This is a genomic window from Halorussus ruber (assembly GCF_004765785.1).
Classification (GTDB): Archaea; Halobacteriota; Halobacteria; order Halobacteriales; family Haladaptataceae; genus Halorussus; species Halorussus ruber.
Map to the genome: position 1 here is coordinate 107602 of NZ_SBIT01000010.1, position 54423 is coordinate 162024.

The window sequence follows — 54423 nt, forward strand, 5'->3', positions numbered from 1 at the left end:
CCGACCTCGAGACCTACCTCGCCGAGCGCCGCGAGCGGGCCGGATTCGGCGACTCCGGCCCGTGCCTGCTGACGGGCGTCGAACTCCAGCACGCCCGGGGCGCGCGGTGCGGGCCGGTCTCGGCGGTGGCGACGGCGGGCGTCTCGAACCCCGCCGCGCTTCCGGTGGCCCCCGACGCGCCCCCTGCCGAGTCCCCCACCGAGTCGGGCGGCGAATCCGCCGACGGGTCGGCGGATTCGCCCGAAATCGGCACCGTCAACGTGCTGGTCGGCACCGAGCGGTCGCTCGCCAGCGGCGCGCTGGCGAACCTGCTGGCGGTCGCCGTCGAGGCCAAGACCGCGGTCCTGCTTTCCGAGACCGGCTTTCCGGGCACGACCAGCGACGCCGCCGTGGTCGCCTGCAATCCCGCGGGCGAGGAGGCGACGTTCTCCGGGGCCGCGACCGAGGTCGGAGCCTGCGCCCGGGCCTGCGTCCGCGAGGCGGTGCGGGCGAGTCTCGCGTCTCGGTACGGTGAGGACACGGACGCGACGGTCCCCGCGTCGGTCGCCGACGCCGACCACGGCGTCGTGACCGACCGGCGCGCCGAGGTGTTCCGTCCGTCAGAAAGTGGTGTATAGATTGCTTAAGAAAGCGTATTTCGATATTAAAGAATTGTAAAAATGGCTAACGGCGAACAGACTGCCGACGATGGTACTGAAATCGCCGACTCCCACGCCGCCTCGACCGACCCCCATATCGAACCCTCGACCCCCGAGGAGTTCGGCCTCGTGCAGGTCTGGTGGGGCGACGGCAAGGGCAAGACCACCGCGGCGCTCGGCATGGGGTTCCGGGCCGCGGGCCACGGCTACCGCGTCCACCTCGTCCAGTCCAAGCCGGACGACCTCGAACTCGTGCTGACGGGCGGCCACCAGCGACCCGAGTACGTCACCGGCCTCGCGGACCTCGTGACCCACGTCGAGAAGGAGGCCCACCCTATCGAGGACGGGCAGGGAGCGCGGAAGGGAACCGAATACTGAGCCGACGACGTAATTTTCGGAAACGTAGATTTTTAACGTATCGCGCACAACTCCGTGGCAATGGTCGAGGCGTTCGCGGTGGCGAGCGGCAAAGGCGGGACTGGCAAGACCACGACGACGGTGGCGCTCGGGATGGCGCTGGCCGAGGAGTACGACGTGACCATCGTGGACGCCGACACGGGGATGGCGAACTTGCTGTTTCACACCGGTCTGACCGACGCGGACGTGACGCTCCACGACCTGCTCGTGGCGGACGAGCGCCAGCAGACCGACGTGGCGGTCGAGGACGCCGTCTACGAGCGATTCGGCATGTCGGTCGTCCCCTGCGGGACCAGCCTCTCCGCGTTCGAGGACGCCGACCCCGAGCGACTCCGCGAGGTGGTCGCCGAACTCGCGGCTGGCACCGACGTCCTCCTGTTGGACTCGCCCGCCGCGCTCGGCTCGAAGAGCGCGATTTTGCCCATCGTGCTGGCCGACCGCGTGGTGGTCGTGCTTCAGCCGACGATTCCGGCGCTCAGCGACGGCCTGAAAGTCCAGGAGTACGCCCACTCCTACGGCACCGGGACCGCGGGCGTCGTGTTCAACAAGGTCCACGACCCCGAGGAGACCCGCGGCGTCGCCGAGAAGACCGAGCGCTACTTCGACGGGCCGACGCTGGCGACGGTGCCCGACGCCGACGCCGCCCGGTCGGCCCGCCGGGCGGGCGAACCCTTGCTGGCCCACGCACCGGAGAGCGAGGCGGCCCGCGCCTACCGCGAGGCCGCCGCACTCCTCGACGTGCGGTCCGGCGAGTCTGGCGAGGTGGCTGACCGCTTCCGGAGCGCAGTCGTCCCCGACTCGCCATGACGCGCTCGCAGACAGACGGGGCGGTCGGGCGAGATTCGTCGGACCTCCCCGACCTGCCGGAGGGCACCCTCGTTCGCTCGCGGGTCGAGTCCAATCCCGCCGCGCCGCTTGCGACCGCGCTCGACCGAGAGTTGACGGGCTACGCCGTCATCGAACCGCAGGACGCGCTCTTGCTGGACGCCGACGGCGCTGGCGTGGTGGCATTCGAGGAGGGCGTCCCGCGCTTGGCGTACCACACCGGAACGGGCCGAGTCGGGCCGAGGGCGCTGGCCGACGTGGCCGGGCCGGGACCCTACGACGTGGCGCTCCGCGAACTCCCGGCCGACGCGCTCGCGGCGTTCGATGAGTGGGAGTCCGACCGGTCGGACCTGCGGGTCCCGCCGGGAATGGCCGCCGAGCGACTGGCTGGCGACCCGGAACTCGCCGAGCGAACCCGAGAGGCGGCACCGCCGGAGTTCTCCGGCGGTGTCACGGGCGATGGGGGAAGTGGCGCAAGCGGTGGGAGTAGCGCGAGCGACTCCGGCGAGTCGCTCGACGCGGTCGAGGCCTTTCTGGAGGACGAGGAGAAAATCGAGGCGATTCGGGACCGCGCCCGCGAGGAGGCCCGAGACCGGGCCGAGCGGTTGGGGTTGGACGAGGAGCTAAAGTAACGCCTTTGCCACTCGGATTCGTACTTCCGATGTCATGACAGACCAAGTCTCGAAGATGGAGGGCATGACTCCGAACAGCCAGATGGGACTCTTCGGCTACCTCATCGCGGCGGGCGTGGGGTTCCTCCTGATTCCGATTTCGCCCTTCCTGCTCGCGCTGTGGCTGTTGACAGACCTCGGCGGTAGTCAGAACGAGTACGCGGCCTGACGCTCCGGAGTCGCAGCGTAACGTTCTCAAAAGGAGTGATTTCCGGCTATCAGTACGACTTCGAGTTGGCGTAGTCGCCGTGGTCGTCGTACAGGTAGCCGGTGTCGCCGTCGTTGTTCCAGACGGTGTAGTCGGTTCGTCCCCAGTAGAGGTGGCTGGCGGTGTCCGTGCCGGTGTGGAGCGCGACGACCTCGCCCTCGTAGCCGAGGCAGGTCGAACCCTCCTCGGTGTCCGGCACGCCCTCGAACTCGCTGGGCGTGTTCGAGGTGTGGACCTCGGGCGTGTCCACGCCGAGGAGTCGGACCTCGTCGGTGCTTTCGTTGTCGTATTCGACGGTAATGGTGTCGCCGTCGGTCACTTCGACGACGGTGGCCTCTTGGGTGCCGCTGATGGAACTGGTCGAGTAGTCTGTTGGTTGTACGCCCGTCGCGCCCGCCGGGACCGCCACGCTGGCGACCAGCAGAGCGACGACGAGTGCAGTCAGAGAGTGCGTGTCGAGTTGCACGTGCTGGAGAAAGAATTTTACTTTCTTATCCTTCCCATGAAATAAATTGTGGGTGTAGATGGCAATAGTGGGCAATATATGCTGTCCAAGGCATTAATCACAAATTTTTAAGCAATATTTTTAATTTTTTAGACGGATGTAGAATTGTCTGTCTCCGCGGAGTCGCGGCCGCGAGGACCGCCGCGACTCCGTGCGACTACGGACGCCACCGGGACGCTATCCAGACGGCGACGACGAGTCCGGCGACGGCGACGCCGGGACCGAATCCGGGCGTCTCAGTAGTGCTATCGAGGCCGTCGGCTTTGGTCTCCTCGGCGGCCGCCTTCTCCACCGCGGCTTTCGTCCCGACGGTAATCGGGCCGACGTTCTGACTCCGACGGTCGTCCTGCCCGGCGTAGTAGTAGACCGCCTTCCCGCCGATGTCGTACGCGCCCGGTTCGTTCACCTGCAGTCGGACGCGAAAGCTCTCGTCGGCACCGGCTTCGACCTCGAAGAAGTCGGTGGACTTTCGACTCACTGGCGACTCGCCCGCGACGCTCTGTATCGAGACGCCCTCGGCGGGGAGGTCGAGTTCGAGTTTCACCTGCAGCGACTCGTCGTTGACGTGGTTCGACGCGCTGAACATCACGACGGCGGTCCCGCTTTCGGCCTCGACCGTCGCGCGATTCGCGGTCAACTGGAAGTAGGCGTTCTGCTGGACCGTCACTATCTCGGTCGCGGTGTTGTCCATGCCGCCCTTGCCGACGACGTGGAGTTTCACCGAGTGCTTGCCAGCCGAGTCGAACTGCTGGGTCACTTTCCGGCCGCTGGCCTCGTACTCGCCGTCGCCGTCGAAGTCCCACTCGTAGCGTTCGATTCGGGAGTCTCGCTCGGCCTCGAACGAGATACTCTGGCCGGACTGGGGCTGTTTCGGCGAGAAGGAGAACTCGGCGGTCGGCCCCTTCAGGACCGATACCGACTGGGTCGCGGTATCCGAAGCGCCGTCGCCGTCGGTTACGACGAGTTCGACGTCGTAGTCGCCGGTCTCCTCTATCGTGTGGCGGACCGTCTCACCGTATTTCACGGTGTCCCCGATTTGCCACCTGTACTCGGTGATTCGGCCGTCGGGGTCGGTCGATTCGCTCGCGTCGAAGCGAACCGTGTCGCCCCGTTCGAGGTTCGTCGGCGAGTAGGATATGTGAGCGTTTGGACCCTCGTTGTCCGTTTCGACCGAGATCGTCACGCTCTCGCTGGCGGTCAGTTCGTCGTCGTCGGTGACTTCCAGTTCGACCGAGTACGTGCCGGGTTCCTCGAAGGCGTGGGTCACGTCCTCGCCGAAGCCGGTCGCGCCGTCCCCGAAACTCCAGTCGAACTCCTCGATGGTCCCGTCCGAATCGGCCGACCCGTCGGCCCAACACTCGACAGGTTCGCCGACGGTGACCTCGGTCGGACTGCACGACAGTTCCACCGCCGGCGGTTTGGTCGTCTCCGCCACGTAAACCGTCTCCGAGGCCGTGTCGCTCACCCCCGAGTCGTCGGTAACTTCCAGTTCGACCGAGTACGTGCCGGGTTCCTCGAAGGTGTGGGTCACGTTCTCGCCGAAGTCGGTCGTGCCGTCGCCGAAACTCCAGTCGAACGCTTCGATAGTTCCGTCCGAATCGGCCGACCCGTCGGCCCAACACTCGACTGTCTCGCCGACCGTCACGTCGGTCGGACTGCACGAGATGTCGGCCGTCGGCGGTTCGTTTTCCTCTTCGACGCGTATCGTCTCGGTCGTCTCGTCGGTGGCCCCTTCGTCGTCGGTCACCGTCAACTCGACCGAGTACAGTCCCGACTCGCTGAACGTGTGAACCATGTCGTCGCCGACCAAGTTCGTGCCGTCTTCCAAGTTCCAGTCGAACTCCCGAATCGTCCCATCGGAGTCGTACGACTCTCCGGCCGAACACTCGACTACTTCGCCGACCGCGACCTCGGTCGGACTGCACGAGATGTCGGCTACCGGCCGTTCGTTGTCCTCCTCGACATCGATCATCCGTGACGCCGCGCTGGTGGCTCCGTCGTCGTCGGTTACGGTCACCCCGATACCGTAGTCGCCAGCATGGTCGAAGGTGTACGAGAGGGTTTCCCCGGAGTCGATGTCCCTTCCATCGACGTTCCACTCGTAGGACTCGATAGAGCCGTCCGAGTCGGTCGAACGGTCTGCGGTACACGTCACCGTCTCGCCGACCGATACGTCGGTGTCGGTACACTCCATCTCGGCGTCCGGCGGCCGGTTCGTGGCTTCGACGACCTCGAAGACGTTGCTCTTACTCCTGTCTGCGAGGCGAGTGTGGAGATTGTCGCGGTCACTCTCCTCCCAGACGGACGTTCGAGAACCGTACTCCCCCGGCGGTGCGTCGCTCTCTACGGTCCAGCGAAGCCGTACCCACTCCGTCTCGTAGGGGTCGAGCGTCACCGTCGTCCCCGTTTGGCCGTCGTTGTTGTACCATTCCCTGTCGGGTCCCTGCACGCCGTACCCGACGAAGAAGGTGTGTCGAACGTCGCCGGTGTTTTCGACCTCGACCTTTGCGACTACGGTCTCTCCCGGTTCGAAGTCGCCGATTTCCTGCTTGAAGTCGAGTATGCGCGCATCGACGCCCGCCGTTGCTCGGACCGACGAGGCGTTCATTACGGTGTGCTGGCTGTCGCGTTCCGAAAGCGACTCGCCCGTCGGCGATACGTTCTCGGGAACTGCCCTATAGCCGACGCCGGTGCCGACCATCCACGGCGAAAGCACGACACTCCCGACCACCAAGAGAGAAAAAAACGCAGAAAGCGCCCGAGCGCCACGTCCAGATACCATATTGGATAGGATATATCAGATTAGGATAAAACTGTTGATGGGCGGGTGACGCCGCGCTACTCGGTCAACTCTTCGAGTCCGTCGCGCACCGCGAAGCGGGGCATCTTGGTGTCGGACTCGATGCGACCGACGTGCCGACCAGTCAAATCCGACACGAAGTAGTCGTTCTTGAGCGCCCAGTGACGAATCGCGTCGGCGATTCTCGGCGTGTAGAGGACGGTTCGGCCGTCCCGATACCGGCCGAGTTCCCCGGCGTCAACCAGCGCGTTCAACTGGTTCGACATCCACGGCCGGTGTTTCGCCGACTGATACTCCTCGAAGAACGACGGGTGGTCCTCGCCGAGCAACTCGATAATCTCGTTCGTACTTCGGGGGTTTCCCATCGTCGAGAGCAGTTCTCCGAGGCGCTTCTGGGCGGGCGTGAGTTCGGTCGTTTCTCGGTTCTCGACAGTCTCGGCCGACTCGGACTCGCCGTCGAGATAACCGAGGTCCGAGAGGGTCTCACGCAACAGCGCCGGGTCGTTCTCCGCGAGCGATTCGAGCGCGGCTCGCGTCTCGGCGTCGAGCGACCCGAGCGCGGATTCGAGTCGGGCGTCGGTCGCCTCGTCACGACTCATCGGCGATCACCACGTCCCGCCGGTCTCTGAACCGCGGACCGAACAGCGCGAGTTCGTGGCGGTACTGTTCGCCGCGCCACGAGACGCCGCCGCTGACCGCGCTCGGGTCGTGTCGCTCGTTGACCGACGGGACGCCCGACTGCTCGACGTAGGCGTGGATACCGTGGAAGAACTCGAAGTCGTCGGTGCCAAATGCCTTCTCGTAGCACTCTTTGACGTTCTCGGCGCTCTTCACGTCCACGTCGCTCGGCGTCGTCGTCCCGCCCGGATGTGTGTGGAACCGGGCGACGACGTTGGGCGTCCGGCCCTCGGGGTACGACGCCGCGACTCGGCGCGCGACTTTTCCTTCGAGCGTAGTCACGCTACTGCGGGTCGCCGACTGGTAGAACTCGGGTTCGTCGAGTCCGAACAGTTCGGTCGGCGTGGTTTCGGACTGCCCCGTCAGGACGTACACCGTCTCGACGCGCTCGTGGGCGCCGTTCTTGCCGCGCGTTTCGAGCGCCTGCATGAACGGCTTCGACGCCGGGAAGGCGAACGTGCCGCGAGGGTTCGTGGTCCCGACCGGCGGGCTTCGAGGCGACACGTCCGGTTCGGGGTCGGTCCGAGGCTTGGACTCTGCCGAACGCTCCTCGAAGTCCACGTCGAACGTGTGGGTCGTGAACCACGAGTCGTCGTCCAGCACGCCAGAGGGGTCGCCGGTCCCGATGTTTACGTTGGTTCCCCACGCGTCGGCGTTGGTACGCACTTCCACGTCGGGGTCTGTGTCCTCGCTGGAGTCGTCGTCTCCGAAGAAGCGGTCGAACATTAGTGGTTACCTCGGTCCTGTCTATCCGGAGAGGACCGTCACTTGCCGACTCCGATGTTGATGTCGCGCGGACTCATCTTGGTCATGGCGAGGAAGGCGACGCCGAGCAAGGCCATCAAACCGAGGATGATCATCACGTTGGTCGAGACGGGGAGGCCGTTGCCCGACTCGCCGTCGGTGCCGCCGGTGCTGGCGGCCGTCGTCTCGTTGTCCTCGCCGCTACTGGCGTCGTTCGAGGCCTCGTTGGGTTCCTGCACGTCGAAGTTGAACGTCATGCCGTCGATTTCACGGGACATGTCCTTGTGGCCCTTGGGCCAGTAGGTGATGTCCGCGGTCACGCTCCGGTCGCCGGCATTAGCGCTGTAGACGTCCGCGCTGATGTCCTTGATACCGCCCGAGGGTCGGACCTCGAAGCTTCCGGACACCATCCCGGCACCGCCCGAGAAGAGGTCCGAGGAGCCTTCGATGCTCATCCCGCTCGGGACGCTCATCGTGATGTGGACGACGACGGGACAGGTCGCCGTGGGTTCGACCTGGAAGCCGCCCGAGATTTTACCGGGCTGGGACGCGTTGATGGTCTTCTGCGGGGCGTAGAGCTTCGCCTGCGACATGCTCGGCGGCGACGAGATGGAACCGCACTCGTTTTGGGCGGCCGCGGTCGTCTGCGTCGAGTTGGCGGCTGACGCGCTGTTCTGGAGCTGTGCGGCGGCCGGGGCCGCGAACCCCGTCGTGAGGACGACGAGGGCCACGAAGACCGCGACCGTGCGCTGAGATTTCGTGTCTATCATCTCTCTCGATTCAGACATGAGACTCCACACATATATACTTTTACGAGTAACTTTACGAATACAATTTACGAGTAAAACGAGGTTTGAAGGCTTGAAAACCGACAAAATACGGGTTTCAGGACAGATAATAATATTAAATTTTCCTATATTATTGTCCCAGAAGTAGTTGACAGGATTCGTATAATTCGTGGTCCGGCAACTCGGACGGTCCGGCTCGCTTAGTCACCGACGCTTTCGGCGACCAGCGTCAACTCCATCGACTCGCGTTCGCTCGTCACCCGCACGTCGAACGCCGCCGCCAGCACGTGCGTCTGGCCCGCCCGCTCCTGCACCACTACGCCCTGCCGGGCCTCACACGCGCCGAACTGCCGGTTCGGTCCGCCGGGACAGTTCCCGTCGCTCCACGCTTCTGCCGCCGACTGGTTGTACCCGACTTGATACACCGTGCCGGACTCCACGCGCGAGGAGCGAAGCGCGTCTAACCTCGGGTCGAGCGCCGAGCGAACCCCGGTCACGGCCGCCTCGCGCTCGTCCCACGCGAAGTTCGCGGGCGCGTCGGTCGAGGCGTCGTGGACCGCCCGCGAGAGGAGTCGCTCGGCGTTCCGGTCGGGCGCGTCGTACTCGGCGCTGGCGGTCACGTCGGCGTGAAAGCCCAACTGGAGGTAGGCGACGACGACCGGCGCGAGCGCGATGGCGACCAGCGCGGCGGCCGCGAGGACGAGTTGGGCGCGCTCGCCGACCGGAGACTCGTCTCCCGTCACGCGTACCACACCCAAATCGTCACGTCGCCGAATCGGGTCGTCACCGTCGCCGACCCGAGTGCCACGCCCGCTGGCTTGCGGAACCCGACCGCGCCGCGGGGCGTCCGCACCCGGAACATGAGGTTGTCCGGCAGGATGCGCTCGACGCGCCGCCGGAGGTCCGCCCGCTCGCGGTCGAAGGCGTCGGGCGAGCGCACGACCTCCGCGAGCCGAGTCGCGCCGCCGTGGCGCGGGGGTTCGCCAGCGAGGACGGTCGCGGCGTCCTCGGCGTAGAGGTCCAGTTGGGCGGCCCGGCCGTCGGGCGACGGGACGCCGAGCGCGAACCCCATCGCAACCGCCAGAATCAGCACGACGCCGACCCCGGCCTCGACGACCGAGAGGGAGAGTTGTCCTCGCGGCGTCTGCGAGCAGACGCCGCGAGAGGACTCTTCAGCCATCGACGGTCACCGCCAGCACGCCCTTTCTGGTCTCGGCGGGGTAGTTGGTGAGTTCGACGCTCCCGGTCGGGAGCGGGCCGTCGGTCTCGAAGGTCAGCGTCGTGGTCTCGAACCGCGAGAGTCGAATCGTGAACGTCCCGCCCAGTCCCGAGGAGTTCCGGAGGACCACGCGGTCGTTCGCTCGGACGACCGTCACGTCGGTCCCGCCGGGCGGCGTCAGCCGAATCTCGACCCGAGGGGACCGCCGGGGGAGCGTCACCGCCGGGTCGGTCGCCGAGAGTTCCGGCGTCGTCGTGACCGCGTCTCGGCGCTCGACCAGCACGACGCGCCGAATCGTCGCGCCGCCGGTCGGGTCGCCCGCGGACGAAAGCGTCCGGTCGCCGAGTCGGACCCGCACGTCGGCCGCCTCGCTCACGGGGAAAGAGTCGTGCAGTCGGGTGGCGTTCAGCCCCGAGAGTTCCTCGGCGTCGAGGACGTTCGCGCGGGCCGTCAGCGCGGACTCCGGACCGACGAGTCGCTCCGAGAGCGCGACCGCGACCCGGCGCTGGTCGGCGTCTCGCTCGGCGCTCAGGTACGCCCGGTCGGCCATCCCGAAACTCACGACCGTCACGCTGGTCACGACCAGCAGGGCGATGGCCAGCGCGGGCAGGTTCATCTGAGCGCGATTCATGGGTCTGTATCCTCCTCGGTGGATTCGAGTCGGACTTCGAGGCCCTCCTCGTCCGCGCTCTTGCCGACTGCCACGACCGCGCTGTCCCGGCTAGACCACTCGCCTTCGACCGATTCGACCGTCTCGGGGAGCGCGAGTCGCACCGCCCCGCCGACTCGCTCGTCGGGGTGGTCGAGGAGCAGTTTCCGGTTCTCGGCCCGAATCGCGTAGGTCTCCCCGCGGATGGTCCGCGGGAGCGTCACTTCCATTTGGACCTCCACGCGCCGGGCCTCGGTCGGCACGGCCTGCTGGACGCGCTCGGCGGACTGGGCCAGCACGCGCTCGCCGACCTCCGCGCCCGCCGCGGTCCGGTACTCCGGCACGACGCCGCCGTAGAGGGTCGCGGTCAGCACCCCGACGTAGAGGACGACGATGCTGGCCTCCATCGCCTTGCCGACGACCGGCGAGACCGCGCGGGTGTCGGACCGAAAGCTAACCGCGTCAACCATGCCGCACCTCCAATCGCATCTCGTGAACCACCAGATACGCCACGCGCTCGCCGGGGTACTCCGCCACCACGCTCGTCACGCCGTCGCCGTCGAAGTCGCGGGTCGTCACGGTCGCGTTCTGGCGCTCGAAGTGCCGCCGCCACGCGCCGGGGGTCGCGGTCTCGACCGCGACTCGGTAGGTCCCGTCGCCGAGCGCGGTCCGGTGGTGCGAGACGTTGGTCCGCAGAACGACCGACCCGCCGCCGGTCGCCGAGAACCCGACCGTGCCGTCGAGTCGGGGCGCGCCGACGACGAGGACGCCCTTCGAATCGGAGTCGCCGCCTGTATCGCGGGAGGCCGTAATCGGCGGCGGCGTCCGAACCACGGCGTTGCCCGGCGGCCCGCGGACGACTCCTCCGGCGAGGAAGGCGACCCGGCGCTGGCCCGCGGTGAACACGAGCGCGTCGGCCTGCACCGTCCGGAGGACCTCCGACTCGTTCAGCACCCGGACCTCTCGCTCGACTGTCTGCAGCTCGCCGTCGGTGAACGAGACTCGACCGCGGTGGACTCCGGTCGCCGCCACGGGTTCGAGCGCGTCGTCGAGGTCGGTAGCGACGCGGGACGAATCGGCGGCCGCGGCGTTCTGTTCGACCACCGTGCCGATGCCCGCGGTCAGCGACCCGAGCGCGACCACGACCACCCCGAGCAGGATGGCGACGCCGACGACGTTCGACTGGGCGCGCGAGGCGGTGTTTCGGGTCACACCATCCCGACCCCCGCGAACACGAAGTAGGCGACGCCGACCAGCGCCGCGGAGTGGAGCAGGGACTCGTAGAACCCCCTGCTCGCGTACCCGGCGAACCACCCGCAGGCGAGCATCGTGGCCTGCGTGACGACGTAGAACCGCTGTCGGTCGCGGGCCGGTTGCACCGCGTCGGCGTCGAGCGCGAGGCCGGAACTCGCGGTCGAGACCGACGATAGCTGGGCGAAGCTGTCGAGGACGTAGGCGTTGACCGCAATCATGATGCCGACGACCAGCAGGGCCGTGGTCCACCCGACCGCGACGTAGACCAGCATGTTCGAGCGCAGGGCCTTGCGCTCGTGGTAGAGTCGCCCGATTTCGACCTGTAGCGTCTCGAAGATCGCCTCGGCGTCTCCTCCGGCGTCGAGTGCGCCCGTGACGAGACCGATGGTCTGGTCCGCGAGGGGTGTGCCGACCTGCCCGACGAACTTCGAGAGCGCGGCGGCCTGCAAGTCGCCGTCTCGGGTGGTCAGGTTCGCGTTGAACGCGAGGTCAGCCACGTCGTCGTCCAGCGCGCCCAAATCCACGTCGTCCGCGACGCGCTCGACGGCCTCCGAGAAGGGACGCCCGAGGCTGACGTGGCCCGAGACGGTGTGGACGAAGTCCTTGATTTCCCGGTCCTTCGCGTCGTCCAGGTTCGCCCGCCGGAGCGCGACCAGTCCGACCGGGAGCGCGAACGCGACGTATCCCAGTAGCGCGACGTTGACGGGCCGGTAGTCGAGGGTCCAGAGGCCCGCCGCGAAGGCGACCGCGAGGGGTCCGGCCACGACCAGCGCGCTCGCGGGATTCCGGAGTGCGCTGGCGAGGATTCCGAGCGCGCTCGCCGGACGCTCGTAGCCTCGACCGGACTGGTCGGGCGGTCGGAGGGTGGCGACCACGAGGGCCGCGCCCGCGCCGACCACGAGGATGAATCCGGCGCTCCCGTAGACCAGCATCGCCCGGACCGAAATCGGGCCGAGCGGCGTCCCAGTCGTCTGGCTCAGGCCGGGCGCGAGGACGCTCATCACGGTCACGACGATGACCAGCAAGGCGGGAAGCACCAGCAGGACGACGAACATCTCCGCGAGGAGTTCGAGGAAGTCTCCGGCCTGCTCCCGGTTTCTGGACTGCCGATTGGACAGCATCCGACTCTCCATCTGGAGGTACTGAGCCAGCGCGTCCGGTCCCTGCTGGGTGTGTTCGCGGAACTTCACGAGGAAGGGCGCGAGTCCGTTCCGCGAGGGGGTGTCGCGGGCCACGATTCGCAGGCCCTCGCCCAGACTGCCGGTCAGGGTCGCCTTGTTGAGCGCCTTCCGGAAGGCGACCGCGGTCTCGCCGTAGGCCTGCTCGCGGTCGGCGACTTTCCGGAGCATCGCCGCGCCGTCGTCGCTCCCCGACGAGAGGGCGTGGAGGTACCGGACCGCACCGGGCAGGGTAGACTCGATGTTCGACCGGCGGGCGTCGGCGCTCCACTTGAGGTAGCGCCCGCCGAGCGCGACGATTGCTCGCTTGCCTGCGAATCCGACAGCGAGGGCTGTTCCGGCGGCCGCGGTCGTTCGGGAGACTCCGGGCACGCCGACTGCTTCGAGACCGGGGACGCCCCTGCGGAGGAAGCCCGCGAGCGCCGAGAGGGCGGCGTCGGGGAGCGCGACGACCGCGACGAACGTCCACCCGGCGACGAGCGCGAACGCCAGCCACGACAGGCCGTAGGTCCGCGAGAGATACACGTCGAAACTCGTCGTCACGCCGGTCGCCCGGTAGTGCTTTCGGTCGCCGTCGTGGCGCGAGGCGTCGGCGTGCCGGGAGAAGAGGGCGTAGAGCGCGCGGTCGAGGACCGAGAGCGTCGAGGTCGCTCGGTCGGTGTCAGGGGGCGTATCCACGACGTCGTCCTCCTCGAATCGTGTTCATGCGAGTAACTGGTTTCCTTCTCGTATTTAATGTCTCGTAATAAGATAGGTTCGCTGTCTGTTCGCTCGTCGCTCCGAAGCGAGGAAGTACGCGACCGACTCGGGGCTACGCCACGCGGCCCGTCACCAGCAGGTACGCCACGGCGAACTGCACCGCGTTGTACGTCCCGTGGATGAAGGCCGGGACGAGCAGGTTGTCGGTGTACTCGTAGATACCGCCCAGAACGAGCGCGAGGCCGAACACGATGACGACGTAGGTCAACTTCCCGGAACCGGAGAGCGAGAACACGTGGACGACCGCGAAGAGACTGCTCGCAAGCACTATCGCCCGGACTTTGCCGAACCTTTCCACGAACATGCCTTGGATGAGACCCCGATAGAGCAACTCCTCGCCGGGACCGATGAGGAGGTACGACAGCGGGACCAACAGGAGGAACACCTCCGGCGATTGCTTTCCGAACTCCGCTATCTGATTCGTGGCGGTCTGGACGCCCAGTAGCGACGAGACGAACCGCGCCGTCGCCAAGAGACCGAACAGACTGACGATGCCGCCAACGGTGAGTAGGGCGTCTCGCGCGGTCGGTATTCGGACGCGCAGGAATCCGACGCCGCGGTCGCTCTGTCGCAGGTACAGGAGCGCGAGACCACCGAAGGTGACGCCTTGCAGGAAGACGACGCCGAGCGCGACTTGAATCGCCACGTTCGACATCACTGCAACTCCGACCGACTGGAGGCCCAGCGCGGCCAGGAAGACGACGATTTGCCCGACGCCGAAGGTACCGATAGCGAGCGCCGACCCGAGCAGGAAGACCCGGAGTCGCTGTGAGTGTTCTGTCATGGTGTGGAATGCATTCTAGAGGTCCGGATTCGCACCGACAGTATCCCCGAGTTATTATCCTAGATATTTAAATACGACGAGGAGACCCGATTAGCCGGGCGCTCCGACCCGCGTCGGCCCGACTCCGGTCCTGTCCGCGACTCCCGGCCTGTCTGCGATTCCCGGCCTGTCTGCGATTCCCACCCTGTCTGTAACCCTCCTCCTATCTGCGACTCCCGTCCGGTCAGCGGTTGCGCTTCGCCACGAGTCCAATCGCGTCGAAGAGCGTGTGAACGACGGCGACGACGGGGAGCGAGCGCGTCCAGAGGTAGAGTACCGTCAGGACGACAGCGAGTCCGCCGATTTGGGCGGTCGAAATCCAGCGTCCCGAGCGCCGATGGTGTGCGAGAGTGAACGCGACTGCGGAGAGGAGGCCCGCGAGTGGGAGGTTGTTCGTGAACCGGAGCAACGTCTCGATAGCGTACCCGCGAAACGAGATTTCTTCGGTCACGCCAGCGGTGACCGCGACGAACAGGATGCCCGTGAGTCCGCCGTCCGACGTGGATTGGCCCGAACTCGACTGTCGTCGTCCGCCGACGGACAATCGGCCCGACGCGACGCTGGCGACCACCACTTGCAGGAGGACGTTCACGCAGACGAGCGCCGCCACTCCCGCGACGACGTAGCCGAGGAACTCGACCGGCGGGTAGAGTCGCCACCCGATGCGTTCGGGCGGCAGGTCCGCGGCGAAGACGACGCCGAGGAGTAGCCCCGTGGGAATCCACTTCCAGACCGCGTTCGTCTCGCTACCGCGGAGTCCCGTCGCCCGACTGCACAGCGCGACAGACGCGCGGATGCCGACGAGACTGACGACGAGTCCGGCGAGCAAGAGTCCGTCCTGTGGGTGCAGGTTCATCCGTAGCGTGCGTTTCGACCGGGGAGACGGCTAAAGAATTTTCTACTCTCGAACTCTTATAACTAAGGTATAAGTAAATACAAAAATATATAAATATTGAAGAAATATACTGAACTGCCCCGCTCCAACGGGGTAGGTACTACCATGGGACTTTGGCTAACTGGCACCGACCAAGACGGCAGAGTGCAGGCATTCATCCTCAGCGCAGGCGACGACGAAGACGAGACGGCTCCTGAGGAAGTCAAGCACCAGCTCCGATAGCGCCTCGGAGGAGACTCCAATATTTGTCCATGTCTGGGATGGCCGCTGTTTTCAGTGAGACGGGCAGCGTCTCGGCCGAAGAGCTTCGGGCGACGATGGCCCCCATCGAGTACCGCGGGAGGGACGCCAGCGGCGTCGTCCACACCGACCGGGTCGGTCTCGGTCACCAGACGCTGTACACGACCCCCGAACAGCGAGGCGAGTCCCAGCCGATTTCGATAAGCGACGTTTATCTCACGTTCGACGGCAGAGTTGACAATCGTGACCAACTCCTCGCGTCTGACGCCCTCCGGCGACGCCCGGTAGACGAGACGACTTCGGACGCCCGACTCGTCGCCCACTCGTATCTGGCGTGGGGGGCCGACTTCGTGAAGCGACTCGTCGGTGCGTTCTCGTTCGCTCTCTGGGACGCTTCCGAGATGCGATTTCTCTGCGCGCGCGACCCGACCGGCATCCGGAGTCTCTACTACGCCGAGACAGACGACCGACTGGTCGTCGGGTCGGAACTCACGAGCGTCGTCTCACATCCGGCGGTCTCCCGGTCGATAAACCGCGGTGCCGTCGCGGAGTTTCTCGTCGACGACATGCGGTCCCGGACCGAGACGTTCTACGAGGAGGTACGCCGACTCGAACACGGGTCGCTCTTGCTCGTCGAGGACGGGCAGGTGGACGTCGAGACGTACTGGGAGGTAGACGACACGCCGGACTACCGGGACTGGTCCGACGAGCGACTCGCCGACGAACTGCGGCGGCGACTCCGGCAGGCGGTCTCGGCCCGACTGCGCTCTCGACACGCCCCGGCGTTCGCCGCGAGCGGTGGCTTGGACTCGACCGCGCTCGTCGCCGTCTCCGAGCAGGCGGTCGAGACTTCGTCCGACCAGCAACGGCACCTCTTCTCGCACGTCTTCGACGACCCCGACGAGAGCGTCTTGCGGGCCGAGCGAGACCGAATCGAGACGATGGCCGACGCGGACGGTCGCCGACTCCACGCCATCGAGTGCGACCGATACTGGCCGCTGAAGGACCTCGACCCGTATCTGGACGCGCTCGAAGACGGTCCGGTAGTGAACTCGTTGCAGTACGTGAACGAACAACTCTACGAGCGGGCGGCAGACTGCGGATTCGACGCCATCTTGCACGGCGGCGGTGGGAACATCTTCGACGGCAACCGGTTCTCCTACGTGGACAACCTGCGGTATCTCGACGTGAGACAGTTTCTACGGGACCTGAAAGCCGACCCGATGTCCACCTCGTCGCTGCTCCAGTGGTACGTCGTCCTGCCGTCGATGCCCGAGGTCGCAACGACGCTGCTCCGCCACTACTGGGGCGAAGACGTCAACGAGGTACCCGACTGGCTGACCGACCGGTTCGCGGCCGAGGTGGGGTTAGACGACCGACTCTCGCAGGACAGGCCCGCGACGGACCTGACTCGCCAGTCGATGCAGTTGACCCACGACCTGTTCTTCCGCCCGGGAAAGCAGTACCTGCTGGACGTCGAGCGTCGCCTCGCGCTCCGGTCGGGCGTCGAGGTGCGCTATCCCTACCGCGACGCTCGGGTCGTGGAGTTCGTCTTCTCGCTCCCGCCGGGCTATCGAACCACCGAAGGGCAGGTCAAGTACCTGTTCAAGGAGGCGATGGACGGCCGACTGCCCGACGCGATTCTCGACCAGTCGGAGTCGGCGAGTTTCGACCCGCTCGTGGCGAAGGGCCTGAAACGCGAGGAGCGCGAGACGGTGGCGGCGATACTCGACGACTCGGCGCTCGTGGCCCAGGGAATCGTCGACGAAGACGGGTTGGAGGACGTCCGGAACGCGTACGTCTCCGGCGACGAACCGTATCCGAACCAGTTGTGGCGGGTCCTCAGCGCCGAACTGTGGCTGACAGCGGTCGTCGGCGAGGAGACGGACAGAACCGTCAGTCCGGAGTCGCCAACAGTCACGTGACAGGGCTGTAGACTGAACGACGACGAGACGGGGGACACGCCTGAGTTCGAGACCGAACCGAGATACCCGCCCGACATATTATACGACAAGTTAGATATAAAAAATTAATTATGAAGGGAAAATACAATTCACCGGAGGTGAACAAGACGTGATTCTTCCCCCATGTACGCCGTACACGTGGTGTCCCTTCTAACGGGTGACCCGGCCGCGAGAACGAACTGACAACCAACGCAGCATCTCTTTCTGGACGGCGAGTCGGGTGGCCACTCGCGTCGTTGTTCTGGACGAGCGTACCGCGCGTCTCGACCGGTTCCGAGGGCGTCGAGACAGTGTCGTCGTCCATAGTGGTCTCTACAGTCTCGGTCGGAGTGGTCGCTTCGATTTCGTCGGAGGAGGTAGTGCAACCAGCTACGAGGCTACTGGCGAACAGCGCACTCGTCGTGAGGAGCGTTCGGCGGAACACGGGGCAGACACACGTTTAAATTGTAATTTCACGACAGAATGGTTCTGTTGAGCAACCGATGTGACTCTCCGTTCGGACTCGGCCCTCTGGAATCGGTCTGCTGACCCTGACGGCGAGTGTCCGACGGAACACGCGTCCCCCAAAAGAGACGGACCGTAGCGTTTCGCCTCCGGCTACGGCGTATTCGACATCGAACCGGAGGCGTCGATGTTCAACATGTACTCCATCGGCAAGATGTCGAGTCTCTCGAACTTTCGAACGAGGACTTTGAGCGACTGCGAGCGTTCGTTTCGCTCCATGCTGGCGTAGGACTCTCGTCCCTTGACGACCGCCAGCGTCGCTGCGATGAAGAGCTTGAACGCCTCCTCGATGTCGTCGTCGGTGTGCGTGTAGACGCCGAGTCCGTCGCTACAGATATTTCGGAGTTCCTTCTGGGACGCGTCTCCGATACCGGCGATAGCGAAGTAACACCGGTTTCGCGGCGTAAAACCGGTTTCCCGAATCACTTGCCGGACGTCTTCGAGGTCGGCTTCGCTCTCGTTCTCCTTCCCGTCGGTGAACGTCAGGAGGAGAGCGGGCATCCTCGACCGGCGGCCCTTTGCCTGCGCGTGTTTGAGGGTGAGGACCGACTTGATGATGGAGTCGTAGAGCGCGGTTCCGCCGCCGGACGACAGGGATTCGATGTCCGTCGTTACCTCGTTGGCCCGTTTTCGGGGCGTCCCCACATCGTAGGAGTTATCGAAGTGGGACACGGCACCGAAGTGCCGCCCTTCCTTGTGAAGCTTCTCGACGAACGACGTCGAGTTCTCCTTGACCAGTTTCATCTTGCTGCTGCCTGACGAGCCGAAGAGCCATCCACACATTGTTGTTGAGGTGTCGCGTTTGAAGCCGCCGCGACGGGCGGGGTATCGGTTACAGTCGGTTCCGCCGCTTGGCCTTCTTGAAATCCCTCACGACCGTCTTCATCACGTGGCGGCGATCTCCGTGTCGTCGTGACAGCGCATCCCGAAACACCTTCTTCATGCTTCGAGACGAGTACATTTTGTTCGCCGCGAGGAGCGTCTTTATCGCGAACTTCGTACACCGCCGACGAGAGGCTCGCGGGTGGTCACGCTGGCACGTCACCGCCAGATTCGCCGTCGCCTGTTTGAGAATTTTCTCTTCCATCCCTGAGACTCCTGAGGTGTTCCGCTTGACCGGCTTTCGCGCCGCGCTGGACGAATCGTCTGCTGTCTTCGCAAGTAGCGTACTCGCGAGCGTGACGGTCCCCGGCGGTAACCCGGTTATCGTCCCTAGCACCTCCTCGGACACGCCCTCCAGAACGGTGTCCAACATATCCAGTACTTGGTAACCAATCGCACTTAATACTAGGATAGGTTATATATGAAATAGTCTGGCATGGTGTTAGTGACGATATCTCTCACTTCGGGTACGAGACAAAAATGTGCGGCGAACCCCTGCGGACCTACGTCTCCCGCTTCACCCGCTCCACCGTCGCGGCCTCGTCGTTGCGCAAGTCCGCGAGGAACTCGAACAACTCGTCGAAGTCGTTCATTCCCTCTTGGGCCATGTACTGGACGTACTGGTGCTTGCGCTGGAACTCGGCTTCGACCTCCGCGACGGTCCGGTCGGTCCGCTCGGCCAATCGGTCGAAGAACCGGAACCGAATGTTTTCATTTCCTTCACCCAACTCTGAATTGCCGTAAGCAACGTGGAAATTTCCTTTCGTATCTCGCCACGCGATCGTGTTCCAGTAGACGGTCGTCTCGTCCTTCTCGACCTCGCCACAGCGCGCCCTCGCAGTATCCAGTTCGGCGTACTCCGATTCGGTCAGCAGTTCCACGACTTCGCCGACGTAGCGGTCGCCCTCGACCTTCCGGGGGAAGACAACGAGGTCCAACTCCCGGAGGAGGTACGGCGGCAGGCCCTGCTCGACCACGCGATTGACCAGTTTCTCCACGTCCTCGGCGTGGGTGGTGCCGATGATGCCGTGGCCGGTGTTCAGACTCTCGGCGAAGGTCTGGAAACTCGCGGGCGTGTTGATTTCGGCGATGACCTCCACGTCGGGGTTCAGATAGTTGCACTCGGTCATGAGGTCCGCCATCGTCACGCGCTTGTAGTCGCTCTCGTGGTCCCGCGTCGTCAGCGAGACGCCCGTCTCGTGGGGAAGTCTGACCTCGCGGGACCCCTCGTCTATCGAAATCGGCCGGTCGCGGTAGGGGATAAACGGCATGTGCGAATTCATCAGCGTCGTCTTCCCGGCCCCGGTTTGCCCGGAGAACAGCACGACGCCGTGATGCTCGTACACCTGCCAGAGGAGCGTCACGATTTCCGTCGAGAGGCTCCCCGAATCCAGCAAGTCCACGGGCGTCATCGCCTCGGGGGCCTGCTTGCGGATGGAGATGTGCGGGCCGTCCTCGCTGATGACCCCGAGCGCGACGGCGGCCCGAATCGTGACCTCCTCGGGGACGCCCTCCGGCTGGAGGTTCACCTTCGCGCTCGGGTTCGAGGCGTTCAGCTCGGTGCCGTCCGACGCCGCCATCTGCGTGACGACGTTGGCGAACTCGGATTCGTCCTCGAATCGGAGATTCGTGGGGGCGCGCTCCCCGTGGCCGATTTCCCGGCCCCGCGGCACGACTTTGATGCGCTCGCCGACTCGGTTCGCCTCGATGTCCTCGAGCAGGTCGTCCCGAATCGGCACCGTCAGCTTGCCGTGCCCGACGAAATCGCGCATCACGTAGTAGACCAAGTCCGAGAGCCGGTCGGTCGAGAACCGGTGGTCCACGGGCGGCACCGCCAGGTCGTACTCCGCCAGCGCGGTCCGGACCCGGTACCGCGCGGCGTCGAGCCACGCCCGGGTGTTGCGCGCCGTCAATCGCCGCGAGAGGAAGGTCCGGGCGCGCTCGCGGACGAATCCGGCCCGGTCCTCGACCACGCCGTCCACGTTGGTCTCCCAGATTCTGTCTTTGCACTCCTGAATTAGCTCCTCGTCGCCCGGCAGGAGGTCCGGCTCCTGCACGGCGTACTTCGTCGTGAACGAGTCGTTGGCCAGCAGATGCTCGCGGTAGACGACGACCGGCACCTGAAACTCGCGGAAATCGACGGTGTGGGTCTCGACGCGCTCGCTGGCGAATCGCTCCAGAAAGTCGGCGTCGGCGGGGAGACTCGTGTCGGCGGGGGCGTAGTCGTCGGTGTGGACCACTAACTTCTGGCCCGCCGTGTCGGCCACCTCGATGTCGCCGTCGAGCGCGAGCGGCGTCAACTCGCCGAGACACCGCAGGTTCCGGAGCGCGTAGTACTCGACGCGCCGCCGGGCCTCGGGCGGCAGGTCGGTCAGCCGGTCCACGATGCGCCGATACTTCGGGTCGAACCCGGCGGTCATGCGCTCGTCGGCCCCCTCGCGGGTCAGCGGCCGGGCGAGGTTGGCGTCCGAGAAGTGATTTTCGACGCGGGCCAGCGCCGCCTCGCCAGCGGGCGACAGCGATGGCTCTCGGATGCGGTAGTCGAACTCCTCGCCGGTCTCGGCGAGGGTGGCGACCACGCCGGGGTGGAGTTCGTACTGCGCTCGGACCTCCGGCGCGTACCACGCCTCGGGGTCGTCGGGCGGTTTCGGCGACGGGACGTGGCCGGACGGGGGAGTGTCGGCGTCCGAGTCGGACGCCGACGTGACGGGTTCCATACTCACCGTTGGTCCCCTACCTTAATTTAAAGTTTGAGTTTCGACTATCAGAAATCGAAAGCGGCGGTCGAAAGCGTCGTTCTCACCGAACAGCGACCGCGGAAGGCGCTACTACCAAAATCTCGCGGAGGAGTATAAGAAAACCGAAGGGAAGTTTGAAGCGAAACACGTTGAAATAGGGACATGGCCGCTATCCAGACCGAAGGCCTCACGAAGCGGTTCGGCGACGAGGTCGTCGCGGTCGAGGACCTCGACCTGACCGTCCACGAGGGCGAGGTGTTCGGCTACCTCGGACCCAACGGCGCGGGCAAGTCCACGACCATCAACGTCCTGCTGGACTACCTAAGACCGACCGAGGGGACCGCGAGGGTCCTCGGACACGACGCCCAAGACGAGACTCAGCGGATTCACGAGCGAATCGGGATTCTGCCCGAGGGCTTCGACCTCTACGACCGACTCACCGGGCGCAAGCACGTCCAGTTCGCGGTCGATTCGAAGGAGACCGACGACGACCCGGCCGAGATTTTAGACCGGGTCGGCCTCTCGCCGGAGGCCGCAGACCGGAAGGCAGGCGGGTACTCTACCGGGATGGCTCAGCGCCTCGCGCTCGGGATGGCACTCGTCGGCGACCCGGATCTGCTGATTCTGGACGAACCCTCGTCGGGACTCGACCCCAACGGCGCGCGCCAGATGCGTCAACTCGTCCGCGACGAGGCGAGTCGCGGCACGACCGTCTTCTTCTCCAGTCACATTTTGGGGCAGGTCGAGGCGGTCTGCGACCGGGTGGGAATCATGAGCGAGGGCCGCCTCGTCGCCGAGGACACAATCGAGGGCCTGCGCGAGTCGATGGGGTCCGGTTCGACGCTGGAGTTGCGCGTCGACCGAGTGCCCGAGAATCTCACCCTCGACGGCATCGAGGCAGTCAGCGACGTGACGGCGGGCGGCGACGTGATTCGAGTGACGGTCACCGACCCGACAGTCAAATCGCAGGTCATCAATCGCGTCGAGGAGCAGGGCGCGGTCGTCACCGACATCTCGACTCAGCAGGCCTCGCTGGAGGACCTGTTCGCGGCCTACACCACCGAGGAGGTCACCGCATGAGCTGGCTGGTCGTCGCGCGCAAGGACTTCGAGGACGCGGTGCGCTCGCGGATGCTCTGGGTCATCACCGCGGTGTTCCTGATTTTCACCGCGGGCGCGGTCTACGTCCGGAAGGCGGTCCTCGGCGGCACGCCGGGTCTCCCCGACGCCACGCAGTTCCTGACCGCGCCCTCGGGCCTCATCATCCCGCTGACGGCGCTCGTGGTCGCGTATCTCGCCATCGCCGGGGAGCGCGAGTCGGGGAGCATCAAGATTCTGCTCGGCCTGCCCCACACCCGCTGGGACGTGGTGTTCGGCAAGTTGGTCGGGCGCACGCTGGTCGTGACCGCGGGCATCCTCGTGGCGTTCGCTGGCGCGGCCCTCACCCTCCTCGCGCTGTTCGGCGAACTCCCGATCGTGGACTTCCTCCTGCTGACGCTCGTGACGGTGTTGTTCGGCCTGACCTTCGTCGGCATCGCCATCGGCGCGTCGGCGTTCACCGCGACTCGCTCGCGGGCCATGGCGCTGGCCATCGGCGCGTTCTTCCTGTTTCAGGTCATCTGGGACTTCGTCCCGCTCGGGGTCTACTACCTCGTGGAGGGGAGTCTGCCGGGGCCGACGACTGCCCAACTCCCGGCGTGGTACTACCTCGTGCAGGTCCTGAATCCCAAAAACGCCTACTCGCAGGGCGCGGACATCGTCTTCTCGGGTGCCGGTCCCGTCGTCCCGGCGGAGATGCTGGTCGGGTCGTCGGTGCCGTTCTACGTCCAGAACTGGTTCGGCCTCGTAATTTTGGTGGTCTGGCTGGTCGTGCCGGTTGCGCTCGGTTACTGGCGATTCGAGCGGGCCGACATCGGGTGAGGCGAGCGGTTTCTCTCGACAACAGCGGATTTCCGCAAGCGCCAACTATTACCCCACTTAGTGAAATCGCGTATCCATGAGCCATCTTCGCAACGTCAGTGCTTCCGCGGGAGGACCTCGACCGTGAGCAACGACGCCGCTGAGAAAACCCACCGAATCCGCGTCGGCGCGGACGTCGGCGGCACCTTCACCGACGTCGTACTCCTGACCGAGGAGGACCGCCTCGTCACCGCGAAGGTCCCCTCGACCGACGACCAGAGCGAGGGCGTCCTCGACGGCATCCGAAAGGCCTGCGAGAAGGCCGACGTCGACCCTCGAGACGTCGACGCCTTCTCCCACGCGATGACGGTCTCCACGAACGCGCTCCTCGAAGAAGACGGCGCGAGGACCGCGCTCGTGACGACCGAGGGGTTTTGCGACGTGCTGGAAATCGGCCGACAGGACCGGCCTTCGCTCTACGACCTGAACGCCGAGAAGCCGGACCCCCTCGTCCCTCGGCGCAGGCGCTTCGAGGTCGAGGAGCGCGCGACGCCGGACGGAATCGAGACTCCTCCCGACCCGGATTCGGTCCGCGAAATCGCGGGTCGAATCCGCGAAACCGAGGCCGAGAGCGTGGCCGTCTCGCTGTTGCACGCCTACGCCGACCCCGGAAACGAGGAGACCGTCGCCGAGATTCTGCGCGAGGAGTTGGACGCGCCCGTCTCGGCGTCCCACGAGGTGCTGGCCGCCTTCCGAGAGTACGAGCGCTCCTCCACGACTGCGGTGGACGCCTACGTGACGCCGAAAATCGACGCCTATCTGGGCCGACTCGTCGAGCGCGCCGAGGAGGCCGGAGTTCCGGCCCCGCTCGTCATGCAGTCGAACGGCGGCATCGCCGACGCTGGAACGGTCCGCGAACACGCCGTCACGACCTGTCTCTCGGGTCCCGCGGCGGGCGTGGTCGGTGCGGATGCCACGGCCGAATCGGCGACCGACGCCGCTGGCCTCGTCACCTTCGACATGGGCGGGACCTCCAGCGACGTGAGTCTCGTCCGAGACGGCGAGGTCGAGCGCACCACCGAGGCCGAAATCGGCGGGCGGCCGGTCGGCACGCCGATGGTGGACGTGACGACGGTCGGCGCGGGCGGCGGGAGCCTCGCCTACGTCGATTCGGGCGGCGCGCTCCGCGTCGGTCCCGAGTCGGCGGGCGCGAATCCCGGCCCGGCGTGCTACGGGAAGGGCGGTTCCGAACCCACCGTGACAGACGCGAACGTCGTGCTGGGCTACCTCGGCGGCGACACGGCCTTGGGCGGCGAACTCTCGCTGGACGCCGAGGCGGCCCGCGAGGCCCTCGCGGACCTCGCCGACGAGGCCGACCTGTCGGGACCAGTCGAGGCCGCCCGCGGGGTCTACAGGGTAGCCAACGCCAGCATGACCAGGGCGGTCAGGGCCGTGACGGTCGAGCGCGGCCACGACCCCCGGAACTTCGCGCTGGCGGCGTTCGGCGGCGCGGGACCGATGCACGCCGCCGCGCTGGCCGACCGCCTCGACGTGGGCCGGGTCGTGATTCCCCGCGCCTGCGGCGTCCTCTCGGCGTTCGGCCTGCTGGCGGCCGACGAGACCCGCGACGCGGTTCGGACCTATCGCTCCTCGCTCGACGCGGCAGATTCCGCGGACATCGAATCGGTCCTCGCCGAGTTGGCCGACGAGGCGAAGGCGGACCTCCGGAATCCAGACGCCGCATCGGTCACTCGGCACGCCGACCTCCGGTACTCGGGCCAGAGCTTCGAGCTACCGGTCGAGGTCGGCGAGTCGTTCGACCCCCGAGCCGTCGCCGAGCGGTTCCACGCGGCCCACGAGACGGCCCACGGCTACCGGATGGACGAGGCGGTCGAACTCGTCGGTCTCCGGGCGCGGGCGACCATCGAGCGCGAGACGCCCGACGTGGCCTACAGCGCCGAGGGCGACCCCCGAGTCGGCTCGCGCGAGGCCAACTTCGGCGAGGAGGTCCGCGAGACGCCGGTCTACCGCCGGGAGGCGCTCCCGGCGGGCGAGGAGGTCGCGGGACCGGCCGTCTGCGAGCAGGCCGACAGCACGGTGGTTGTCCCGCCGGAGTGGCGGGCCGAGGTGCAGGCCGACGGGACGCTGGTGCTGAAACAGGAGGGCGAGAGATGACCGACACCACCGACGACGCCGACATCGACTCCGTCGAACTCGAAATCCTCCGGAATCAACTGGAGAGCGTGGCCGAGGAGATGGGCCAAGTCCTGATTCGGGGCGCGTATTCGCCGAACATCAAGGAGCGCCAGGACTGCTCGACCGCGCTGTTCGACGCCGAGGGCCGGATGATTGCGCAGGCCGAACACATCCCGGTCCACCTCGGCGCGATGCCCGAAGCGGTCGCGGCGGTCCGGGAGTTGGACCCCGAGCCCGGCGACACGTTCGTCGTCAACGACCCCTTCGAGGGCGGGACCCACCTGCCGGACGTGACGCTGGTCTCGCCGCTCGCGCCCGACGAGGCCGATGCAGAAATCGTCGGCTACGCGGTCTCTCGCGCCCACCACGCCGACGTCGGCGGGATGAGTCCGGGGAGCATGCCAGCGGGAGCGCGCGAGATTTATCAGGAGGGCCTGCGCCTGCCGCCGGTCCGCCTCGCGGCGGGCGGCGAGGTCTGCGAGGACGTGCTGGCGCTCCTGCTGGCGAACGTCCGGACGCCCGACGAGCGCCGGGCGGACCTCCGCGCCCAGATGGCGGCCAACGACCGCGCCGAGGAGCGCGTCGGCGAACTGCTGGCCGACCACGGCGACCGCCTGCTTTCGGCGTTCGACGCGGTCGTGGACTACTCTCGGGAACGAATGGAGTCGGAACTGGCCGCCCTGCCCGACGGCGAGTACCGCGCTCAGGACGTGCTGGAGGGCGACGGAGTCACTGACGACGACATCCCGATTTCGGTCGCGGTCGAGATAGACGGCTCGTCGCTCTCGGTCGATTTCGCGGGCACCGCCGACCAACTGGCGGGCAACCTCAACGCGCCGCTGTCGGTGGCCAAGAGCGCGGTCTACTTCGCGGTCCGGTGCGCGACCGACCCCGAGATTCCGCCGAATCAGGGTTGCTACGCGCCAATTTCTGTCAGCGCGCCCGAGGGGTGCCTGCTGAATCCCGCGCCGCCCGCCGCGGTCGTCGGCGGCAACGTCGAGACCAGCCAGCGCGTGACCGACGCGGTGTTCCGGGCGCTGGCGGAGGCCGCACCCGACCGCGTCCCCGCCGAGGGGCAGGGGACGATGAACAACCTCATCGTCGGAAGCCGAGCGGGAGGATTCACCTACTACGAGACCATCGGCGGCGGGTTCGGTGCGAGAGCGGCGAAGGACGGCATGGACGGCGTGCAGGTCGGGATGACCAACACGCTGAACACGCCGGTCGAGGCCCTCGAAGCCGAGTACCCCCTTCGGGTCGAACGCTACGCGCTCCGGCCCGACAGCGGCGGCGCGGGCGAGTTCCGCGGCGGCCTCGGACTGGAGCGCGCGGTCACGGTTCAGGAGGACGCCACGGTGTCGCTCCTCACCGAGCGCCGCCGTCACGCGCCGCAGGGCCGCGAGGGCGGACAAGCGGGCGCGCTCGGCCAGAACCGCATCGACGGCGAGCGCGTCGGCGCGAAGACGACCGAGGAGGTCGAGGCCGGAACCACCGTCACGGTGCTGACGCCCGGCGGCGGCGGGTACGGCGATTCGCGCGACAGGGACGGCGAGGCCCGCGAGCGCGACCGGGAGGACGGGAAATAAGCAATACGTAGTGGGTTTCTAACCCACCTGTTGATCGGTTATATTTCAGTTAGAGGCCACTAATCCTTTAACAACCGGAACACAAGACGCAAATAAGAGAATAACGAGAATGGGAATAAGGATAAAAAAAGCGGTTATCTGAAGACCTTCCGAGAAAGGTACACTAATTCCCGATGCAGAGAATTGCAACAGTTTAGGAATTTTCGCGGAAACTCGATCAGGATTAGAAAAGAAAACAAGAAATGCCATAATCAAAATTTCCATAGCGAACTCATACGGTAGGAACTTTTTAGCGGACATTTATCTCTTTAGCACCTCTATTAAATGCAATAATGAAGAAACCGGTCGTGAGAACCAATAAAACTGCTAATGGTAGAAACGGCTGAACAAACCCGAAAATAAAGGACCCAAATATAGAAAGAATCGCCCCAACCATCATTGTTGACTTGTAAATAACCTCTAGTGTCTCATTGTCAATATTTGGTTGGTTGTTGGTAGTTTCCTCTATCATGGACGATTCTTCTCTACGAGATTCCCTCCTGTCTTCTTGAGGAGTGTGTCCTACTTTGTTATCAACCTCTTGGCGAACATTCTGGCCTTCCTTATCCGTCCTCTGTTGAGTTTCAGGTGTTGCCTGAATCGTTGATATGCAACCACGGTCGGGAGGTGAAGACTGAGTAGGTGATATCTCCTCATCATGGTCCTTCTCTTTGGTAACTCCTACCGGATCTTTTTTGAAATTTTGGGCTGATGGTCCCTCATATTCGATATCATCTGGATCCTCCTCATGGTCTACAGACTTTTCGTATTCTATCTCTTGCTGTTCTGTAGGATTCGTAGGGTAGGGATTCGGATCAGTTAATGCTGAGCGAGCAAGTTCAAATCGTTGTGTTCGCTCTATCAACTCGTGATACTTTTCTTGAGATACTTCAACCGTTTTCTCCTCCTTTGTATCATTTGGATTTTTTGAACTATTCATGCTGGCTTTCATTTGTAGAGTCTGTTTTCTCTGAAAGCGATTCTGATTCTAAACTGTCTAATTCATCAAGCAATTCGTTCAAGTCATCAAGATGCCGCTGGATATGTTGAGACTCATTGGCGAGTGCTTCTGCTTCTTCTTCAGTAATAGTGACTGAAGAATGTCGGTTTTCGATTCTCTTCCTGACGTGATTGACAACTACTGCCGAAAAATTCAGAAGACCAGATGGGAGTTCTTGGGTTTTTAGGACGGGGGTATTGCCAGAGTACGCAGTAAAAGTAACTACTGGGTTTCCCTCATGTGTGCGCTGGTCAACACTAGAATCATAATTATTTAATCGATTATAATACGGATAGTATGATTCAGAATAAACTTTCTTAAATTCATCTTCTAAACTTGAGTATTCCTGAGAAAAACTTTTTATCTTTTCTTCTACACCTTCACCATAATTCTCGGAAACGTCTTGGAAAAATCCTTCCTGAGAAATAAGTGCCATATAAATTCCAATAAAGGCATCTTTAAACCGAGATTCCTGAGCAAAGGAGCGTAGTCGGCTACGGGCCTGATTTGCGTCATAAAGATAAAGTTGCTGAATCTCATCAAGAAATTCTCGAATTGACTCCTCGTTTTCAATTATGGGATCTACCCATCGCTCTGGTGGCGAGGGTTTATCTATCCCCTCTTCCTTATCGTGATTATCCATAGTTTCGCATTGAAATTTCCCCTACTTCAAATTTTCTATATAATAAGTATTCAGTAGTAACCTAGTCTATGGTTGATAATCCACCATATACACATAATAATTAACGTAGGGGGCGCAGATATATAAGTCAAAGGCAGAACCACTAAGTTATCAATCCTGCTACCTACCTCCGTGGACCGTGATACCGCACGCCCCGTCGCGCTCGCGCTGTTGGCAGTCGTCGCGCTCGGCGTCGCCGCCGCGACGCTCGACACGGCGGTGACGACCGACTCGTCCGGCGGATTCGGCGTCGGACCGCCCGCGTCGAGTCCGGGCGTCCAGAACGGCAGTCAGCCGAGCTTCGAACTCGGCAACCAATCGACGAACGCGACCGGGGTGCTAGGGATGGACTTCCCCTGCTACGCGTTTCTGGACACGTGGTGGGCCATCACGGCCATCCTCGGCGTCTTCACCCTCGGGGGCTACGTCGCGTACCGACGCCTCGGCGGCATCGGCGTCGTGGCCTACGCCGGGCCGGTGGGCATCCCTCTGCTGTTCGCCCACGCGCTTCTCACCATGTGTAGCGAACCGGCCGAGGAGACCCGCGACTCGCTGTTCAAGTCGGGCAACGTCTCGCTCCTGCCCGAAGGCGGCAGCGGCTCGCCCGGCGGAGCCACCGGCACGACGCTGACCGACCCCTCCTTCCTGCTGATGGCCGGACTCGGAGTCGCGCTCCTCGCGGCGGTCGCGCTCCTGTTCGTCTCCTCCAGCGGAGACGACCCCGAACCAGACGAGGAGTTCGCCGAACCCGGCGACTCGACCGACGTGCAGGCGGTCGGTCGGGCCGCGGGCGAGGCCGCGGACCGCATCGAGACCACGACCGACGTGGACAACGAGGTCTTCCGGGCGTGGCGCGAGATGACAGACCACCTCGACGTGTCGAACCCCCAGTCCAGCACGCCCGCCGAGTTCGCTGGCGCGGCGGTCGAGGCCGGGATGGCCCGCGAGGACGTCGACCGCCTGACCTCGCTGTTCGAGGAGGTGCGCTACGGCGGCGAGTCGCCGACCGACGAGCGCGAAGAGCAGGCGCTCGACGCCCTCCGCCGCATCGAGGACGAGTACGCGGGTGGTCGCCGATGAGCCGGAACGACCACCCGATTCTGACGGCCGCGGGAGTCCTCGCGGTCGCCGTGGGCCTGCTGTTCGTCTTCGTCCCCGGACTCGCCAGCGCCATCGGCACCGGCTACGCCGCGGTCACCATGGTCGGCCTGCTGGCGCTGGTGCAGGCGATTCGGGTCGTGCGCTCCCGGCAGGCCACCGACTTGGAAGCCACCGAGACGCCCGACGTGGAGACGGTCGAGTCGATGCCCACGCCCGGCGACGAGTTCGACGAGACGGTCGCCGAAATCCGGTCGGGGCCGCGCCGGGTCCTCATCCGCGAGCGGGCCGACCTCCGCGAGGCGCTGGAGGAGGCCGCGCTGACCGCCGTCGCCGACCGGGAGAACTGCTCGCGCGAGCAGGCCGCCGACCTCCTCGACGCCGGGACGTGGACCGACGACGCTCACGCCGCGGCCTTCCTCGGCGGGGCAGACGCCCCCTCGCCGCCCCTCCTCGACCGAGTGAAAATCGCCGCAAGCGGCGAGTCGCCCTTCCAGTTCCGGATTCGCCGGACCGCCGACGCGGTCGCCCGGACCGCCGATGTCGTGGACGACACGAACGACACAGACGACGAGGACGGAGGAATCGCCGGAAACGGAATCGGAGAGAGCGCGACCGACTCTGGTCGGGTCGAGAGCCACGGGACGAACGCCGAGGCCACCGACCGGGGCGACGACGCGGACCGAGGCGACGACGCAGACCGAGGCGACGACGCAGACCGAGGCGACGACGCGGACCGGACGACGGAGGTCGAAGCATGAAGTCGATTCGGGAGACTAATCGCTGGCGCGGCGTCAGCGCGGTCGCGCTGCTCGCGGGGTCGCTCGGCGTCCTGTTCAGTCGGCCGCTGGTCCTGCTGTCGGGCGTCGTCGGCGTCGCGTTCGCGGCCTACGCCCGGACCGCAGGGACGCCCGAACCCCGACTCGACGTGACCCGGACCATCAGCGACGACGAACCCCTGCCGGGCGACGAGGTGGAGGTCCGACTCACCGTCGAGAACGTCGGCGATTCGACGCTCGCTGACCTCCGAATCGTTGACGGGGTGCCCGACGCCCTGCCCGTGACTGGCGGGTCCGCCCGGCTCGGAACCGCGCTTCGACCGGGGAAGACGGCCAGCCTGACCTACACCGTCGAGGCCGAGCGCGGGGAACACGAGTTCGACCCCGTGATTGCGATTACCAGGGACTTCAGCGGCGCAATCGAAGTCGAGACCGAAGTCGAGGTCGAGACCGCAATCGAGTGCGTGCCGAAACTCGGGACGACCGTGGACGTGCCGCTCCGCGCTCAGACCACCCAGTACACCGGCCGGGTCACCACCGACACCGGCGGGTCGGGCGTCGAGTTCCACGCGACTCGGGAGTACCGACCGGGCGACCCCCTCTCGCGGGTGGACTGGAACCGGCTCGCTCGGACCGGCGAGTTGACCACCGTCGACTTCCGCGAGGAGCGCGCGGCCAGCGTGGTGGTCCTCGTGGACACCCGCGAGAAGGCGTATCTCGCCTCGGGCGACGACGAGCGCAACGCGGTCCAGTTCGGCGTGGACGCCGCGGGCAAAATCGTCACGAAGCTGCTGGACGCGGGCGACCGAGTCGGTCTGGCCTCGCTCGGCCCCGAATCCTGCTGGCTCGCCCCCGGCGCTGGCCACGACCATCAGGCCCGCGCTCGGAACCTGCTGGCGACCCATCCCGCGTTCTCGCCGGTCCCCTCCGAGGAGATGTTCTACCCGACGACTCGGCTCAAGCAGATTCGCAAGCGACTCCCGGCCTCCTCGCAAGTACTCTTCGTCACGCCGCTGTGCGACGACTTCGGCCCGGAGGTCGCCCGGCGACTCGACGCCGAGGGCCACCTCGTGACGGTGGTGAGTCCGGACCTGACCGCGACCGCGACCTCGGGTCAGCGATTCGCCCGGACCCGGCGCAAACACCGGGTCTCGAAGCTCAGGCAGGCCGGAATCAGGGTCGTGGACTGGGACACCGACGAGACCTTCGGCGTCGCGCTGGCTCGGATGGCCCGCGTCACGGGGGGTCCGGCGTGACCCGCGAAATCGACCGGTCGCCCGCTCGCCTCTCGTCGGCGCTGGCGATAAGCGCGGCGGCGCTCGCGGCGGGGACGAGCGCGCTCTCCGCGACCGTCGCGCTCGCCGGGTCGCTCGGCGGCCTCGCGCTCTTCGCGGTCGGCGTGGTCGTGGGGTCCCGGCGCGGCCTCACCCTCGGCGCGGGCGTCCTGCTCCTCTCGGCGCTCGTCGGCGGCCTGCTCTCGGGGGCGGCCTACCTCCTCCTGCCGGGGGTCATCGCCACGGTGCTGGCGTGGGACTTCGGCGAGCAGGCCGTCAACGTCGGCGAGCAACTGGGCCGAGGAGCCGACACGACCCAACTGGAGGTCACTCACGCCGCCGGAAGCACGGTGGTCGGCGTCGGCGCTGGCGCGCTGGGCTACGGGGTCTATCTGGTCTCCTCGGGCGGCCAGCCGGTGACCGCGCTGGTGTTCCTGCTGTTGGCCGCGGTGGTGCTGACCTCGGCGCTCAGGAACTGAGAGTGGGTATCTTGGGGTTTTGGGTTATTCTCCGGCGAGTTTGTACTCGGTGGTGTTTCCGAATCGGCGCGCGTTGGCGCGACCTCGTGTCGCGCCATCGGCGTGCGAGGGATGAGGACCGCAGGCCGTCAGGCCGAGGACCGCAATCGGTTGGGGAGGCGTGAGGTCCGCGGTTGCGGGGCGGTGCGGAGACGGCTTTGCTCAAGCCTGAAGTTCGCTCCTCGTCGTTCACGCTCCCTCGTCTCGATATATACGAACACGCCTAAAGCAACGAGCTACAATTTCTAAATAAACAATTACAATTCTAAAACCGACTATCCCCGCATCTCGCGCTGGAGTCGTCGCAGTTGGCGCTCGACTTTCCGGGCCTGCTCCTCGGCGTTCGGGTCGAGGTCCGCGAGTTCTGTCCCGTCGTCTGTCACCTCTCGGTCCTCGGACTCTCCCGTCTCCTCCCCGTCTGCGTTACTGTCCATGCCCGCAGGTGGTCGGGGAGCTGATATAAAGCCGAGCCAAGCGGAGTGAAAGTGAAACGAGCGAAAGCGAAACGGGTGAACCAGAAACGGGGGAACCGAACGAAAATCGAGGACGACCGACGGCGAAATCCGTCGTTACTCGACGGTCGGTACCGGCACGTCGTCCAGCACCCTGTCTACGATAGCCGACTTGTCCACGTTGTTGACCTGCGCGTCGGGCGTCAGGACCACCCTGTGCGCCAGCACCGGTTGGGCCACGCGCTTCACGTCGTCGGGGGTGACGAACTCCCGGCCGCACATCGCGGCGTAGGCCCGGGCGGCCTCGAACAGGCGCTGAGTCCCGCGCGGGGAGACCCCCACTTGGACGCGCCGGTCCTCGCGGGTCTCGCGGGCCACGTTCGCCATGTACTCCAGTAGGTCGTCGTCCACGCGGACCTCCTCGGGGACCTCGCGGAGGTCGGTCACGAGCTGCTGGTCGAGGACCGTCCCCACCGAGGGACTCTGGGCGGAGCGACCGGCGCGCCGCCGGAGGAGTTCGTACTCGCCTTCTACGTCAGGGTAGCCGATGGAGGACTTGACGGCGAAGCGGTCGACTTGGGCCTCGGGCAGGGGGAAGGTCCCCTCCTGCTCGACGGGGTTCTGGGTGGCGATAACGAAGAAGGGCTTGGGGAGTTCGTGGGTGTCGCCGTCCACCGTGACCTGCCCCTCCTCCATGGCTTCCAGCAGGGCGGCTTGGGTCTTCGGCGGCGCGCGGTTGATTTCGTCGGCGAGAACGACGTTGGCGAAGATGGGCCCCTCGTTGAACTCGAAGGTTCGGTCCTGCTCGTTGAACACGTGGGTCCCGGTCACGTCCGCCGGGAGGAGGTCCGGCGTGAACTGGACCCGCGAGAACGACAGTCCGAGCGCCGACGCGAAGCTCCGGGCCGTGAGAGTCTTGCCCGTGCCGGGCACGTCTTCGAGGAGAGCGTGGCCCCCTGCCATCACGCCCAAGAGTACGGTTTCGAGAAACTCCCTGTCGGCGATGACGGCGTTTCCGATAGCGTCGAGGACCGATTCACACCGCTCGTTGGCCTCGGTTACGTCCATACCCTACCCCGAGTGGTGGCACCCGCTTGAATTTGACGGTCGTCTGAACTCTGCGTATCGAATCGAAATCACTAAGTCGGAGAGGGCAGTAGGATGGGGTGAGCCGAGGTAGCCTAGCCCGGCCAAGGCGGTTGCTTCGAGAGCAACTGTCCTCACGGACTCAGGCGTTCAAATCGCCTCCTCGGCGCTTTTCCAACTTCAACGCTTCTTAGCCGCGTTTACGGCGTTTTAGATTCCATCTTCACCGCCGGGTTTCTGAATCACTGACCACGAGAGCAAATTCGGAGCGTCCGTTATCGCTTCGTGACGACGACTTCCCCCGCGGCAGTTACGGTAACCTCGTACTCGGAGTAGGTGAACGTGACCGTCTTCGTCGCCTCTGCATCGCCGTAGACAGACCGGAAGAGCGCGTCGAGGGCGTCGAGGTCGACACTCCGGAAGATCGGGCCGAGGAGTTCGCCGCCCCCGTCGCCGACCTGCCCCGGCGACGCCGTCCGACCGGTAGCCGCTCGTAGCGCCTCGATGACCGCTTCGCTCGGGAGTTCGTCTTCGGCCGCGGTGTAACTGACTATCTCCTGGTTGGCCTCCTCGACTTGTTGGGACTTCGTCGCCATCGATGTACTGTATCGGAAACAGTCTCGGTGGGAATTTGGGCGGGTTCGCAAATCAACGTTTTAAATATCCCTGTCCTCGGCGATGGTACTCCGCAGGAGTGCCTCGTGGCCGCGCCGGAGGAGCGCGGAGAGCGCCTGACTCGAAATCCCGAACTCGTCGGCCAGTGCTTTCGTCGAGGTCTCGCGCGGTACCTCGTAGTAGCCCCGTTCTAACGCCCGGAACAACACTTCTCGCTGGCGAGGAGTCACGCCGTAGCCCGCCGCCTCGTCGTCCTCGCCTCGGTAGAGTCGCCGGAGTTTGAACGACAGTTCGCGCTCCTCGCACCGCCTGCGGTAGTTCGACAGCGCCTCGCGGTTCGGAAACTGGGCGCGGTACTCGACGCCGTGGTCGTTCAGTTCGATGCTGAGGAGCGTGATTCCGAACTCCATGGCGTCGACGTAGGTCAGGCCGCGTTCGCCCTCCGACGAGAGGGCGACGCGGAGGAGACGGCGTTCCGGCACGTCCGAGAGGACCTCGAAGTCCGTGAGCGACGGGTCGTCCGGCAGTACTCGAAAGACCCGTTCGAGGGACTCCTCGGCTCCTCTCGCCCAGAAGATGAGCCGCGAGGGGTCGCCGGAGACGGGTTGCTCGTCTTCCACCTCGAACGTGACGTCGGGGACTCGCCGCCGGGTCTCCTGTAGAATCGGATTCGACAGTGTGTACTCGGCGATGAAACCCATTGTCGTAGACACTCGTCTGAGAGATAAGGGGGTTTCGCCACCGGGAGCGGGGTCTTTCAACCCGTCGCTGGCCAACTCCCGAGTGGGTTCCGCCCGCTCAAAACAGGAACAGGAAGTTGTGAACCCCGAGCGCCCCGTACCACACGGCCGCCGAGGAGTACGTGATCACCCGGAACGCGGTGGGATACTCGTCGGGTGCCCACTCGTCGGGAGCCAGTCGGGCGACGAGTTCGCCGCTCTCGGCCAGCAGCGCCACTCCGGCGACCGCGAGGACGACGGTGACGAGGACGCCCGTGACCATCCCGAGTTCCCGCATCAGCGTTCGGGTGAGCCACATCGACTCGTAGACGTCCTCGCGGAGCGAGAGGACGGTCACGGTGCTGATGGCGTCGAGGGCTTTGCCCGCGAACACCACCGCGAAGAGCGTGGCTCGGTCCGCGCCGACCCCGAAGCGCCCGCCGCCGATGGCGTAGGAACTGGGAACCGAACTGTTCGACACGAACCGTGAGACGCCGGACGCGTCCTTTGTTATGGCCTCCCAAAATCGGCCGTAACTGCGGTCCAATCAGTCGAAGGCGCTCGTTGTCGGGAGTAACGAGGGGATACTCCGGTGGGACGGTATTCGTCGCCGTTTGGCTCACCCGCCAAAGTTGTCGGTTTCCCCGCCAGAGCCGGTCAGTTCAGCCGCCAAAGCTCGTAGTTGAGCGCGGTGGCGAACCCGACCCAGAGGAGGTAGGGCACGAGCAGGAGGGCCGCCCGACGGTCGATGCGGGCGAACGCCGCCATCGTGACCAGAATCGCCGCCAGCAGGACAAGGATGACGACCAGCCCGCCGAAGATGGCCCGCGACCCGAAGAACACCAGCGTCCACGCCGCGTTCAGCACCAGTTGGACGCCGAAGGCGGCGAGCGCGACCTGTCGGATTCGACCGCGGTCGCTCCGCCAGACCAGATACAGCGCCACGCCCATCAGGAGGTAGAGCGTGGTCCAGACCGGGCCGAACACCCAGCTCGGCGGCGTGAACCCGGGTTTGGCGAGCGTCGGGTACCACGTCGCCACCTCCTCGGCGGTGAGGAGCGAGGGGACGATTCCGGCGAGTTCGCAGACGACGATGGCCCCGAAGAGGGCAGGCCAGTTGGTGCCTGTTCCGTCCCGGGAGTCGCGGATGTTGTCGAGAACGCTCATAGGAGCTTGTAGGTCGGGGAGAGGGAAAGAGATGGAGGGTCGAAAGGTAGTGTTCTGTGGCGGTTGGGTCGGAGACTGAAGAGCAACTGGGAGAACCGAGAGGGTAACGATTAGGAGGACTGTTTTTGAAGCCCTCGGTCGCTTCGAACTATCACAAGCCACGAGAACAGCGTCGTAGCGATGAATGCCTTTTGAAGCCCCCGGTCGCTCGCGGTCGCTCCGTCGGATATTCGCGGACCTCTCCGCACCGCCCGGTCCGCGAATAGAACCGCCGGAGACGACCACGGCCTTCGGCCGCGAGCGACCGGCCCCTTCATCCCGCCCTGTCAATGGTTCGCCGAGTGCTCGCTGGCGGCTGGCCAGCCGTCGTTCGCAGACATAACTCTACAATTCGTAAAGAAATGAAGAAGATTCCGTACTGATGCAGGACGTTTGCCTCGGTCAGTCGTCGGCGGTCGCGGGTTCGGGTTCGTCGGCCACGAGGAGGCGGTCGAGCGCGTCCACCATCGCGGTGACGCTCGCGCTGGTGATGTCGCCGTCGCTGGCGGCGACGGTCACCGAGCGGTCGCCACGGGTCATCTCGACCTCGACCGTCACGACCGCGTCGGTGCCGCCCGTAATCGCGTCCACGTGGTAGGATTCTAGAACCGCGTCGGCCGCGACCGAGGGCGAGTCCGGCGACCCGGAGACGGCCTCGCGGACCGCAGTAACCGCGGCGTCCACCGGACCGTCGCCGGTCCCGCTGGCGACGCGCCGGTCGCCGTCCACTTCGAGTTCCACGCTCGCTGTCGGGATGGCTCCGCCGCTGGTGGCGGTGAGTTCCCGCAGTTCGATGCGCCGGTCGCGCTCGCGGCCCTGCACGTCCTCGGCGATGGCGAGCAGGTCGGCGTCGGTCACGCGCTTGTTCCGCTCGGCGAGGTCCTGCACGCGGGCGACCACCTCGCGGAGTTCGTCGTCGCTGACCTCGACGCCGTGTTCTTGCAGGGCGGCCTTCGCGCCCGCTCTGCCGGTGTGCTTGCCGAGGACGAGGCGGCGCTCCCGGCCCACCTTCTCGGGCGGGTAGGGTTCGTACATCCGCTCGTCCTTGAGCGTGCCGTCGGTGTGGATGCCCGACTCGTGGGCGAAGGCGTTCTCGCCGACGACGGCCTTGTTCGGCGCGAGCGGGACGTCGGTCGCCTCGGCGACGACCCGCGCGAGGTCGTAGAGTTCGGTCGTCTCGACCGTCTCGACGCCGTAGGCGTGGTCGAGCGCGATGGCGACCTCCTCCAGCGCGACGTTGCCCGCTCGCTCGCCGACGCCGTTGACCGTGGCGTGGACCAAATCGGCCCCGCCAGCGACGCTGGCGAGGGCGTTGGTCATCCCGAGTCCCAAGTCGTCGTGGGTGTGGGTGCTGGTCGGCCCGTACTCGGCGAGGAGCGAGACGGCCTCGTAGGCCCGTTCCGGTCCGGCGTGACCCACCGTGTCGGCGAAGCAGAACCGGTCCGCTCCGGCGTCGTGAGACTCCTCGGCGAGGCGTTCGAGGAAGTCGAGACTCGCCCGAGAGCCGTCCTCGCCGATGACCTCGACCCAGAGGCCGTGGTCTTTGGCGTAGGCCACCAACTCGGCGGTCTTCTCGACGACCTCGTCGCGCGAGGAGCCGACTTTCTGCTCGACGTGGCGGTCGCTGGCGGGGACGACGAGGTTCACCCCGTCCACCCCGCAGTCGAGCGCGAGGTCCACGTCGCGCTGGACGCCGCGGGCGAAACTCGTCACGCGAGCGTCCAACCCGAGGTCGGCCACTCGCTCGATGGTCGCGCGCTCGCCGTCGCCGGTGCAGGCGCTCCCGGCCTCGATTACCGAGACGCCCGCCCGGTCGAGCGCGGTAGCTATCTCGGCCTTCTCGTCGGGCGACATCGAGACGCCCGGCGCTTGCTCGCCGTCCCGAAGCGTGGTGTCGAGGAGTCGAACGTCGCGGTCCGAGCCGCTGTCGTCGTGTTCTGCGTCCTGTACGTCCGGATTCGATGGAGATGTGTTATCGGGGAAGCCCCCGAATAAATCGTTCACTGGCCATGCTTGACCACGCAGTCGCTTTCACGAGCGGAGAGTTAAGGAGGGCCTTGTGACAGACCGGACTGTCGGACCGACTCATTCGCTCCGCCTCGGCGGCCTTACCTCACTCGCCGACTTCGCTCGCACCTGCATCCGCGGCCACCGGAACCTCCCAGACCAGCACCGAAAGCGACCCGACTATCAGGACTCCTCCGGCGATCGCCAGCGCGAGCAGCGGCGACGAGAGGTCCGACACCGCGCCGCTTCCCAACTGGAAGGGAATCACGGTCAGGCCGCTGACCATCGCCATCGCGCTCAGGACCGTCGCCCGGCCGACCGACTCGATGCGGTCGTTGACGTACTGGCTGGCCAGCGCCCGCGTGGTGTCGGCGATGCCCCGCGCCAGAAGCAGGACCGGGAGCGCCAGCACCGGGACGAGGTACATCCCGACCAGCGCCGCGCCGACCGCGAACGGGAGGACGAGGAACCACGTCCGGAGGCCGATTCGGTCCTTGATGGCCCCGGCGTAGTAGCTGAATCCGGCCCCGACGAGGCTGATTCCGGCGTAGTACCACCCGATGAGCGACTCGACGCGCGACGGGTCGACGCCGAGGTCCACGACCACCGTCTCGAAGATCGGCTGGACGAACATGAACACCAGATAGAGGACCGCCGCGAACAGGACGTAGTAGTAGATCACGAACGCCCGAATCCGGCGGTTGGTCACCGCGTCGCGGACGATGCCGAGGCTCCGCCGGAGCGAGAGGTCGTCGGAATCGGTCTGCTCGTAGGTGTCGGGTTCCGAGAACGACAGCAGGGCGAGGAGACCGAGCGCGGTGACGCCCGCCGCGACGAAGAAGGGGTACGAGAGGTCGATGTCGCCCAGATAGCCGCCGATGACCGCGGCGACCACGCCGGTAAGGAGCGAGACCGATTCGCCGCGTCCCCGGACTCGGGAGAACTGGTCCTCCGAGAGGTCGTCGGTGAGCGTGTCGTAGAGCCACGCGTCCTCGCTCCCCGACCGGAAGTTGTACCCCATCGACCAGCAGACGTAGAGTCCGAGCAGAGCGAGGAACGACCCCGCGAGACCGATAGCGACGAGCGTGACCGCGATGAGGCCGGTCCCGACCAGCAGGCTGTTCCGGCGGCCGATGCGGTCGCCGACGTAGCCTGTCGGCACCTCGCCGAGGACGGTCGTCACGTTGTACGCGGCCTCCAGCAGCGCGATTTGGGTGAACGACAGCCCCTGCGCGAGGAAGTACAGGTACATCACGGGCCGGTAGAACTCGACCGCCTTCGTCGCCTTGTAGGCGTAGTACTTGAGGACCGCGGCGGTCGGGATGCGACGCGACTCGTCGTGGCGTGCCATCACGCGAGACGACGTGTGCCGATTTAGAAACCAGTTGTTATGACCGAATCGGGGGAATCGTAATACGGCGGGACCGAACCGCCGGAACCGAACTGCCGAACCCACCGACGCCGGGCGAGTTATCCCTTCAGACGCACCGTGTCGCCGACCGAAACGCCGTCCGCGCTCCCCGCCGGAAGTTCCACGAGTCGGTCGGCCTCGGCCTTCGCCAGCCCGGTCCACGCCGAGAGGCGCTCTTTGTGCTGGACCTCGTCGTCTCGAAGCCACAGCACGTCGAGCGGGAAGGGGACGAAAACCATGTGAACGTCACGCATCCCGGCCTCCTCGAACTCGAAGACCAGCGCGTAGTCGTCGGGAATCGACCGCCGGAACATCAGGCCGCGGGCCCGCGAGAGGAACGAATCCGCGGTCTCGACCTCGGTGGCGAGAACTTGCTCGGTCCGGCCGTCGTCGCGTACCAGTCGCACGCTCGGAGGTGTTCGCGGCGGCGAGAAAAGCGTTTCCGTCCAGTTTCTAATCCGGTTCGTCACTACCGTCCTTTCTCTGCTACCCACTCCATCGCCGTATGCTTTTAACCCAAGACGAACAACTCCCTCCCGATGAAGGAGACGCCCTCCGGAACCCCCGTCGGCGTGGACGACCCCTACGACCACGCCGGGGTCTGCGACCGTCTCACCGACGAGGGCAAGTGCCGGTACGCCTTCGAGTACCCCGAACACGACCCCGAGTTCGCCCGCGAGCGCCGCGAGGAGGACCTCCGATGCCCCGCCGCGGACCCCGATGGAGACTGGAACTGGGAGGACTGCCCGCACTACCGGTGCCGGAACCGCCACCGGGAGTGCATCCGGTGCGGACTGGAGGAGCGCCGGATGGCCCACTCCGACGAGCGCCCGCTCCTCGAAGAACACCACCTCTCGTACGCGGGAGAGGGCGAGACCCTGAGCCACGAGATTACGGTCTACCTCTGTCGGTGGTGCCACGCCAAGGTCCACAAGTCGTGGGCGCGCATCGACGACGACGTGAACCCCGACCCGGAAGCCATCGCCGAGAAGGAGGGCAGACGGTCGCGCGAGCAGTCGGAGGCGAGTTTCGAGTCCGCGGCGGAGCGGTTCGATTTAGATGACGGGTAGTGGATTCGGGTCGCCCACCAAACGACGCCCTGAACAAAGAAAACCCTGTCCCAAAGGACTATTTTCCTTTCCTTAGGAAATAAAAACACTTCTCTCTGGCGTTACGACGACGCGAGGAAGAAGATGAGGAGGCTCACGGCCATCGCGGCCATGATGACCGTCGCGGCCAGCGCCGCGCCCATCGACATGACCGCATTGGCGTGGCTGGCGAGCGTCTCGGTGCGGTCGTTACCGAACACCGTGACCTCGGCGCGCTCGCTGGCCATGCCCGCCTCGACCGGTTCCACGTCGTCGGCCGCCTCGGCGACCAGTCGCTGAACGACGTCGAGGAGTTCGTCGCCGTCGATGGCTTCGCCGACCTGATTCGAGGCCTCGACCTGATTCACGACGTGGGTGTCGGTGGTCATGACCTCGGCTTCGTCGGCGGCGGCGCCGGAATCGGGCGCGGTCAGCGCCGCCACGATGCGGTCGCGCAGGCCGGGTTCCATGTTGTTGCCGTCCACGAGGACGTAGATAGTGCGGTGGTCGCCGATTTCCAGAATCGTGACCCGGACCCCGAGCGGCCCGATGCCGTCGAGGGGTTCCCACTCGGTCTCGTCCCACGCGACGCCCATCCGGATGGGGGCCTGCTCGGACTCGGCGAGTCGGTCGCCCGCCTCGCCAGCGGCCTGCATCATGTCGAACGAGCGCTCGCTTCCGGGGTAGACGTGGCCGAGGTCCGGTCCCTCCAACCCGTTGTTGCAGTTGTGGGCGTCCACGAGCATCACGTCCTCGACGCCCGCCGAGCGGGCCTCTGCGGCCGCCGAGAGGCCGACCGCGTACTCCACGTCGTCGGCGAACTCCGGCGAGTAGGTCGCCACCAGCAGGGCGTCGTCGCCGAACGCCTGCCCGACGATTTTGGCGTCGCCCTCTTGGACTCGGACCGCCGGGGTCGCGGTGTCGTGGTACTCGATGTCCGCGAACGCCTCGTTGGCCGTCTCGACCAGCGTCTCGACCTCGCGCTCGGTGACGAGGTTGAAGTCGTGGCCCGCGGTGGCGTGGGGCGGGAAGGCGACGCCTTCCGCCGACTCCGCGACGCGCTGGGGCAGGTTGCCCCCGCCGATTTCGCCCATCGGACCGGGGTGAATCATCGGCAGGACGAACCGGGCCTTCTCCGAACCGTCGCCGGGTCTGCGGAAGGCCAGCACCGTGACGGGCACGACGGCCTCCTCGCCGATGTCCTCGAAGAAGTCTTCGAGTTCGGTGGTCCCCTCGGCGATGTGGCCGATGAACCCCCGGAGGAAGTCCAGCACGCTCACGCCGAGGCTTCGCTTCCACGGCCGGTCGATGAACTTGACGAACGCCCAGACCGCGAAGCCGTAGATGAAACACATCAGCGCCAGCAGCGCGAAGTCCTGTAGCTCAATGACGTTCAGGGCGCGCGGGGCCTCCTCGACCCGGTTGAAGAACACCTCGACTATCGGCCCGCCGCCGACGTGGAGATACTTCATCGTCCCGCTGTAGATGAAAAACAGGACGGCGGCCGCGCCGGTCTGGAGGCTGGCGGGGACCGCCGCGACGAGGACGGAGCGGCCCGAGACCGCCATCACGACCAGCAGGCGGAGCGCGAACACGGAGGCCAGTCCGACGATGAGCGCGTCGAAGACGAACTGCTGGCCGAGTCGCTGCGAGAGGACTGCCACGGCTCCCGCGCCCGCCATAATCGCCACGATGATGCCCTCGCAGGTCAGCGCCAGCAGCGACGACCGGTTGTAGGTCAGTTGGCCGCCGAGTCGGCGGTCTACCGGGGTAGTCAGAAGGCTGGCGACGACGGTCGGTACGCCGATGAAGAACACGCCCTGCCACGCGTCCTCCAGTACGAACCCCGCGTCGAACGCCCCGACGCCCGCGACGGCCGCAACGAGGAGCGCGAACGTCACGCTGGCGTACCACCGCGGCGCGCGGAAGATGTACCGCGAGAGGCTTGCGAGGTCGCCCTGCGTCGCTGTCATACTCGGGACTTTCGGCGGGGAAGGATAAAAGGTGGCACTCCGCGCCCGTCGTAACTCGTCGTTATCTACCACCAATCGGCAGAGGGCGGGGGGTCGGTGACACCCGCGACGGCGTGCGCTCGGTGGAACAGACCACGAGGATGCGCTCGGCCGACCAACCGACAGGACGCGCTCGGTGAGACAGTCCAACAGGGTGGGATGAAGGGGCCGGTCGGTCGCGTCCAGTTTAGTCGCCTGAGGGACCTCTATCTGCGCCGGGCGGTGTCTTGCCGAACGAAGTGAGGCAATGGCTCGGAAGACGCGGTTTGTCTTCCGGCGCGGAGAGGCGCAGATATGTCCCTCAGCGACCGCGACCGAGCGGGGGCTTCAAGAAGACATAGCCACATCTGCACTGCTGTTCGCGCTCACGCTCTCCAAGGCTCACTAAACAGAAAACCCACGATTACCGAACCACGAGAGAAGAACGCCTACGCCTCGCAGATTGCCCGGAAGTTCTCGAAGACCTCCTCGCCCTCCTCGGTGTGGGCCACCTCGGGGTGCCACTGGACGCCGTAGAGGTCTCGCTCGGGGTCGGCCATCGCCTCGACGCCGCAGACGTCGCTGGTCGCGGTCCGGGCGAAGCCCTCGGGGACTTCCTTGACCTCGTCGGCGTGGCTGGCCCAGACGCGAGTCTCGGGGGCGAGCGAACCGACGAGGGGGTCCTCCTCGTCGAGAATCTCGACGTTCACGTCGGCGTAGCCGCCGTACTCGCCGCCGCCGACCCGACCGCCGAGTTCGTCGGCGATGACCTGCATGCCGAGACAGATGCCCAGCACCGGCACGTCGAGTTCCAGATAGTCGGCGCAGTTGCCGATGTCTTCGATGTCGGGACCGCCCGAGAGGACGAGTCCGTCTGCCTCTATCTCCTCCGGCGGCGTGGTGTTGTCGATGATTTCGGTCTCGACGCCCATGTCGCGCAATGCCCGGTGTTCGAGGTGCGTGAACTGCCCGTGGTTGTCGACCACGACGATACGAGTCATTGGCGAATCGTAGTTAGCACCGCTACTAAAGGCGTTCGATGACGGGAGACGGAGAACTGGCTACCGCCGTGAACGACTTTACGGCGGATTCGTCGCCGAGTTGAGTGCGTCGAGCGACTCGCGGTGGTACGCCGTTCGCCACAACTTGAGGATTGCTCACGTGACCAACTTCTCCGGAGATTGTTCGATGCAAGAGGTCTCGACCACTTCCGGGTCCGAGGAGGCGTCCGGCGGCGGATGGTAGTGTTCAGTCCCGGCAACCCGAACGTAATCGCCGTCGTGGGGATGATTTCCCCAGCGAAGGTTCCGGCCGGTCGGGTCGGTGTAGTGAAACTTGTAGTCGTCCTTGGTGGTCCATCGCACGTCGATTCGCGCGCTATCCGCGCTGAGGAGTCCGTCGTCGAGGCCGACCTCCAGCACGGTCGGATTCACGAAATCGTCCAAAGCGGGCGTCGAGAGCGGTTCTCTCGACTCGAGCTCGTCCCGAATCGTGATGAGCGCAGCTCTGTCGACCGGCCCGCGGAGGGTGTGGGACTCCTGCTGGTCGTGCTCGCCTCCTCCTGCATTGTCAATCTCGACTTCGCCGTCTTGCAGTCCGTTCCCTCTCATCAGTCACCGTGCGAGATGGCTCCTCGGCCCGAGCGAGAACCGTCGTCAGTCACGAACTTCCGAGCGTTTGCGATGGAGAGCGCGGCGTTCACGAGCGCGAGATTTCGGCGCGTCGTTCGCCACTCGGTGATCTCTTCCGAGTCGGGTTCGTCGCGTGATGGCGACTCACCGAGCGTCTCGTTCGTCAGGTCGATGGACAAGTCGTCCGGGGATTGGGCGTCGTACCGATTTTGAAAGTCCTGAAGCGTACAGCGCATCTCCGACGCTCGCGCCTGCAGTTCGTCCACGGACACCTCCGAGAGAAGGTCTGTCGCTTGTTCCAGGACGAGCGAGTCGGGTGCACGTCGGTACCGCGTTCCGCCGGTTTCGCTCGCTGTCGTCGCAACGAATCCGTCGCTGGCTAACGTTTCGAGATGCTTGCGTGCCGTTTTGGGGGACGTGAGCGCGTCGTCTGCGACCTCCTCTGCGGATGCTGGTTCGTAGGTTCGACTGACGACCTCTCTGACGCGCTCGTACGGCGTCGTCTGGTCTTTCCACTCGTCTGCGACCGCCGCGTCGACGTCTTCGACCGAGTCGGGCGGTGTCTTCTCGGTCATACCGATGCATTCACGCCAGAGTAGTATAGTTCTTTGCCGAAGGGCTATATTCCTACCTCGTTCACACCGCCACGGGGTCGTCTCGTACCCCTCGCCGACTCTCACCCGGAGCGCCCCCGGCCGAGCGTCGAGCGTCACGCGCTCGAACTCCCGAATCTCGCCGTCGAGGCTGAACGTGACCGGCTCGCCGTCGAGGCTCTCGAAGTCGTCGTCCGCGGCCCAGAAGTACGGGGTCACGTCGTCCTCGACCGCCACGCGCTCGATTTCGATGCGCATCTCGGAGACGCTCTCGAGCGTCCACTCTAAGAGGAAGTCCTCGCCCGGCACGGTGAACCCGGTCAAAACGCTCATCAGTAGGTTGTGGGTCGCTCGGATGTTAACTGTTCGTTCCCACCAGTTTTCCGAGCGATGCGACTGTCGGTTGGCGTCGAAAGAACACCGCAAGGTACCCCTACCCGCGGTGTTTCATCGCAATTCAGGGACGGGTAAAATGTCTTGTGGTGTTTGTTCGGCCCGCGCTCAGCCGAGGCGGTCCCGAATTCGCAGGACTGCGTAGAGGCCGCCGAAGCCCGCGACCGCGAGCGGGCGGGGCTTCAAGAAGCGTTCACGACTACGGTGTCTGTCGATTCGGCACTGAGACAACGCAAGTAGACGGAGGCTTCGAGAAACGTTCACCCCTCTTCCGTTCGTCTTCGATAGAAGCCACTACCCCTCTGTTTGACATTTATTATATCTCTAACAAATATAATTGTGTCTCTAACGCCGCACAACCGCCAAAGCCACACCTACCGAACTAACGAATAAGAAAGCCGGACCGAGGAGTACTCAGTCCTCGGCGTCGGCGAATAGTTCGTCGACCGCCGAGCGCGCCGCGAGGGCGGCGTCCTCGGCGATTTGCTCCTCGTCGTCGGCCTCGGGCGCGTTGAGGTACACGTCCACGTCGAGGATGCCCTCCTCGAACGAGACCGTCACGTCGAGGTCCTTGACCGCCGAGTTGGGGAGCCGAGAGAGGATGAGGCCTTCCGCGGCCTCGGCGGCCGTCTGAACGACTTCGTCGTCAGTCGGCATTTATGCGCCGCCAGCGCCGCCGCCCATGCCGGGACCCTGCGGGCCGCCGGGGCCGCCACCGCCGCCGCCGAGCATGTTCTGCAGCTCGGACTGGAGGCTCTCGAACTGCTCTTGGACGCGCTCCTCCTGCTTTTCGAGGGTTTCGACGCGGATTTCGAGGCTGTCGACCTTCTCCTCGAGGTCGTCCTGGGCCTCGTCGTAGCCGGTCTTGACGAGGAGTTCGCCGACCTCGCGGTACATCGTGGTGTCCTCGTCGATGTCGTCGAGCTCGTCGAGCGCCGTCTCGGCCTCGTTGAGCTGGGTCTCGGCCTGGTTCTTCTGGGCGGCGACCTGCTGTGCGGTCTCCTGTAGGTCCTGAAGCTCTTCGAGTTTCTCTTGTGCTTCCGGTGGCAGATTACCCTGCATACCTACGGGAATGCGGCCCGGACAGAAAAACCCCCGCTTTCGGGTTTCGGCCGACTTTGGTGCGTTTCTGTGGCTCTCGATGGTGGTAAGGAGGTAACTGCTTTCGAGGGCGATGGACTGTCTCCTCGGTGTTTCAGAGACGGCGTCGGAAGTGGGTCCATCGGTGGAGGAAGAAGGGAGGTTGTGAGGAAGAAAGATGAACGGAGCTAGCTACTCCCGAAGCCGAGGAGTCACCGCACAGCACCGCGACGGCCACACGCCTCCCCAACCGATTGCGTTGCTCAGTCTCCGCTTCGCTCCGACCTGCGCTACTCATCCCTCGCGCGACGAGAGTGCGGCCACGAGAGGCCGCACCAGCGCGCGCCGACCGCAGGGGAAAGTAACGTCGAACGAACCCGCCGATTCACGCCAACTCCGAAGTTCGCTCCGCCACTTCGACCAGCGACCCCCACGTGTTACACCCGGCGCGGAGGGCCACAAGGTCGTCGGCGACGACGCGGACCACGACAGATTCGTCCTCGCGCTCGACCGTCGCGGCCGAGCGGTCGCCGTCGATTTCGCCGACTTCCTGTGCGACGGCGTTGGCCACGGTCTTCGCGCGCGTAGGCGAGTCGTATTCGAATCGAAGCGTCGCGTCGTGGGGGCGATGGGAGCGAGCCTGTCGGGTCGGTCCGTCGCCCATAGAGAGCAGGATGAGTTACTGTACTTCGATTTCCTTCACGTCGCGGCTCCGCTCTTTCAGGAGGACGCGGTGCCCGCAGTACGGGCAGCGAACGCCGCCGTACTCGTCGAGTTCCACGTCGCGCTTACACCGCGAACACTTGTAGCTCATTCTTCGTCTTCGCCGAGCGCGGCGCGGATGGAGCGTTTGACCGTCCGACCCGCGGGCGTCTCGGGGCGGTAGGTACCGCCCGCGTACTTGTAGCCACACCGGCCACACTGCCAGATGCCCGTGCCCTGACGGTCCACGGCGTCCGAGCCACAGTCGGGACAGGTGTGGTCGTCGTTCATGTCGCTCTCGATGTCGGCGACGCGCTTGCGGGCGACCCGCCCGTATCGCGCACCGAATCGACCGGCACTACCGGTTCGACTTTTGGTGCCTTCGGCCATAGTACTGCGAATTTAATCCGGCGCGCTGATAAAGCCTTTGAGTCGAGTCGGTCGCGTCGGTCACCCGTCGTCGCGGAAGGGCGGGTTGAACAGTTCGTGGCCGATGACCGCGAGCGAGGCCGCGAACCCCGCAATCGCGCCCGGCAGTCCCGTGAGTTGGCCGACCAGCACCCCCACACCCGAGAGGAGCGGAATGGCCGCGAGGACCGCGTCGTAGTGGCTGACCATTGCGTAATTAAATATAATTACCACCGCCAAGAAGCTTGGGGCTTCGAGCTGGCAGACCTCGTGGCCCCGACAGCGATTTCGACGCCGATAGTCATAGCTACGCGGTGCCTAAGTCGGGCTACGGTCGGCTTTCCGGCGGTCGAACCGGCGCTCGTTTTACTGTGAGGCGGCCTCGGCCCTACCCGGCCGCCCTACTGTGAGGCGGCCTCGGCCCTGCCCGGCCGCCCTACTGTGAGGCGGCCTCGGCCCTGCCCGGCCGCCCTACTGCAACTCCGCCTCGGCCAGCGCGTCGTTGAGGTCGGCCCGGACGCGCTCGCCGCGCTCGCGGTCCATCGCGGTCGTGACGACGCGGTTCTCCTGCACGCTCGAACCGTCCCGAAGAAGCAGTCGGACGTTGCCGTTCTCGTCGGCGCGGGTCGCCTTCGCCCGGACGCCGGTCCGGCTTCCCGACCCGCCAGCGTCGATGGGACCCGGAATAATCTTCTTGACGTGGGGGTGCCCGGCGACGGTCTGAATCGCCGTCCGGCCCGCCCGGTCGCCGATGAGCGTCGAGTGGCTCCCGCCGAGTTTCTCGGCTGGCGAGGCCTCCACGACTTCGAGCGCCCGGTCGCCCCGGCGCGCGAGGACGGCCTCGACGGGGTCCTCGGCCTCGTCGCCGTCACCGACGCGGTAGAACGAGTGGTGGAGCTGGTCGCGGGCGGCCCGGAGGACCTCGCGGTCGCCCGCGGCGTAAATCTCCTCGGGGCGCTTGCGCCGGACCTCGTCGGCGACCCGGCCCGCGAAGTTCCGGAGTTCGACCACGCCCGCCTCGCCGCCCTCCTCGGGCGTGGTACTCACGTCGGTCTTGCCGACGACCTCCTCGTCGTCTAACATCGTCAGGGTCGCGTGGTCGCGGTCGAGTTCCAGCACTACGGCGTCGGCGTTGGGCGTCCGACAGACCAGACAGTAGTCGCCCGGTCGTTCGAGGGGGGACGCGCATTGCCGACAGTCCATGGTCGGGGGTAACTCGCCGCCGAATTTAACCTCGGTGCTTTGGTTCGGGGGCCTCACTCCGTCCGCGTGGTCTCGGTTCCAGTCGCTGTCGCGGCGTCCGCTTCGAATCCGGGGAGGTCGGTCCCGCAGTTCTGGCAGTAGCTCGCGCCCGGCGCGACCGAGACGCCGCACTCGGGGCAGGCCTCGCCGTCGCGGAGGACCCGACGTCGGGAGTCGTTCAGATACTTGTACGCGCCGTAGACGAGGTTGACGACGCCGAACGACCACCAGCCGGTCAGGACCGCCAGAATCAGGTGGACGCCGATGCTCCCGAGGTTTCGCTTGACGAGGACGACCCGGTCGGGCGTCTCGGACTCGATTCGCCACCCGTCGGCGATGGCGTCGTCGATTTCGCGCTGGAGGCGCTCGCTTCTGTTGCTGTAGCTCATTCGAAGTCGGGTACGACGGCTTCGGGGAAATGGTTTGAGGCTCCCCGAGAAGCGAAGCTAAGAAATGAAAACAATTCTTTATACTTTCTACAGTAGTGTCAAACAAATGAATAACTGTGTCTAGTGACGAAACCGATTCACCTCTGGATGGTCACTTGGGACGGTCATAGACCACGGGACGCGCCCGCCGCGCGCGGAACTGCGCGCGGCGGGCGGGGAGGTACGGGGCGCGGTGCGGTAGTGGAGTGGTGGCGGTGCGGTAGTGGAGTGGTGGCGGTGCGGTGGCGGAGTGGTCGCGTAGTGGACGACATCACTCGTCTGCGGGGTCTGCCTTCATGAACTCCCGCAGGACGACAGTCGCGTACGACCCCTTCGGGAGCGCGAAGTCGAACGTCAGCGGATTCTGCTCGATTTCGAGGTCAGTCCTGACAAGAATCGCCCGCCGGGTCCCCGTCGAGTGGAACTCGCCCGGCAGGTCGAAGTCCTCGGGGGCCAAGTCCAACTCCTCGAACACCTCGCGCTCGATTTCGCCCGGTTCGCCCCCCGCCAACTCTGTCTCGGTGCCGACCAGCGGCGCGGTCACGAACGCCCGACCTCGCTCGCAATGGCGGGCGACCGTCTCGACGCGGCGCTCGGTGACGCGCTGTTCGCGGTCGGGGTCCGGAATCGTCACGCCGTCTACCTCCTCGGCGAAGCAGGCCACGTCGCCCGCGACCGGACGGTCGAAGGGAAGCCCGCGAGCGAGTCGCTCGCTCAGGATTCGATTGAAGGCGAACGACTGGGCGGCGTTGACGAAGAGTCGCTGGAGGTTCGAGGGCACGGCCTCCAGCGCCGCACGGAAGTCCGCTGGCGAGTCGCCGCCGGACTCGACCAGCGCGTTCAGCATCGAACGCTCGAATCCGAGCCGCGGGGGGACGGCCTCCAGCGCGGCCTGCCAGTCGCGCTCCGCGAAGGCCTCCTCGACTTCGCGGCGGGCCTGCTGGCTCCCCTCGGGTTCGGTGTCGTAGGGATTGCCGACGTAGGCCCGGACGGCCTCCTCCCACTCGCCGCGGACGACGTGGAGGCCGACCTCGTGGGTGACCGGCCGCCGACTGCCGAATCGCTGCTGACCGAAGAAGTTGGGGACGCCGAGTGGTTCTCCTGCCCAGTCTTCGAGTTCGCTCCGAATCTCCTCGGCGTTCTCCGGGTTCTCGGGGTCGCTGACGACGATTTCGAACTCGTTGCCAGCCAAATCGCCGAACTCCAGTCCGCGCCCGGACCGACCCAGCACCTCGACGTCGGCGTCGTAGATGGACACGTCCGCGAGGTCCGACTCGTCTATCTTCCGGAGGGTGAACAACTGAGTCGTGACGGCGTACTTGTCCTTGGTTCCGGCCCACGAGACGCGCTCGCGGCTGATTCCCAGCGCGTCCGACAGGCGCTTGGCGAAGTCGTTGGTGTCCCACTCCCGCAGGGTCGCCCGGATTACGAGGTGAGGGTACGCCCCCGCGTCGGCGTCGGCGGGTTCGGCCTCGAACCGCTCGACCTCGCGGACCCGGAAGTCCTCGGGAGCGGCCCGGAGTCGCCCGCCGGTACCGTCGCTGTCGCTGACGAAGTGTTCGATGCCGACCGCCTCCTCGACTGGGTACGCCTCGCGCATTCGTGTTCGACGGTGCTTGGTGGTCGGGGTGCTTGTATCTGGCTTCCTGCGATGGACCTTCGAATTTGGATTTGTAGATACGATTGAGTACGCCGAGATGGTAGAGTCGGACGACGGGATAGCCAAGAAGAAGACTCCTTGAAGCCCCCGCCCGGTCATCCACCCAGACTGTCGGCTGGTTCGTCAGCGCGCCCTCTCGTCGGGAGTTCAGTACAGCGAGAGGTGGCCGGTCACTTGGTCCACGAGGTCGTCGTCTGCCGGGCCGACCGCCAGCGCCGTGACCGTGCCCGAATCGAGTTGCGTGTGGCCGGCGTCCCGGATGACCGCGTTGGGGAGGCCCTCGGCGCGGGCCTTCTCGGCGAGTTCGAAGATTTCGGTCTCGCCGTCTGCCTTCAGGACGACCTTCTTTTGGCCCTCGCCCTTCCACTGCTTGCGGGCCTTGGTTCCGGTGTCCTCGTAGGCCGACAGCGAGGCGTGCGCGACCTGCGCGGCGAGTTTTCCCTGCCCCATGCCGATGTCCGTGCGGGCGACGATAGCCTGTTTCATGCGACGAAATCCGAGTTGACATCGTATAGATGTACTGCTCGCGGACCGCCACGCTTTACCTCCCTCCCGCCTCTGCTACGAGTATGATACTCTCCGACGCCGACATCCTCGACCGGATGGAGGCTGGCGACCTCGTAGTCGAACCGCTAGACGACCCGGACCTGCAGATTCAGCCCGCGAGCGTGGACCTCCGCCTCGGCCGGGAGTTCTTGGAGTTCAAGCGCACCAACATCCCCTGCATCCACCCCGACAGCGAGCAGGAGGTCTCCGAATACGTCACCGAGACGAAAGTCGAGGAGGACGAGGAGTTCATCCTCCACCCCGGCGACTTCGTGCTGGGCACGACCAAAGAGCGCGTCGAGATTCCAGCAGACCTCATCGCTCACGTCGAGGGTCGGTCGTCGTTCGGCCGCCTCGCGGTCGTGGTCCACGCCACGGCGGGCGTGGTAGACCCCGGATACAACGGCCAAATAACGCTCGAACTCTCGAATCTCGGGACCGCGCCGGTCGCGCTCAAGCCCGACACTCGCATCTCACAGCTCATCTTCACCGAGTTGCGGCAGGCCGCCGAGCGACCCTACGGTTCCGAGCGCGGGTCGAAGTATCAAGAACAGTCCGGGCCGCAGGCCTCCCGCATCGGCGGCGACGAGGAGTTCGGCGGCGACCAGAAATCGGGTGCAGAGAGATGAGGTTCGCCGAGGAGATCGTCGTCGAGGAGTTTCTCCCCACCGTGCGCTCGATGCTGGCCGAGGAACTCCGCAGTCGCGGCCTGACCCAGAGCGAGGTCGCCGACCTGCTGGGCATCAGCCAGAGCGCGGTCTCGAAGTACGCTAACGGCGAGGTCGAGCGAAACGACCGGTTCCTCGAAGACGAGCGCGTCCGGAACCTCGTCGCGCGAATCAGCGAGGGACTGGCCGAGGAGACGATGAGTCCGGTCGAGGCGCTCATCGAAATCGAGATTCTCGTCCGGCAACTCGAAGACCGGGACCTCATCGCCGAGATTCACGAGTTGGAGATGCCCGAACTCTCGGGTCACGGCGGCGACTTCAACGTCCACGACCCAGACAGCGAACTCCGGGTGACAGAGCGCGTCCGGTCGTCGCTCCGGCGGGGCCTGACCATCGTGGAAAGCGCCAGCGGGTTCGCCTCGCTCATCCCGGCGGTCGGGTCGAACCTCTGTGAGTGTACGCCCGACGCCGACGGTATCGACGACGTGGCGGGCGTGCCCGGCCGAATCTTCGACGTGAAGGGGCAGGCCACCATCCCCTCGGAACCCGAGTTCGGCGTGAGCGAACACGTCGCCTCGCTCCTGCTGGCCGCCAGACGGAGCGGACTGGACGCCCGCGCCGCGCTGAACATTCGCTACGACCCCGACATCGTTGCGGCGCTGGAAGAAGCGGGCCACGGGACCGCCGAGTTCGACGCCGAGTACGACGACCTCGACGCGGTGGTCGGCGCGGCCCTCCGAGAGAACCCGGACGCGACCGTCCTCTACCACACCGGCGGCTACGGCGTCGAACCCATCGTCTACATTCTCGGCGAGGACGCCGAGGCGGTCGCCGAAATCGCTCGCGGACTACTCTGAGTTTTACTCCTGCGGCCGAGTCCGCAGCAGAATCTCGCCGTCCTCGACTTCGTCTATCCAGTTCGACTCGAGCGCGTAGGCGTCCTCGTCGGCCTCGTGGCTCCCCCAGTCGAGTTTGGCCTTGAGTTCCTCGGCCAGGCTGGGTTCCGGTTCGACGTAGGCCTCGCCGTCGCGGACCTCGACGACCACGCCGATCTTCTCGCGGTCGGCGTCGAACACGGACGCGCCCTCGTCGGCTTCGGTGAACTCCATGCCACCTGTTCGACGCCTGCGGTCATGACGGCTACGGCCCCGCGAAATATTAATAATTAATTATAATGTTTACTGTGGCATGTCGCTTCGAGAACGACTGGAGAACCTCGGCGACGTGCCGCTGAAAGGACTCCGATACTCGATGTGGTGGATTCGGAAGACGTTCTTCGTGAAACCGCCGACGCCGGGGCCGTCGGTGGTCGTGAGTCGGTCTGCCGACGGGGCCACGCGACTGCTCGGTCGGAACTACTTCGACCCGGGATGGGAGCTGTCGTACTACTTCCACGGCGAGGTGCTGAACCTCCGGCGGGTCGAGTACGTCGAGGACCACCCGACCGGCATCGAGTGGTGGCAGGTCCACGTCCGCGGATACGACCACCCCGACGGCGTGGCGCTGACCGCCCACTTCGAACCCGAACCGAGCGAGCATCCCAACGCCCACGTCGAGCAAGTCGGTCTCGACGTGCCGCGCGGGATGACCGCGCTCACGGACCTGCTGGACCGCGAGGAGGTTTCCTACGAGCGTGACCGAATTCCGCGGTCGGCCTCGTCGGTCCCGTCCTCCTCGACGCCCGCGTCGGCCCCTCAGAACTCCGACCGGGCGGTCACGGGCAGGTGTCCGAGACGCCGCTCTCCGAGGACTTCTCGAATCGCCGGGGACAACCGACCGAGGTGGTAACGCGAATTAGAAAAGAACAGAGATAGATGTTCCTAAGGAGTATTTAGATTTCCTAAGGATATATTTCTATTTCTTTCCTGAAGAAATAGAATCCTTCCGCGGCGACCGACTCCCACGCCCTACTCGTCGGCGTCCAGCACGATTCGGTCGTCGGTGATGTCGGCGATGCTCTCGTCGCCGACCGCGTAGGTGTTCTCGTCGTTGCCGCCCTCTGGGAGTCGAGTCTGCATCTCCTCGACGGTCTCCTCGTCGGCGCTGAC

Annotated in this window: 61 protein-coding genes and 1 tRNA gene (2 of these 62 cut by a window edge); 19 read left to right on the forward strand and 43 right to left on the reverse strand. The window is 65.4% G+C overall.

Annotation, left to right across the window (positions count from 1 at the left end; genetic code table 11):
- The 5 genes in view from EPL01_RS16810 to EPL01_RS21815 are tightly spaced (at most 60 nt apart) and all read left to right on the forward strand, a layout consistent with a single transcriptional unit that may run on beyond the window.
- Nucleotides 1-617: the 3' portion of an adenosylcobinamide amidohydrolase gene (locus tag EPL01_RS16810; RefSeq protein ID WP_135826441.1), read on the forward strand. It extends 157 nt beyond the left edge of the window; the window shows 617 of its 774 coding nt (coding positions 158-774); its start codon lies off the left edge, out of view; its stop codon occupies nucleotides 615-617.
- A gap of 42 nt (nucleotides 618-659) precedes the next feature.
- Complete coding sequence (locus EPL01_RS16815) at nucleotides 660-1016, forward strand: cob(I)yrinic acid a,c-diamide adenosyltransferase (protein ID WP_135826442.1); 357 nt, start codon at nucleotides 660-662, stop codon at nucleotides 1014-1016.
- Nucleotides 1017-1076: 60 nt separating this feature from the next.
- Complete coding sequence (locus EPL01_RS16820) at nucleotides 1077-1862, forward strand: nucleotide-binding protein (protein ID WP_135826443.1); 786 nt, start codon at nucleotides 1077-1079, stop codon at nucleotides 1860-1862.
- Nucleotides 1859-2512 carry a DUF8054 family protein gene (locus EPL01_RS16825; RefSeq protein WP_135826444.1) on the forward strand — a complete coding sequence of 218 codons (654 nt, stop codon included), beginning with the start codon at nucleotides 1859-1861 and terminating at the stop codon, nucleotides 2510-2512. Before EPL01_RS16820 ends, EPL01_RS16825 begins: the two co-directional genes overlap by 4 nt.
- Nucleotides 2513-2546: 34 nt before the next feature.
- Nucleotides 2547-2720: a DUF7535 family protein gene (locus tag EPL01_RS21815; RefSeq protein WP_168215940.1), complete on the forward strand. Its 174-nt coding sequence runs from the start codon at nucleotides 2547-2549 to the stop codon at nucleotides 2718-2720.
- Nucleotides 2721-2769: 49 nt separating this feature from the next.
- Here the strand turns inward: EPL01_RS21815 and EPL01_RS22700 are convergent, their stop codons facing one another.
- From EPL01_RS22700 to EPL01_RS16890, 13 genes are all read right to left on the reverse strand, one after another.
- Nucleotides 2770-3225, reverse strand: coding sequence for a hypothetical protein (locus EPL01_RS22700; RefSeq protein WP_135826445.1), 456 nt, complete (start codon nucleotides 3223-3225; stop codon nucleotides 2770-2772).
- A 196-nt stretch (nucleotides 3226-3421) separates the two neighbouring features.
- A complete protein-coding gene (locus EPL01_RS16835; RefSeq protein WP_168215941.1) occupies nucleotides 3422-5980 on the reverse strand; it encodes a PKD domain-containing protein in 2559 nt (852 codons plus the stop codon).
- 122 nt (nucleotides 5981-6102) lie between these two features.
- Complete coding sequence (locus tag EPL01_RS16840) at nucleotides 6103-6663, reverse strand: hypothetical protein (protein ID WP_135826447.1); 561 nt, start codon at nucleotides 6661-6663, stop codon at nucleotides 6103-6105.
- On the reverse strand, nucleotides 6653-7468 hold the full coding sequence (locus tag EPL01_RS16845; protein WP_135826448.1) for an MPN domain-containing protein: 816 nt from the start codon (nucleotides 7466-7468) through the stop codon (nucleotides 6653-6655). Before EPL01_RS16845 ends, EPL01_RS16840 begins: the two co-directional genes overlap by 11 nt.
- Nucleotides 7469-7506: 38 nt before the next feature.
- Entirely contained in the window at nucleotides 7507-8274 is a 768-nt protein-coding gene (locus EPL01_RS16850) for a hypothetical protein (RefSeq protein ID WP_135826449.1), read from the reverse strand.
- 200 nt (nucleotides 8275-8474) lie between these two features.
- Nucleotides 8475-9026 (reverse strand): DUF7261 family protein, encoded by a 552-nt coding sequence (locus EPL01_RS16855; RefSeq protein ID WP_246045729.1) that lies wholly within the window; start codon nucleotides 9024-9026, stop codon nucleotides 8475-8477.
- Entirely contained in the window at nucleotides 9014-9454 is a 441-nt protein-coding gene (locus EPL01_RS16860) for a DUF7262 family protein (protein WP_135826450.1), read from the reverse strand. Before EPL01_RS16860 ends, EPL01_RS16855 begins: the two co-directional genes overlap by 13 nt.
- Complete coding sequence (locus EPL01_RS16865) at nucleotides 9447-10124, reverse strand: DUF7263 family protein (protein ID WP_135826451.1); 678 nt, start codon at nucleotides 10122-10124, stop codon at nucleotides 9447-9449. Before EPL01_RS16865 ends, EPL01_RS16860 begins: the two co-directional genes overlap by 8 nt.
- A complete protein-coding gene (locus tag EPL01_RS16870) occupies nucleotides 10121-10612 on the reverse strand; it encodes a DUF7266 family protein (protein WP_135826452.1) in 492 nt (163 codons plus the stop codon). Before EPL01_RS16870 ends, EPL01_RS16865 begins: the two co-directional genes overlap by 4 nt.
- Nucleotides 10605-11354 carry a DUF7289 family protein gene (locus tag EPL01_RS16875; RefSeq protein WP_135826453.1) on the reverse strand — a complete coding sequence of 250 codons (750 nt, stop codon included), beginning with the start codon at nucleotides 11352-11354 and terminating at the stop codon, nucleotides 10605-10607. Before EPL01_RS16875 ends, EPL01_RS16870 begins: the two co-directional genes overlap by 8 nt.
- Nucleotides 11351-13252 carry a type II secretion system F family protein gene (locus tag EPL01_RS16880; protein ID WP_135826454.1) on the reverse strand — a complete coding sequence of 634 codons (1902 nt, stop codon included), beginning with the start codon at nucleotides 13250-13252 and terminating at the stop codon, nucleotides 11351-11353. The genes EPL01_RS16875 and EPL01_RS16880 overlap by 4 nt, the downstream gene beginning before the upstream one ends.
- A 133-nt stretch (nucleotides 13253-13385) precedes the next feature.
- Nucleotides 13386-14117 carry a CPBP family intramembrane glutamic endopeptidase gene (locus tag EPL01_RS16885; protein WP_135826455.1) on the reverse strand — a complete coding sequence of 244 codons (732 nt, stop codon included), beginning with the start codon at nucleotides 14115-14117 and terminating at the stop codon, nucleotides 13386-13388.
- Between the two features lie 223 nt (nucleotides 14118-14340).
- On the reverse strand, nucleotides 14341-15012 hold the full coding sequence (locus EPL01_RS16890; RefSeq protein ID WP_135826456.1) for a CPBP family intramembrane glutamic endopeptidase: 672 nt from the start codon (nucleotides 15010-15012) through the stop codon (nucleotides 14341-14343).
- 290 nt (nucleotides 15013-15302) lie between these two features.
- On the opposite strand from EPL01_RS16890, the gene EPL01_RS16895 reads away from it, so the two are divergent.
- Nucleotides 15303-17216, forward strand: a complete 1914-nt coding sequence (locus tag EPL01_RS16895; protein WP_135826457.1) for an asparagine synthetase B family protein — start codon at nucleotides 15303-15305, stop codon at nucleotides 17214-17216.
- Nucleotides 17217-17852: 636 nt separating this feature from the next.
- Here the strand turns inward: EPL01_RS16895 and EPL01_RS16900 are convergent.
- The 3 genes from EPL01_RS16900 to EPL01_RS16910 all read right to left on the reverse strand — a co-directional run bounded on the left by EPL01_RS16900 (nucleotide 17853) and on the right by EPL01_RS16910 (nucleotide 21358).
- Nucleotides 17853-18542 carry a vWA domain-containing protein gene (locus EPL01_RS16900; RefSeq protein WP_135826458.1) on the reverse strand — a complete coding sequence of 230 codons (690 nt, stop codon included), beginning with the start codon at nucleotides 18540-18542 and terminating at the stop codon, nucleotides 17853-17855.
- Nucleotides 18543-18591: 49 nt separating this feature from the next.
- On the reverse strand, nucleotides 18592-19014 hold the full coding sequence (locus EPL01_RS16905; protein ID WP_135826459.1) for a hypothetical protein: 423 nt from the start codon (nucleotides 19012-19014) through the stop codon (nucleotides 18592-18594).
- 130 nt (nucleotides 19015-19144) lie between these two features.
- Nucleotides 19145-21358 carry a type II/IV secretion system ATPase subunit gene (locus EPL01_RS16910; protein WP_135826460.1) on the reverse strand — a complete coding sequence of 738 codons (2214 nt, stop codon included), beginning with the start codon at nucleotides 21356-21358 and terminating at the stop codon, nucleotides 19145-19147.
- Between the two features lie 183 nt (nucleotides 21359-21541).
- Between EPL01_RS16910 and EPL01_RS16915 the strand changes: the two genes are divergently transcribed.
- From EPL01_RS16915 to EPL01_RS16930, 4 genes are all read left to right on the forward strand, one after another.
- Nucleotides 21542-22459, forward strand: a complete 918-nt coding sequence (locus tag EPL01_RS16915; RefSeq protein ID WP_135826461.1) for an ABC transporter ATP-binding protein — start codon at nucleotides 21542-21544, stop codon at nucleotides 22457-22459.
- A complete protein-coding gene (locus EPL01_RS16920; protein WP_135826462.1) occupies nucleotides 22456-23298 on the forward strand; it encodes an ABC transporter permease subunit in 843 nt (280 codons plus the stop codon). Before EPL01_RS16915 ends, EPL01_RS16920 begins: the two co-directional genes overlap by 4 nt.
- Nucleotides 23299-23421: 123 nt before the next feature.
- Nucleotides 23422-25452 (forward strand): hydantoinase/oxoprolinase family protein, encoded by a 2031-nt coding sequence (locus tag EPL01_RS16925; RefSeq protein ID WP_246045730.1) that lies wholly within the window; start codon nucleotides 23422-23424, stop codon nucleotides 25450-25452.
- Complete coding sequence (locus tag EPL01_RS16930; RefSeq protein WP_135826463.1) at nucleotides 25449-27059, forward strand: hydantoinase B/oxoprolinase family protein; 1611 nt, start codon at nucleotides 25449-25451, stop codon at nucleotides 27057-27059. Before EPL01_RS16925 ends, EPL01_RS16930 begins: the two co-directional genes overlap by 4 nt.
- Nucleotides 27060-27348: 289 nt before the next feature.
- Here the strand turns inward: EPL01_RS16930 and EPL01_RS16935 are convergent, their stop codons facing one another.
- Nucleotides 27349-28050, reverse strand: coding sequence for a hypothetical protein (locus EPL01_RS16935; RefSeq protein ID WP_135826464.1), 702 nt, complete (start codon nucleotides 28048-28050; stop codon nucleotides 27349-27351).
- Nucleotides 28031-28741 (reverse strand): hypothetical protein, encoded by a 711-nt coding sequence (locus EPL01_RS16940; RefSeq protein ID WP_135826465.1) that lies wholly within the window; start codon nucleotides 28739-28741, stop codon nucleotides 28031-28033. The genes EPL01_RS16935 and EPL01_RS16940 overlap by 20 nt, the downstream gene beginning before the upstream one ends.
- Nucleotides 28742-28912: 171 nt before the next feature.
- On the opposite strand from EPL01_RS16940, the gene EPL01_RS16945 reads away from it, so the two are divergent.
- From EPL01_RS16945 to EPL01_RS16960, 4 genes are read left to right on the forward strand one after another with little or no spacing between them, the layout of a single operon-like run.
- Nucleotides 28913-29860: a DUF4129 domain-containing protein gene (locus EPL01_RS16945; RefSeq protein ID WP_135826466.1), complete on the forward strand. Its 948-nt coding sequence runs from the start codon at nucleotides 28913-28915 to the stop codon at nucleotides 29858-29860.
- Nucleotides 29857-30639, forward strand: a complete 783-nt coding sequence (locus EPL01_RS16950; protein WP_135826467.1) for a DUF7269 family protein — start codon at nucleotides 29857-29859, stop codon at nucleotides 30637-30639. Before EPL01_RS16945 ends, EPL01_RS16950 begins: the two co-directional genes overlap by 4 nt.
- Complete coding sequence (locus tag EPL01_RS16955) at nucleotides 30636-31913, forward strand: DUF58 domain-containing protein (RefSeq protein ID WP_135826468.1); 1278 nt, start codon at nucleotides 30636-30638, stop codon at nucleotides 31911-31913. Before EPL01_RS16950 ends, EPL01_RS16955 begins: the two co-directional genes overlap by 4 nt.
- Nucleotides 31910-32410, forward strand: a complete 501-nt coding sequence (locus EPL01_RS16960; RefSeq protein ID WP_135826469.1) for a DUF7519 family protein — start codon at nucleotides 31910-31912, stop codon at nucleotides 32408-32410. Before EPL01_RS16955 ends, EPL01_RS16960 begins: the two co-directional genes overlap by 4 nt.
- Nucleotides 32411-32724: 314 nt before the next feature.
- Here the strand turns inward: EPL01_RS16960 and EPL01_RS21820 are convergent, their stop codons facing one another.
- Entirely contained in the window at nucleotides 32725-32883 is a 159-nt protein-coding gene (locus EPL01_RS21820) for a hypothetical protein (protein WP_168215943.1), read from the reverse strand.
- Nucleotides 32884-33018: 135 nt separating this feature from the next.
- Nucleotides 33019-33969, reverse strand: coding sequence for an AAA family ATPase (locus EPL01_RS16965; protein ID WP_135826470.1), 951 nt, complete (start codon nucleotides 33967-33969; stop codon nucleotides 33019-33021).
- A 102-nt stretch (nucleotides 33970-34071) separates the two neighbouring features.
- Here EPL01_RS16965 and EPL01_RS16970 point away from each other — a divergent pair.
- Nucleotides 34072-34156, forward strand: a tRNA-Ser gene (locus EPL01_RS16970).
- A 106-nt stretch (nucleotides 34157-34262) separates the two neighbouring features.
- Here EPL01_RS16970 and EPL01_RS16975 read toward each other — a convergent pair.
- The 7 genes from EPL01_RS16975 to EPL01_RS17005 form a co-directional block, all read right to left on the reverse strand.
- Nucleotides 34263-34583: a HalOD1 output domain-containing protein gene (locus tag EPL01_RS16975; protein ID WP_135826471.1), complete on the reverse strand. Its 321-nt coding sequence runs from the start codon at nucleotides 34581-34583 to the stop codon at nucleotides 34263-34265.
- Nucleotides 34584-34643: 60 nt separating this feature from the next.
- On the reverse strand, nucleotides 34644-35303 hold the full coding sequence (locus EPL01_RS16980; protein WP_135826472.1) for a helix-turn-helix domain-containing protein: 660 nt from the start codon (nucleotides 35301-35303) through the stop codon (nucleotides 34644-34646).
- Nucleotides 35304-35400: 97 nt separating this feature from the next.
- A complete protein-coding gene (locus EPL01_RS16985) occupies nucleotides 35401-35802 on the reverse strand; it encodes a hypothetical protein (protein ID WP_246045731.1) in 402 nt (133 codons plus the stop codon).
- A 176-nt stretch (nucleotides 35803-35978) separates the two neighbouring features.
- Entirely contained in the window at nucleotides 35979-36488 is a 510-nt protein-coding gene (locus EPL01_RS16990) for a TspO/MBR family protein (protein WP_135826473.1), read from the reverse strand.
- Nucleotides 36489-36929: 441 nt separating this feature from the next.
- The gene (locus tag EPL01_RS16995; protein WP_135826474.1) at nucleotides 36930-38531 is read right to left on the reverse strand and encodes a 2-isopropylmalate synthase; all 1602 of its coding nucleotides are present in this window, start codon (nucleotides 38529-38531) and stop codon (nucleotides 36930-36932) included.
- A gap of 109 nt (nucleotides 38532-38640) precedes the next feature.
- Nucleotides 38641-39885, reverse strand: coding sequence for an MFS transporter (locus tag EPL01_RS17000; protein WP_210424180.1), 1245 nt, complete (start codon nucleotides 39883-39885; stop codon nucleotides 38641-38643).
- A gap of 119 nt (nucleotides 39886-40004) precedes the next feature.
- Nucleotides 40005-40352 (reverse strand): DUF192 domain-containing protein, encoded by a 348-nt coding sequence (locus EPL01_RS17005; protein ID WP_135826475.1) that lies wholly within the window; start codon nucleotides 40350-40352, stop codon nucleotides 40005-40007.
- A 132-nt stretch (nucleotides 40353-40484) separates the two neighbouring features.
- On the opposite strand from EPL01_RS17005, the gene EPL01_RS17010 reads away from it, so the two are divergent.
- Nucleotides 40485-41015 (forward strand): DUF7097 family protein, encoded by a 531-nt coding sequence (locus EPL01_RS17010; protein ID WP_135826476.1) that lies wholly within the window; start codon nucleotides 40485-40487, stop codon nucleotides 41013-41015.
- A gap of 101 nt (nucleotides 41016-41116) precedes the next feature.
- Here the strand turns inward: EPL01_RS17010 and EPL01_RS17015 are convergent, their stop codons facing one another.
- From EPL01_RS17015 to pth2, 14 genes are all read right to left on the reverse strand, one after another.
- Nucleotides 41117-43006, reverse strand: coding sequence for a DUF2070 family protein (locus EPL01_RS17015; protein ID WP_135826477.1), 1890 nt, complete (start codon nucleotides 43004-43006; stop codon nucleotides 41117-41119).
- A 467-nt stretch (nucleotides 43007-43473) separates the two neighbouring features.
- Entirely contained in the window at nucleotides 43474-44025 is a 552-nt protein-coding gene (locus EPL01_RS17020) for a GMP synthase subunit A (protein WP_135826478.1), read from the reverse strand.
- Nucleotides 44026-44181: 156 nt separating this feature from the next.
- On the reverse strand, nucleotides 44182-44634 hold the full coding sequence (locus tag EPL01_RS17025) for a toxin-antitoxin system TumE family protein (protein ID WP_246045732.1): 453 nt from the start codon (nucleotides 44632-44634) through the stop codon (nucleotides 44182-44184).
- Nucleotides 44634-45581 carry a DUF7342 family protein gene (locus tag EPL01_RS22640; RefSeq protein ID WP_368279634.1) on the reverse strand — a complete coding sequence of 316 codons (948 nt, stop codon included), beginning with the start codon at nucleotides 45579-45581 and terminating at the stop codon, nucleotides 44634-44636. The genes EPL01_RS17025 and EPL01_RS22640 overlap by 1 nt, the downstream gene beginning before the upstream one ends.
- A gap of 474 nt (nucleotides 45582-46055) precedes the next feature.
- Nucleotides 46056-46298, reverse strand: a complete 243-nt coding sequence (locus EPL01_RS17035; RefSeq protein ID WP_135826479.1) for a DUF3194 domain-containing protein — start codon at nucleotides 46296-46298, stop codon at nucleotides 46056-46058.
- Complete coding sequence (locus EPL01_RS17040; protein WP_135826480.1) at nucleotides 46299-46703, reverse strand: prefoldin subunit beta; 405 nt, start codon at nucleotides 46701-46703, stop codon at nucleotides 46299-46301.
- Between the two features lie 403 nt (nucleotides 46704-47106).
- On the reverse strand, nucleotides 47107-47385 hold the full coding sequence (locus tag EPL01_RS17045) for a KEOPS complex subunit Pcc1 (RefSeq protein ID WP_135826481.1): 279 nt from the start codon (nucleotides 47383-47385) through the stop codon (nucleotides 47107-47109).
- A 15-nt stretch (nucleotides 47386-47400) separates the two neighbouring features.
- Nucleotides 47401-47535, reverse strand: coding sequence for a DNA-directed RNA polymerase subunit P (locus EPL01_RS17050; RefSeq protein ID WP_135826482.1), 135 nt, complete (start codon nucleotides 47533-47535; stop codon nucleotides 47401-47403).
- Nucleotides 47532-47813, reverse strand: coding sequence for a 50S ribosomal protein L37ae (locus EPL01_RS17055; protein WP_135826483.1), 282 nt, complete (start codon nucleotides 47811-47813; stop codon nucleotides 47532-47534). The genes EPL01_RS17050 and EPL01_RS17055 overlap by 4 nt, the downstream gene beginning before the upstream one ends.
- A 60-nt stretch (nucleotides 47814-47873) precedes the next feature.
- On the reverse strand, nucleotides 47874-48041 hold the full coding sequence (locus EPL01_RS21825; protein ID WP_168215944.1) for a DUF8015 family protein: 168 nt from the start codon (nucleotides 48039-48041) through the stop codon (nucleotides 47874-47876).
- A 261-nt stretch (nucleotides 48042-48302) separates the two neighbouring features.
- Entirely contained in the window at nucleotides 48303-49034 is a 732-nt protein-coding gene (locus EPL01_RS17060) for a DUF2103 domain-containing protein (RefSeq protein WP_135826484.1), read from the reverse strand.
- A gap of 53 nt (nucleotides 49035-49087) precedes the next feature.
- Complete coding sequence (locus tag EPL01_RS17065) at nucleotides 49088-49462, reverse strand: zinc ribbon domain-containing protein (RefSeq protein WP_135826485.1); 375 nt, start codon at nucleotides 49460-49462, stop codon at nucleotides 49088-49090.
- A gap of 310 nt (nucleotides 49463-49772) precedes the next feature.
- Nucleotides 49773-51101: a tRNA pseudouridine(13) synthase TruD gene (truD, locus tag EPL01_RS17070; protein ID WP_135826486.1), complete on the reverse strand. Its 1329-nt coding sequence runs from the start codon at nucleotides 51099-51101 to the stop codon at nucleotides 49773-49775.
- A gap of 207 nt (nucleotides 51102-51308) precedes the next feature.
- Nucleotides 51309-51647 carry a peptidyl-tRNA hydrolase Pth2 gene (pth2, locus tag EPL01_RS17075; protein WP_135826487.1) on the reverse strand — a complete coding sequence of 113 codons (339 nt, stop codon included), beginning with the start codon at nucleotides 51645-51647 and terminating at the stop codon, nucleotides 51309-51311.
- Between the two features lie 83 nt (nucleotides 51648-51730).
- Here pth2 and dcd point away from each other — a divergent pair, with 83 nt between their 5' ends.
- Nucleotides 51731-52336, forward strand: a complete 606-nt coding sequence (gene dcd / locus EPL01_RS17080) for a dCTP deaminase (protein WP_135826488.1) — start codon at nucleotides 51731-51733, stop codon at nucleotides 52334-52336.
- On the forward strand, nucleotides 52333-53232 hold the full coding sequence (locus EPL01_RS17085) for a thiamine-phosphate synthase family protein (RefSeq protein WP_135826489.1): 900 nt from the start codon (nucleotides 52333-52335) through the stop codon (nucleotides 53230-53232). The genes dcd and EPL01_RS17085 overlap by 4 nt, the downstream gene beginning before the upstream one ends.
- Before the next feature lie 3 nt (nucleotides 53233-53235).
- Here the strand turns inward: EPL01_RS17085 and EPL01_RS17090 are convergent, their stop codons facing one another.
- Nucleotides 53236-53484, reverse strand: coding sequence for a PRC-barrel domain containing protein (locus EPL01_RS17090; RefSeq protein WP_135826490.1), 249 nt, complete (start codon nucleotides 53482-53484; stop codon nucleotides 53236-53238).
- A 79-nt stretch (nucleotides 53485-53563) separates the two neighbouring features.
- Here EPL01_RS17090 and EPL01_RS17095 point away from each other — a divergent pair, with 79 nt between their 5' ends.
- Entirely contained in the window at nucleotides 53564-54163 is a 600-nt protein-coding gene (locus EPL01_RS17095; RefSeq protein WP_135826491.1) for a hypothetical protein, read from the forward strand.
- A gap of 119 nt (nucleotides 54164-54282) precedes the next feature.
- On the opposite strand, the gene EPL01_RS17100 is transcribed toward EPL01_RS17095, so the two are convergent.
- Nucleotides 54283-54423, reverse strand: the 3' portion of a protein-coding gene (locus tag EPL01_RS17100; RefSeq protein ID WP_135826492.1) for a PRC-barrel domain containing protein. The gene runs 102 nt beyond the window's last position; only the last 141 of its 243 coding nucleotides appear in the window; the start codon falls outside the window, past its right edge; the stop codon is at nucleotides 54283-54285.

What these genes read in the sequence shown, in the direction of transcription:
- EPL01_RS17065 (WP_135826485.1), bottom strand. Translation starts at nt 49,462, where the DNA reads ATGAGCTACAGCAACAGAAGCGAGCGCCTCCAGCGCGAAATCGACGAC.
- EPL01_RS16910 (WP_135826460.1), bottom strand. Translation starts at nt 21,358, where the DNA reads ATGGAACCCGTCACGTCGGCGTCCGACTCGGACGCCGACACTCCCCCG.
- EPL01_RS16870 (WP_135826452.1), bottom strand. Translation starts at nt 10,612, where the DNA reads ATGGTTGACGCGGTTAGCTTTCGGTCCGACACCCGCGCGGTCTCGCCG.
- EPL01_RS17035 (WP_135826479.1), bottom strand. Translation starts at nt 46,298, where the DNA reads ATGCCGACTGACGACGAAGTCGTTCAGACGGCCGCCGAGGCCGCGGAA.
- EPL01_RS17055 (WP_135826483.1), bottom strand. Translation starts at nt 47,813, where the DNA reads ATGGCCGAAGGCACCAAAAGTCGAACCGGTAGTGCCGGTCGATTCGGT.
- EPL01_RS16965 (WP_135826470.1), bottom strand. Translation starts at nt 33,969, where the DNA reads ATGGACGTAACCGAGGCCAACGAGCGGTGTGAATCGGTCCTCGACGCT.
- EPL01_RS22640 (WP_368279634.1), bottom strand. Translation starts at nt 45,581, where the DNA reads ATGAGCGTTTTGACCGGGTTCACCGTGCCGGGCGAGGACTTCCTCTTA.
- EPL01_RS16860 (WP_135826450.1), bottom strand. Translation starts at nt 9,454, where the DNA reads ATGGCTGAAGAGTCCTCTCGCGGCGTCTGCTCGCAGACGCCGCGAGGA.
- EPL01_RS16915 (WP_135826461.1), top strand. Translation starts at nt 21,542, where the DNA reads ATGGCCGCTATCCAGACCGAAGGCCTCACGAAGCGGTTCGGCGACGAG.
- EPL01_RS16825 (WP_135826444.1), top strand. Translation starts at nt 1,859, where the DNA reads ATGACGCGCTCGCAGACAGACGGGGCGGTCGGGCGAGATTCGTCGGAC.
- EPL01_RS16820 (WP_135826443.1), top strand. Translation starts at nt 1,077, where the DNA reads ATGGTCGAGGCGTTCGCGGTGGCGAGCGGCAAAGGCGGGACTGGCAAG.
- EPL01_RS21815 (WP_168215940.1), top strand. Translation starts at nt 2,547, where the DNA reads ATGACAGACCAAGTCTCGAAGATGGAGGGCATGACTCCGAACAGCCAG.
- EPL01_RS17020 (WP_135826478.1), bottom strand. Translation starts at nt 44,025, where the DNA reads ATGACTCGTATCGTCGTGGTCGACAACCACGGGCAGTTCACGCACCTC.
- EPL01_RS17060 (WP_135826484.1), bottom strand. Translation starts at nt 49,034, where the DNA reads ATGGACTGTCGGCAATGCGCGTCCCCCCTCGAACGACCGGGCGACTAC.
- EPL01_RS16845 (WP_135826448.1), bottom strand. Translation starts at nt 7,468, where the DNA reads ATGTTCGACCGCTTCTTCGGAGACGACGACTCCAGCGAGGACACAGAC.
- EPL01_RS16815 (WP_135826442.1), top strand. Translation starts at nt 660, where the DNA reads ATGGCTAACGGCGAACAGACTGCCGACGATGGTACTGAAATCGCCGAC.
- EPL01_RS17085 (WP_135826489.1), top strand. Translation starts at nt 52,333, where the DNA reads ATGAGGTTCGCCGAGGAGATCGTCGTCGAGGAGTTTCTCCCCACCGTG.
- EPL01_RS17025 (WP_246045732.1), bottom strand. Translation starts at nt 44,634, where the DNA reads ATGAGAGGGAACGGACTGCAAGACGGCGAAGTCGAGATTGACAATGCA.
- EPL01_RS16865 (WP_135826451.1), bottom strand. Translation starts at nt 10,124, where the DNA reads ATGAATCGCGCTCAGATGAACCTGCCCGCGCTGGCCATCGCCCTGCTG.
- EPL01_RS16935 (WP_135826464.1), bottom strand. Translation starts at nt 28,050, where the DNA reads ATGAAAGCCAGCATGAATAGTTCAAAAAATCCAAATGATACAAAGGAG.
- EPL01_RS17015 (WP_135826477.1), bottom strand. Translation starts at nt 43,006, where the DNA reads ATGACAGCGACGCAGGGCGACCTCGCAAGCCTCTCGCGGTACATCTTC.
- EPL01_RS17095 (WP_135826491.1), top strand. Translation starts at nt 53,564, where the DNA reads ATGTCGCTTCGAGAACGACTGGAGAACCTCGGCGACGTGCCGCTGAAA.
- EPL01_RS16990 (WP_135826473.1), bottom strand. Translation starts at nt 36,488, where the DNA reads ATGAGCGTTCTCGACAACATCCGCGACTCCCGGGACGGAACAGGCACC.
- EPL01_RS17010 (WP_135826476.1), top strand. Translation starts at nt 40,485, where the DNA reads ATGAAGGAGACGCCCTCCGGAACCCCCGTCGGCGTGGACGACCCCTAC.
- truD (WP_135826486.1), bottom strand. Translation starts at nt 51,101, where the DNA reads ATGCGCGAGGCGTACCCAGTCGAGGAGGCGGTCGGCATCGAACACTTC.
- dcd (WP_135826488.1), top strand. Translation starts at nt 51,731, where the DNA reads ATGATACTCTCCGACGCCGACATCCTCGACCGGATGGAGGCTGGCGAC.
- EPL01_RS16885 (WP_135826455.1), bottom strand. Translation starts at nt 14,117, where the DNA reads ATGACAGAACACTCACAGCGACTCCGGGTCTTCCTGCTCGGGTCGGCG.
- EPL01_RS17090 (WP_135826490.1), bottom strand. Translation starts at nt 53,484, where the DNA reads ATGGAGTTCACCGAAGCCGACGAGGGCGCGTCCGTGTTCGACGCCGAC.
- EPL01_RS16930 (WP_135826463.1), top strand. Translation starts at nt 25,449, where the DNA reads ATGACCGACACCACCGACGACGCCGACATCGACTCCGTCGAACTCGAA.
- EPL01_RS16980 (WP_135826472.1), bottom strand. Translation starts at nt 35,303, where the DNA reads ATGGGTTTCATCGCCGAGTACACACTGTCGAATCCGATTCTACAGGAG.
- EPL01_RS16900 (WP_135826458.1), bottom strand. Translation starts at nt 18,542, where the DNA reads ATGTGTGGATGGCTCTTCGGCTCGTCAGGCAGCAGCAAGATGAAACTG.
- EPL01_RS16950 (WP_135826467.1), top strand. Translation starts at nt 29,857, where the DNA reads ATGAGCCGGAACGACCACCCGATTCTGACGGCCGCGGGAGTCCTCGCG.
- pth2 (WP_135826487.1), bottom strand. Translation starts at nt 51,647, where the DNA reads ATGAAACAGGCTATCGTCGCCCGCACGGACATCGGCATGGGGCAGGGA.
- EPL01_RS16940 (WP_135826465.1), bottom strand. Translation starts at nt 28,741, where the DNA reads ATGGATAATCACGATAAGGAAGAGGGGATAGATAAACCCTCGCCACCA.
- EPL01_RS16850 (WP_135826449.1), bottom strand. Translation starts at nt 8,274, where the DNA reads ATGTCTGAATCGAGAGAGATGATAGACACGAAATCTCAGCGCACGGTC.
- EPL01_RS16905 (WP_135826459.1), bottom strand. Translation starts at nt 19,014, where the DNA reads ATGTTGGACACCGTTCTGGAGGGCGTGTCCGAGGAGGTGCTAGGGACG.
- EPL01_RS16955 (WP_135826468.1), top strand. Translation starts at nt 30,636, where the DNA reads ATGAAGTCGATTCGGGAGACTAATCGCTGGCGCGGCGTCAGCGCGGTC.
- EPL01_RS16975 (WP_135826471.1), bottom strand. Translation starts at nt 34,583, where the DNA reads ATGGCGACGAAGTCCCAACAAGTCGAGGAGGCCAACCAGGAGATAGTC.
- EPL01_RS16890 (WP_135826456.1), bottom strand. Translation starts at nt 15,012, where the DNA reads ATGAACCTGCACCCACAGGACGGACTCTTGCTCGCCGGACTCGTCGTC.
- EPL01_RS16920 (WP_135826462.1), top strand. Translation starts at nt 22,456, where the DNA reads ATGAGCTGGCTGGTCGTCGCGCGCAAGGACTTCGAGGACGCGGTGCGC.
- EPL01_RS17045 (WP_135826481.1), bottom strand. Translation starts at nt 47,385, where the DNA reads ATGGGCGACGGACCGACCCGACAGGCTCGCTCCCATCGCCCCCACGAC.
- EPL01_RS16895 (WP_135826457.1), top strand. Translation starts at nt 15,303, where the DNA reads ATGTCTGGGATGGCCGCTGTTTTCAGTGAGACGGGCAGCGTCTCGGCC.
- EPL01_RS17040 (WP_135826480.1), bottom strand. Translation starts at nt 46,703, where the DNA reads ATGCAGGGTAATCTGCCACCGGAAGCACAAGAGAAACTCGAAGAGCTT.
- EPL01_RS16840 (WP_135826447.1), bottom strand. Translation starts at nt 6,663, where the DNA reads ATGAGTCGTGACGAGGCGACCGACGCCCGACTCGAATCCGCGCTCGGG.
- EPL01_RS21820 (WP_168215943.1), bottom strand. Translation starts at nt 32,883, where the DNA reads ATGGACAGTAACGCAGACGGGGAGGAGACGGGAGAGTCCGAGGACCGA.
- EPL01_RS21825 (WP_168215944.1), bottom strand. Translation starts at nt 48,041, where the DNA reads ATGGTCAGCCACTACGACGCGGTCCTCGCGGCCATTCCGCTCCTCTCG.
- EPL01_RS17050 (WP_135826482.1), bottom strand. Translation starts at nt 47,535, where the DNA reads ATGAGCTACAAGTGTTCGCGGTGTAAGCGCGACGTGGAACTCGACGAG.
- EPL01_RS17000 (WP_210424180.1), bottom strand. Translation starts at nt 39,885, where the DNA reads ATGGCACGCCACGACGAGTCGCGTCGCATCCCGACCGCCGCGGTCCTC.